Origin of the sequence: Streptomyces flaveolus (assembly GCF_044765825.1) — a bacterium.
GTDB classification, from domain to species: Bacteria; Actinomycetota; Actinomycetes; order Streptomycetales; family Streptomycetaceae; genus Streptomyces; species Streptomyces flaveolus.
The window spans coordinates 54330-111082 of sequence record NZ_JBIWKU010000018.1 but is presented as its reverse complement, the minus strand read 5'-3'; the positions used below and the strand labels follow the sequence as shown (position 1 = coordinate 111082).

Genomic DNA, 56753 nt, shown 5'->3' with positions numbered 1-56753 from the left:
AGCAACTCCCCGATCCGCGCCAGCCGGTTGTACAGCGTCTGCCGGTTCAGGTGGAGTTCGCGTGCCGTCTCCGCCTTGCGGCCCGCGTGCGCCAAGTACGTCTGGAGCGTGGGCAGCAGGGGCGGCTTGGAACGGTTGTCGTGGTCCTGGAGGGGGCCGATCGCCCGGCCCACGAACGCCGCCAGGTCCGGATGGTCGCGCAGCCGCCACAGCAGCAGGTCGATGTCGAGGCGCCGGGCGTCGTACCACGGCCGGTCGCCGAGGCCCTGGGCCGCGGTCGCCGTCTCCGCCGCGTGCCGCAGACCGGCCGACGCCGCCGCCCAGCCGCCGGCCACCCCGACGACCACGACCGGCGGGTGCGTTCCCGGGCGCTGCATCCCGGCCCGCTCCACGCCCGCCCGCAGCGCCGCCGCGACCCGGTCGGCGACCGCCGCCCGCTCCGACTCCGAGCGCAGGCCCAGCAGGAGCGGCACCCGGCCCTCCACCGGACGCACGCCCAGCAGCACCGGCACCCCGACCGACGCCAGCTCCTCGGCGACCGCGCGGGCCAGCACCGCCCAGCCGCCGCCGGCGGGAGCGAGGGTGTCGCCGAGCCGCATCACCACCGGCAGCAGCGGACTGGCGCCCGGCTTGAAGCCGAGGACGCGGGCCTGCGCCGGGGCGTCCTCGGCCGTGATCCGGCCCTCGGCGAGGTCGGTGAGGAAGTCACCGCGCCCGCGCGCCGCCAGCTCCTCCTCCTGCCGTGCCTGCATCAGCACCACGGCGAGGATGCCGGCCGCCCGCTCCGCTGCCATTCGGTGCACCGGAGCCAGCGGGGACCGTACGGGCAGCAGGACCAGCCGGGCGCGCACCGACCCGGCGCCGGGGCCGCCCCCGGGCACGTCCACCAGCACCGAGCCCGCCGGGGGCGGGGTCTCCTTGTGCTGGCCCCGCAGCCCCTCCCACACCTGGAGCGGGTCGGCGCCCTCGGGTCCGGAGCCGGCGGCGTACAGCAGGCGGCCGTCGGTCGTCTCCAGGAAGACCGGGTTGTCGCCGAACTCGGCGAGGATGCCGAGCACCTGGGGCACCCCGCCGCCGCCCAGGAGCGCGTCGGTGCAGCGGCGGTGCACCTCCTCGGCCCGCTGGAGCAGCGCGTAGTGGCCGTTGACGATCTCGGTGTGGATCTCCTCGGTGACCGTCACGAACGGCACCTCGCGGTGCAGCTGGACCAGCGGCAGCCCGGCCGCGCGGGCGGTGTCCACGAGGGTCGCGGGCAGCCGGGCGAAACGCGGGCCCAGCTCCACGACCAGGGCCGCGATGCCGCGCTCGGCGAGCGTGCGGACGAACGCCCGCTGCTCGGCGGGGCGGGTGCCGAGGCCGTAGCCGGTGGTCAGCAGGAGCTCGCCGCCCTTGAGGAGGGAGGCGATGTTGGGCACCTCGCCCGCGTGCACCCAGCGCACGGTGCGGTGCAGGCGGTCGGCGCCGGCGAGGATCTCCGGAAGGCCGCTGCGCAGCCCGGGAAGTTCCAGGGCCCGCTGCACGGTGATGCCGGCCCCCCGTGGTCCGTATCCGCCGTCCCTGAGGCCGTCGCCGCTGTTGACTCTGCCGCTGTCCATGAGCCGGACGCTACCCGCGGGGGCCGCTGCCGGGCACATCGCGCGGGGGCGCCTCGCGCCGGTGCGTCACGCGGGGCGGATGTTGTGGTTGAACCGGAACACGTTGTCGGGGTCGTACCGCCGCTTCAGCTCCGCGAGCCTGCGGGCGTTCTCGGTACCCAGCCCGGCCACCACCCGGTCCGCGCCCTCGTCGCCGATGAAGTTGAGGTACACCGCCCCGGTGCTCCACGGCCGCACGTCCGCGCGCACGTCCCGCACCCACCGGATGCCGCGTTCGTCGTCGTCCGGGTCCTCCCACACCCCGAAGGGGTGCACCACCCACGAGGCGTCCCGGTAGGGCACCGGGTAGTCGGACGGCCCGTCGGAGATCGCGCCGCCCTGCGGGAACAGGGTGTGCTGAGTGCCGCTCGGCACGGGCATGGTGGCCGCGCGGGCGCAGTACACGTCCACGGCTTCGTCGGGGAGCCCCGTCAGATGTTCGGCCGACCAGTAGTTCCGCAGTCCCGGCGGGTCGTCGATCATGCACTGCAGGTCGGCGTACGGCACCGCGCCGACGACCTCGGCCTCGTGGGGCAGCGCCAGCAGTGGCTCGGCGAACCTGCGCAGGCCCGCCTCCGGGCCCGCGTGGGTGAGGAGCATCCCGCACAGCAGGGTGCCCACCAGGTGCGGTGGCACGAACTCCGCGGGCGGGCCGGTGAAGTAGAGCACGCCGCCGCCCACCTCGTCGGGACCCGACTCGATGACGTCACGGAAGGCGCGGACGACGAGCTCGCCGGACTCCGGCGGGTACAGCACCAGGGCGAGGGAGAACTCCGGCAGCTCGTGCAGCTTCAGGGTGAGCGCCGTGGCGATGCCGAAGTTCCCGCCGCCGCCGTGCAGTCCCCAGAAGAGGTCCGCGTTCTCGTCGGGGCCGGCCTGGATCCTGCGGGCGTCGGCGGTGACCAGTTCCACACCGAGCAGATTGTCCACGGCCAGTCCGCACCAGCGGTCCAGCCAGCCGGTGCCGCCGCCCAGCACGAAGCCGCCGACGCCGGTCGTGGAGGCGCGACCGCCGGTGGTGGCGAGGCCGTAGGGCTGTGTGCCACGGTCCAGGTGGCTCATCGTCGCCCCGCCGCCGACCCGTACCGCCCGGGCCGCGGGGTGGACCGTCACCTCGTGCATCAGACGCAGGTCGATCACCAGACCACCGTCGTTGAGGGCCTGACCGGACACGCTGTGGCCGCCGCCGCGTACCGCGATGGGCAGGTCCAGCTCTCTGCCGAAGCGTACGGCGCGCACCACGTCGTCCTCGTGCGCGCACCGCGCGATCACGGCGGGCCGCCGGTCGATCATGGCGTTGTGGACGGTCCGGGCCTCGTCGTAACCCGGGTCACCGGGGGCGAACACCTCGCCGGTGAGTTCTTCGCGCAGCGCGGCCGTCGCCGCACCCGCCGTCGAAAGGGAAGTCATGGCCGCCCCCATCCGCAAAGGGGTTGGAGTATCTCTCCAGCCTAGGCGGGTGCGGCCACGTCCTCCTCCTCAGCGCCCTCAGCCCCCGTACGCCCCGCTCGCCGTCAGGCGCAGGGCCGTGTCGATCAGGGGCACGTGGCTGAACGCCTGAGGGAAGTTGCCGACCTGGCGCTGCAGGCGCGGGTCCCACTCCTCGGCGAGCAGCCCCAGGTCGTTGCGCAGGGACAGCAGCTTCTCGAAGAGCTTGCGCGCCTCGTCCACCCGGCCGATCATCGCCAGGTCGTCGGCCATCCAGAACGAGCAGGCCAGGAAGGCGCCCTCGTCACCGGGCAGGCCGTCGACGCCCTCGTCCTTGCCGTCCGTCGGGTAGCGCAGGATGAAGCCGTCCGACGTGGACAGCTCCCGCTGGATGGCCTCGATGGTGCCGATGACCCGCTTGTCGTCCGGCGGCAGGAAGCCCATCTGCGGGATCAGCAGCAGCGACGCGTCCAGCTCCTGGGAGCCGTAGGACTGCGTGAAGGTGTTGCGTTCCTTGTCGTAGCCCTTCTCGCACACGTCCCGGTGGATGTCGTCGCGCAGCTGCTTCCAGCGCTCCAGCGGACCGTCGGCGTCGCCGGACTCGATCAGCTTGATGGTGCGGTCGACGGCGACCCAGGCCATCACCTTGGAGTGCACGAAGTGGCGGCGCGGTCCGCGCACCTCCCAGATGCCCTCGTCCGGCTCCTGCCAGTGGTCCTCCAGGTAGCGGATCAGCTTCAGCTGGAGCACCGAGGCGTAGTCGTTGCGGGCCAGGCCCGTCATGTGGGCCAGGTGCAGGGCCTCGGTGACCTCGCCGTACACGTCCAGCTGGAGCTGGTGGGCCGCGCCGTTGCCGACCCGGACCGGGGTGGAGCCCTCGTAGCCGGGCAGCCAGTCCAGCTCCGCCTCGCCGAGCTCGCGCTCGCCGGCGATGCCGTACATGATCTGCAGGTTCTCCGGGTCGCCTGCGACCGCGCGCAGCAGCCACTCGCGCCAGGCGCGGGCCTCCTCGCGGTAGCCGGTGCGCAGCAGCGAGGACAGGGTGATCGCCGCGTCGCGCAGCCAGGTGTAGCGGTAGTCCCAGTTGCGGACGCCGCCGATCTCCTCCGGCAGGGAGGTGGTCGGCGCGGCGACGATGCCGCCGGTGGGGGCGTACGTCAGCGCCTTCAGCGTGATCAGGGAGCGGACCACGGCTTCGCGGTAGGGACCGTGGTACGTACAGTGCTCGACCCACTCGCGCCAGAAGTCCTCCGTCGCCACCAGCGACTGCTCGGGCTCCGGCAGCGCCGGCGGCTCCTTGTGCGAGGGCTCCCAGGAAATCGTGAACGCGATCCGGTCACCCGGAGCGACCGTGAAGTCCGCGTACGTGGTGAGCGCCTTGCCGTAGGTCTCGGCCTCTGTGTCGAACCACACGGAGTCGGGGCCCGCGACGGCCACCGTGCGGCCCTCGTGCTTGTGCACCCACGGCACGACCCGGCCGTAGCTGAACCGCATCCGCAGCTCCGAGCGCATCGGCACCCGGCCGGAGACGCCCTCCACGATCCGGATCAGCTGCGGGGCGCCGTCACGCGGCGGCATGAAATCGGTCACCCGGACCGTGCCGCGGGGGGTGTCCCACTCGGATTCCAGGATCAGCGAGTCGCCGCGGTAGCCGCGCCGCGCGGCGACGGGCGGCTCGGCGCCGGGGGCGTAGGCGGGCCCGAGCCGCCAGAAGCCGTGTTCCCCGGTGCCCAGCAGGCCGGCGAAGATGGCATGCGAGTCGAAGCGGGGCAGGCACAGCCAGTCCACTGTGCCGTCCCGGCAGACCAGGGCAGCGGTCTGCATGTCTCCGATGAGTGCGTAGTCTTCGATGCGCCCGGCCACGTGCAACTCCAGTCGAACGGCCACGTCACCCCGCGTGGGGGCGGTCGCTAGTGCGGTCAAGGGGGGTGTCATGCGTTGTTGAGCCATGAAGCAAAGCAGCCGTCCGGCCGTGAAGCCAAACGCTGTGCCGTAAACGACAATTGTTGCTCAACGAACTGACGAGCTCTCGTTGTTCCGGCGCTGACGGGCGAGGGGTGGTGCCGTGTCGCCGGGCGGGCTCGGCAGCGAACGTCCGAGCAGGATACGACGCACGTAGATGATCTGTGTGCGCCTCCGGGCAACACGGGTCCGCCGAACGAGTGACCACCGGGTGAGAATCCGGTGAGCCGCGCGCGTCCGTGTCCGCGTGTGCGCGGAGCGTGGCCGGAAGCCTTCGCTCTCCGGCGCTGATACGCTGGTAGCCCGTGGACCGGTGGGAGACAAACCCCGGAACCGCAGCGACGGCGCCGCCGACGACAACCCGGGAGAACCGGGCCGTACGACGGACGCACAGCACCCCAGACCGCGACCACGGGAGCCCCCTCTTGGCCATGCCGCCCAAATCCTCGACGACCAAGCACATCTTCGTCACCGGGGGTGTCGCCTCCTCGCTCGGCAAGGGGCTGACGGCCTCCAGCCTCGGCATGCTGCTCAAGGCTCGAGGTCTGCGCGTCGTGATGCAGAAGCTCGACCCGTACCTCAATGTCGACCCTGGCACGATGAACCCCTTCCAGCACGGTGAGGTCTTCGTCACCAACGACGGCGCCGAGACCGACCTGGACATCGGACACTACGAGCGCTTCCTCGACCGAGACCTGGACGGCTCCGCCAATGTCACTACAGGCCAGGTCTACTCGACCGTGATCGCCAAGGAGCGGCGCGGCGAGTACCTGGGCGACACGGTGCAGGTCATCCCGCACATCACCAACGAGATCAAGCACCGCATCCGCCGCATGGCGACGGACGAGGTGGACGTCGTGATCACCGAGGTCGGCGGCACGGTCGGCGACATCGAGTCGCTGCCGTTCCTGGAGACCGTCCGCCAGGTCCGCCACGAGGTCGGCCGCGACAACGTCTTCGTGGTGCACATCTCGCTCCTGCCGTACATCGGCCCCTCGGGCGAGCTGAAGACCAAGCCGACCCAGCACTCGGTCGCGGCGCTGCGCAACATCGGTATCCAGCCGGACGCGATCGTGCTGCGCTGCGACCGCGAGGTGCCGACCGCGATCAAGCGCAAGATCTCGCTGATGTGCGACGTCGACGAGGCGGCCGTGGTGGCCTGCCCCGACGCCCGCTCGATCTACGACATCCCCAAGGTGATCCACACCGAGGGCCTGGACGCCTACGTCGTCCGCAAGCTGGACCTTCCGTTCCGCGACGTGGACTGGACGACCTGGGACGACCTGCTCGACCGCGTCCACAACCCCGAGCACGAGATCGTCATGGCCCTGGTCGGCAAGTACATCGACCTGCCCGACGCCTACCTCTCGGTCACCGAGGCGCTGCGTGCGGGCGGCTTCGCCAACCGGGCCCGCGTGAAGATCAAGTGGGTCACGTCCGACGACTGCAAGACCCCGGCCGGCGCCAAGGCGCAGCTCGGTGACGTCGACGCCATCTGCATCCCGGGCGGCTTCGGCGACCGCGGCGTGCTCGGCAAGGTCGGCGCGATCAAGTACGCCCGCGAGAACAAGATCCCGCTGCTCGGCCTGTGCCTGGGTCTGCAGTGCATCGTGGTCGAGGCCGCGCGCAACCTGGCCGGCATCGCCGACGCCAACTCCACCGAGTTCGACCCCGCCACCGCCCACCCGGTCATCTCCACGATGGCCGAGCAGCTGGACATCGTGGCCGGCGAGGGCGACATGGGCGGCACGATGCGGCTCGGCATGTACCCGGCCAAGCTGGCCGAGGGCTCCATCGCGCGCGAGGTGTACGACGGCAAGGAGTACGTCGAGGAGCGGCACCGTCACCGCTACGAGGTGAACAACGCCTACCGCGCGGAGCTGGAGAAGAAGGCCGGCATCGTCTTCTCGGGCACCTCCCCGGACGGCAAGCTCGTCGAGTACGTCGAGTACCCGCGCGACGTCCACCCCTACCTGGTCGCCACGCAGGCGCACCCGGAGCTGCGCTCGCGCCCGACCCGCCCGCACCCGCTGTTCGCCGGGCTGGTCAAGGCCGCGGTCGAGCGGAAGACGGCGAAGTAACACACCAGTTGTACGGTGGCCGGGACGCGTTCATTCAACGGGGCGCGTCCCGGCCTCTTCGCGTACATCTGGAAGGACAGGGCATGACGGGCACGACCATCAAGGACACCCCCGAGGAGTGGGAGGTCCGGGCGACGGAGACCCCCTTCCGGGGCAAGAAGACCTCCGTCCGCACGGACGAGGTGGTCATGCCCGACGGCTCCGTCGCGAGCCGCGACTACCAGGTCCACCCCGGCTCCGTGGCCGTCCTCGCCCTGGACGACGAGGGACGGGTGCTGGTGATCCGCCAGTACCGGCACCCGGTGCGCGAGAAGCTCTGGGAGATCCCGGCCGGCCTGCTCGACGTGCCCGGCGAGAACCCCCTGCACGCCGCCCGGCGCGAGCTGTACGAGGAGGCGCACGTCAAGGCCGAGGACTGGAAGGTGCTGACCGACGTCTACACCACCCCCGGCGGCTGCGACGAGGCCGTGCGGATCTTCCTCGCCCGGAACCTGTCCGAGGCCGACGGCGAGCGCTTCGCGGTCGAGGACGAAGAGGCCGACATGGAGCTGGAGCGGGTGCCCGTCGCGGACCTGGTCCGGGGAGTGCTCGCGGGTGACCTGCACAACAACTGCCTCGTCGTGGGCGTGCTCTCGCTGGTCGCCGCGGAGCACGGCGACGGGCTGGACGCGCTGCGCCCGGCCGAGGCACCGTGGCCGGCGCGCCCGTTCGAGGCCTGAGGGCGGGCCTGTGGTCCCGCGCGGCGCCATGACCGCCCTGCGCGGCCCCTGCCCGTCCTCTGCGGTGTGACCATCGGTTGATCCGATCAGGGGATGCGCCCGCCGCGCTCCCCCCGGTCCGTAGCACAGCGTGAATTAGGCTCGGGAAACGCCCGAACCGGAGTTCCGGCGGGCGCCGGCGTGCGGTGGGATCGGGAGTGTGGCCCGTGACGGATCAGGCGGTGGACACGGACGGCGTACGGCTGTCGGGCGACCCTGCCGGGGAGACTCGGTTCCTGGGCCGCACCCGTGAGGTGAAACAGCTGCGCGCCGACATCGAGCGGGCGGGGCTCGACACCATCTCCGGCCGCAAAGCGCCCCGCGCACGGGTGCTGCTGATCGCGGGCCGGCCCGGCTCCGGCCGCACCGCCCTCGCCGAGGAACTCGCCGCCCAGGTCGCCGACCGTTACCCCGACGGGGTGCTGCGGGCCCGGCTGAGCGAGCCGGACGGCCGGCGCGTGCCCGTCGGGCGGCTCGCCCGCGACCTGCTCACCGAGCTGGACCGCCCCACCCCGCCCGGCGCCTGCGAGGACGACCTCACCGCCGCCCTGCGCGAGGCACTCGCCGACCGCCGGGTCCTGCTGCTGCTCGACGACGCCGCCGACGCCGAGCAGGTCGACGCCCTGCTCCCGGACACCCCGGACTGCCTGGCCGTCGCCGTCTCCGAGGGCCCGCTGACCGGCATCGCGGACGTCCGCCCGTGCACGCTGGGGGGCATGGACACCAAGTCGGCCGTGGAGCTGCTGTCCCGGTTCGCCGGGTCGGTCCGCATCACCGTCGACCCCCGGGCCGCCGAGCAACTGGCCGAAGCATGCCAGGCGCAGCCCGCCGCCCTCATCCTGGCCGGCGGCTGGCTCGCCGCCCGCCCCAAGGCGGCCGTCGCCGACCTCGCCAAGCAGGTGCACGCCGCGGACGACCAGGGGACGCCGCTCAGCCGCGTCTTCCGCCTGGCCTACGCGTCGCTGCCCGGCCCCGCCGCCCGGATGCTGCGCCTGCTCTCCCTCGCCCCGGCCGGCCTGGTCGACCCGCACACCGCGTCCGCGCTCGCCGGTTGCTCCGTGGGCGACGCGCGCAGCACCCTGGACGAATTCGTCGCCCTCGGCCTGCTGCACCCGGTCGGCTCGGCGTTGCCGCAGTACGAGGTCCCCGGCTGCCTGCACCCACTGCTGAAGGCCCTCGCCGCCCGGCACGACCGGCCCGCCGAGCTCCAGCTGGCCCGCGCCCGGATGCTGGAGCGGACGGTGCGGCTGCTGCAGTCGTGCCGGGCGATCACCGAGACCGACAACGACCGGGCCCGCGAGAAGCTCGACGGCATGCCGCGGGCCCTGCGCTTCCCCACCCCGAGGGCCGCCGCCGACTGGCTGCGCCTGCGCCGGCCCGCCCTGCTGGCCGCGGCCCGGCTCGCGGTCGCCGACGGGGAGCTGGACACCCTCGCCCGCAGGCTGATGTCCCAGCTGGTGCGGGCCATGGTGGCCCACTTCGGCACCCAGGCGGCGGCGCCCGACCTGTACGACGTCCACCGGCTCGTCCTCGACGTGGCCGAGCGCCGCGACCTGCCCCGGGAGAAGGCGGCCGCCCTGCTGAACCTGGGCGACCTGGACGCCCGGACCGGCCGTACCGCCGAGGCACTGGCGCGCTACCGGGCCGCGCTGGACGCCGGACGCGCGGCGGACGACCCGTACGCGACCGGCCGCGCGATGGAATCCGTAGGCGGCGCCCACCTGGAGCTCGGGGACAACGACCGGGCCGCCGACTGGTTCGGCCGGGCCCTCGCCCAGCGGCTCGCCCGCGACGAGCGCGCCGACGCCGCCCGGATCTACGGCCGCATCGCCACCGCCCACACCTACGCGGGCCGCTACGGCGAGGCGGTGCGCTCCTGGCGCGCGGCAATCGCCGGGTACCGCAGGACCGGCGATCTCCCGGCCCACGCGCGGGCGTTGAGCGAGCTCGCCCGCGTCCAGGAGTACGCCGGGCGGCCCGAGGAGTCGCTGCGCACCTGCCAGGAGGCCGTCGAGTGGGCGCGCCGGGCCGAGGACGTCCGGCTCCAGGCCGCCCTGCACCTCAGGCTCGCCGACACCCTCGACCACCTCGGCGACCCCACGGCGGCCGGCCTGCACCGGGGCACGGCCGAGCGGATGTTGAGGGAGGAAGCCGCTGATGCCTGCGAAATCCGCAGCGCATCCGATGAAGATTGATGCTTTGAAAGGCTAGACAGCGGGAACACCTTCATTAGACTGGCTCTGCCGCACGTTCTCCTGCGGTCTACCCCGGTGTGCCCGAGCCTGAGCGGGTATGCCTTGTAATAGCCCTATTCTCTGAGCCAAGGACCGTGATCCACGTGAAGGTCGGCATTCCCCGCGAGGTCAAGAACAACGAGTTCCGGGTGGCCATCACCCCCGCCGGCGTGCACGAGCTGGTGCGCCACGGTCACCAGGTCGTCATCGAGCGTGACGCCGGCGTCGGCTCCTCGATCCCCAACGAGGAGTACCTCGCCGCCGGTGCGCGGATACTCGACACCGCCGACGAGGTCTGGGCCACCGCCGACCTGCTGCTCAAGGTCAAGGAGCCCATCGCGGAGGAGTACCACCGCCTCCGCAAGGACCAGACGCTCTTCACCTACCTGCACCTGGCCGCCTCCAAGGAGTGCACGGACGCGCTCATCGAGTCCGGCACCACCGCGATCGCCTACGAGACGGTCGAGCTCCCGAACCGCGCGCTGCCGCTGCTCGCTCCCATGTCCGAGGTCGCGGGCCGCCTGGCCCCGCAGGTCGGCGCCTACCACCTGATGGCCGCCAACGGTGGCCGCGGCGTGCTGCCCGGCGGTGTCCCCGGCGTGCTGGCCGGCAAGGCCGTCGTCATCGGCGGCGGCGTCTCCGGCTGGAACGCCGCGCAGATCGCCATCGGCATGGGCTTCCACGTGACCCTGCTCGACAAGGACATCAACAAGCTCAAGGAAGCCGACAAGGTCTTCGGCACGAAGATCCAGACCGTCGTCTCCAACGCCTTCGAGCTGGAGAAGGCCTGCCTGGAGGCCGACCTCGTGATCGGCGCCGTGCTGATCCCGGGCGCCAAGGCCCCGAAGCTGGTCACCAACGAGCTGGTGTCCCGGATGAAGCCCGGAAGTGTCCTTGTCGACATCGCGATCGACCAGGGCGGCTGCTTCGAGGACTCGCACCCGACCACCCACGCCGAGCCGACCTTCCCGGTGCACGGCTCCGTGTTCTACTGCGTCGCCAACATGCCCGGCGCGGTCCCGAACACCTCCACCTACGCGCTGACCAACGCCACGCTGCCGTACATCGTGGAGCTGGCCAACCGCGGCTGGGCCGACGCGCTGCGCCGCGACCCCGCGCTGGCCAAGGGCCTCAACACCCATGACGGCAAGGTCGTTTACAAGGAGGTCGCCGAGGCGCACGGCCTGGAGCACGTCGAGCTGAGCTCGCTGCTCGCCTGACCCGTCGGCCGGTGGACCGGCCAAGTCAGCAACCGGGAAAGGCGATACGTCAACAGACGTCGTCAATCCCGCACACCCGGCCGGACCTTGCCCGACAAGGTCCGGCCGGGTGTGTGTATGGTCACTTTGCGATTCTCGGCCAACTCGCCTCGAACGTAACGCTTCAACCGATTCGCGCACCGGTGAAACCTGCTGTGCGACGGCCGTACGCCCTTGACAGAGGGATGTTTCATTGCCGACACATCGGGCCGGGTCCGGCGGATTGTGTTGCTGCGGACGGCCGACACGCCATAGAGTCGCCGAACGTCGGCATGGTGTCACGCTGACCTGTCGAGAAGTTTCCTGGTCACCAAGGAGGTAAGACGACTTGTGAATGAGTCGACATTTACTCCCGGGGGTGGTCAACCAGGAACGCCTGCACGGGCCCACGGCCCCGGGCGTCTCGAGGCTGTCGGCTCCGTCGCTGTACGCACCTTCGCAGCCGCCCACCAGAGTCCGCAGGCAACTCAGACAGCACACATGAGTATGGATGGCCAACACGTGAACGCCATGGCCGGCGACGGAAGTGGCGCGCCCCGCAACCACTTCGCCGACTACGACGAACTGCCCGAGGGGCACTTCTACGATCCGGACGCGGAGTACGAGCCCGATCCCGAGTACGCGGCGACGCTCGCGCCCGACGCGGCCCGCCAGCGCCGCGAGCGCATCGGCCCGACCGGACGCCCGCTGCCCTACTTCCCGATCCCGGGCCCGCTGACCGACCACGGCCCCGCGAAGATCATCGCGATGTGCAACCAGAAGGGCGGCGTCGGCAAGACCACGTCGACCATCAACCTGGGTGCCGCGCTCGCCGAGTACGGGCGCCGGGTGCTGCTCGTCGACTTCGACCCGCAGGGCGCGCTGTCGGTCGGTCTCGGCGTCAACCCGATGGAGCTCGACCTCACCGTCTACAACCTGCTCATGGAGCGGGGCATGGCGGCCGACGAGGTGCTGCTGAAGACGGCGGTCCCCAACATGGACCTGCTGCCCAGCAACATCGACCTGTCGGCGGCCGAGGTGCAGCTGGTGAGCGAGGTCGCGCGCGAGTCCACGCTCCAGCGGGCGCTGAAGCCGCTGATGGACGACTACGACTACATCGTCATCGACTGCCAGCCCTCGCTCGGCCTGCTCACGGTGAACGCGCTGACCGCCGCGCACAAGGTGATCGTGCCGCTGGAGTGCGAGTTCTTCGCGCTGCGCGGTGTGGCGCTGCTGACCGAGACCATCGAGAAGGTCCAGGAGCGGCTCAACCCCGACCTGGAGCTCGACGGCATCCTCGCCACCATGTACGACTCGCGCACGGTGCACAGCCGTGAGGTGCTCGCGCGTGTCGTCGAGGCGTTCGACGACCACGTCTACCACACGGTCATCGGGCGCACGGTCCGCTTCCCGGAGACCACGGTCGCCGGTGAGCCGATCACCACGTACGCCTCCAACTCCGTCGGTGCCGCCGCCTACCGCCAGCTCGCCAGGGAGGTGCTCGCCCGGTGTCACGCCGAGTGAGTCTGCCGGGGGCCGACGAACTCTTCCGTACGACAGGGGGGATGGCGCTCCAGGCGTCCACCCCGCGGCGACCGGGGGGCGGCGACGCCCGGGTACCGGCTCCGGCGGGGGAGAGCGACCAGGCGGCCGCCGAGGACGCGCCGCAGTCGGTGCCCGCCCAGGGCGGCGACGGCGAGGGCGCGGAGCACGCCGCGGCGGACGCGGAACCGGGCGCGACGGGAGAGTCGCGCAGCCGGGGCGCGGAGCGCTCGGCGCGGCGTCCGGACTCCGGCCCGGAGGCGCAGGAAGGTTCTGCCGCCGCCCAGTCCCGCAAGCGCGGCCGGGCCGCCTCGCGGCGTCCCAGCGGCCGTGAGCGGCACGACGAGAAGATCACCGTGTACGTCTCCGCCGAGGAGCTCATGGATCTGGAGCACGCCCGGCTGGTGCTCCGGGGCGAGCACGGGCTGGCCGTCGACCGCGGCCGGATCGTCCGCGAGGCGGTCGCCGTGGTCCTCGCCGACCTGGAGAGCCGCGGGGACGCCAGCATCCTCGTACGGCGGCTGCGCGGGCGGTAGCGGTAGCCTGCGGGGGCCATGACCTCGAACGACGCTCCCCGCCCCGGCGCCCCCGCCGGCCGTCGGCGCGCCCTGGGGAGGGGGCCGGGGATGCCACCGGTGGCCCCGCCGCCCGAGGGGACGACGCCGGGCACCGGGCCCGCGGAGGCGTTGCCCGACGCGGGGCCGGCCCCGGAGGTCCCCGGTACGGCAGCGGAGCCCGACGCGGGGCCCGCCGGCCGGGAGGCCACCACGCCGGACGACCCGGAAGCCCCGACGAGTGCCCGCCCCGAGGCGGCCGGGCCGCAGTACGGGCCCACGGACCTCGGCCGCACGCCGCAGGACGCCCCGGAAGCCGGGGCGCGGGCGTTCGCCGCCGCGCCGGAGGCTCCCGGGGCGGAGTACGTACGCATGGGTCAGGAGCGGCCCCCGTACGGCACTCCGGAGCCCTCCGGGGTCGTGCAGGGGGCACCCACGGCCGAGCCTGGGACGTCCGGTGCCGCGCCGGAGGGCCCGGGACCGGGGAACGGCCCCGAGGGGCACGCGAGCCCGTCACCGGGGGCCCTGGAGCCCGTCCACGCCGCTCAGGCCGCCGCGCCGCAGGGCGGGCCCGGGCCGTCGGTGACGGGAGGGGCGCCCCAGGACGCGGGCGACGGGGTCTTCAAGGTCCGGCTCGCCAACTTCGAGGGGCCCTTCGACCTGCTCCTCCAGCTCATCTCCCGGCACAAGATGGACGTCACCGAGGTCGCGCTGTCCAAGGTGACCGACGAGTTCATGGCACACATCCGCGCCATGGGGCCGGACTGGGACCTCGACGAGACCACCGAGTTCCTGGTCGTCGCGGCCACCCTGCTCGATCTGAAGGCGGCCCGGCTGCTCCCGGCCGCCGAGGTGGAGGACGAGGCCGACCTCGCGCTGCTGGAGGCCCGCGACCTGCTCTTCGCGCGGCTGCTGCAGTACCGCGCGTACAAGCAGATCGCGGAGATCTTCAACGGGCGTCTGGAGGCCGAGGCCCGCCGCTACCCCCGCACCGTCGGCCTGGAACCCCACCACGCCGAGCTGCTGCCCGAGGTCGTCATCAGCATCGGTCCGGAGGGCTTCGCCAGGCTCGCCGTGAAGGCGATGCAGCCCAAGCCCAAGCCGCAGGTGTACGTCGAGCACATCCACGCGCCCCTGGTGAGCGTGCAGGAGCAGGCCCAGATCGTCGTGGCCCGGCTGCGGGAGCTGGGCGAGGCCAGCTTCCGTGTCCTGGTGGACGACACCGAGGACACCCTGACCGTCGTGGCCCGCTTCCTCGCGCTGCTGGAGCTGTACCGCGAGAAGGCCGTCGCGCTCGACCAGGAGACCGCGCTCGGCGATCTGCTGGTGCGCTGGACCGGCGGGGACGGGGACGCCGAGCCGGTGGTGACCGACGAGTTCGACCGGGAGCCCGAGGAGAACGAGAAGACCGAGGAGGAGCAGCAGGCGTGAGTGACGAGACCACGGAGTTCCCGGACGGGCCGCGTGACGTCGCCGCCCTCGACCTCAGGCCCGCCCTCGAAGCCGTTCTCATGGTCGTCGACGAACCCGCGACCGAGGAGCACCTCGCGAAGGTCCTCCAGCGGCCCCGGCGGCAGATCGCGGACGCGCTGCGCGAGCTGGCCGACGAGTACACCGTCCAGGGCCGCGGTTTCGAGCTCAGGCTCGTCGCGGGCGGCTGGCGCTTCTACACCCGCCCCGAGTACGCCGCGGCCGTCGAGGGCTTCGTCCTGGACGGCCAGCACGCCCGCCTCACCCAGGCCGCGCTGGAGACCCTCGCGGTGGTCGCCTACCGCCAGCCGGTCAGCCGCAGCCGCGTCTCCGCGGTGCGCGGCGTGAACTGCGACGGCGTGATGCGCACCCTCCTGCAACGGGGTCTGGTGGAGGAGGCGGGCACGGAACCCGAAACAGGTGCGATCCTGTACGTGACGACGAACTACTTCCTGGAGCGGATGGGCCTGCGCGGCCTGGACGAGCTTCCGGAGCTCGCGCCCTTCCTCCCGGAGGCGGCGGCGATCGAGGCCGAGACGCTGGAAGGGGTCCCGTCGTTCGATCCGGACGCCCCGGATTCCGAGGACGCAGACGACAAGACGGAACTTTGATGCGAAGCAGCAGCGGCAGGAACAGCAGCGGAAACAACGGCGGGAGCCGTGGTGGCAACAGCGGCGGCCGCGGCGGGAGCAGCGGTGGCCGCGGTAACCACCGCGGCGCCGGTAACAACCGCGACGACAGGCAGGGCGGCCGTCCCAAGAAGCCGCGCCCCGAGGAGCGGCGCTACGACGTGGGCCCCGGCGCCACCCAGGAGGGCCCCAAGTCGGGCCGCGGCCCCTCGGCCCGCGGCGGTGCCAAGGGCGGGCCGAAGAAGCCCCTGCAGCGGGGGCGCTCGGTCCCGGCCACGTCCCGCGAGTACGAGACGCGGGCCGAGGAGCGCAACCGCGAGCGGTACGCGGGCAAGAAGGACGTCAAGCTGCCCAAGACCTTCCCGGGCGCCGAGCAGGAGGGCGAGCGGCTGCAGAAGGTCCTCGCGCGCGCGGGATACGGCTCCCGGCGGTCCTGCGAGGAGCTGATCGAGCAGGCGCGCGTCGAGGTGAACGGCGAGATCGTCCTCGAGCAGGGCAAGCGGGTCGACCCGGAGAAGGACGAGGTCAAGGTCGACGGTCTGACCGTCGCGACGCAGTCGTACCAGTTCTTCTCGCTCAACAAGCCCGCCGGTGTCGTGTCCACCATGGAGGACCCGGAGGGCCGGCAGTGCCTCGGTGACTACGTCACCAACCGCGAGACCCGCCTCTTCCACGTCGGCCGGCTCGACACCGAGACCGAGGGCGTCATCCTGCTCACCAACCACGGCGAGCTGGCGCACCGCCTGACCCACCCGAAGTACGGCGTGAAGAAGACCTATCTCGCGCACATCGTGGGCCCGATCCCGCGGGACCTGGGCAAGCGCCTGAAGGACGGCATCCAGCTGGAGGACGGGTACGCGCGCGCGGACCACTTCCGGGTCGTGGAGCAGACCGGCAAGAACTACCTGGTCGAGGTCACCCTCCACGAGGGCCGCAAGCACATCGTCCGCCGGATGCTGGCGGAGGCGGGCTTCCCCGTGGACAAGCTCGTGCGCACCGCCTTCGGCCCGATCACGCTGGGCGACCAGAAGTCGGGCTGGCTGCGCCGGCTGTCCAACACGGAGGTCGGGATGCTGATGCAGGAGGTCGACCTCTAGGGGTCCGGAGGGTTGTGACGGGCGGCCACCCCCTTTTATAGTCTGAGTGACTATTAAGGGGGTGGCCGCCCGTGCTCGGCTACGACAAGCACGCCTTCGAGCCCTTCGCCGTCACCGTCGATCTCGCCGTCCTCACGCTCCGCGCGGGCGCGCTGCACGTGCTGCTCGTCGAGCGGGGTCAGGAGCCGTACGCCGGCCGCTGGGCACTGCCCGGCGGCTTTCTGCTGCCCGAGGAGTCGGCGGAGCGGGCGGCCCGCCGGGAGCTGGCCGAGGAGACCGGTCTGGCGGACGTGACCGGGCTGCACCTGGAGCAGCTGCGGACCTACAGCGAGCCCGGGCGGGACCCCCGGATGCGGGTCGTCTCCGTCGCGTTCACGGCGCTGCTGCCCGACCCTCCCGAGCCGCACGCGGGCACCGACGCGGCCGAGGCCCGCTGGGTCCCGTACGACAAGGCCCAGGGCCTCGCCTTCGACCACGACCGGATCCTGGCCGACGCCCGGGAACGCGTCGGCGCCAAGCTCGAGTACAGCTGCCTGGCCACCGCCTTCTGCCCGGCCGAGTTCACGCTCGGCGAGCTGCAACAGGTCTACGAGACGGTGTGGGGCACGGCCCTGGACCGGCCCAACTTCCGCCGCAAGGTCCTCGCCACTCCCGGCTTCGTCGAACCGGTCCCCGGGGCCGCCCGGCTGACCGGAGGCCGCGGCAAACCGGCCGCCCTCTACCGCGCCGGCCCGGCCACCGCCCTGCACCCGCCCCTGCTCCGCACCCCTCGGGAAGGACGCCCCGCATGACCACGACCACCGTCACCAAGCGCGCCGCCACCGGGGCGCTCACCGGACTCGCCCTCGGGGACGCGCTGGGCTTCCCCACCGAGTTCAACGACGTCCCGTCGATCCTCGCCAAGTGCGGACCCTGGCGGCAGATGGAGCTGCCCCGGCCGGCGATCGTCACCGACGACACCCAGATGACGCTGGCCCTGGGACGGGGGCTGCGCACGGCCATGGACCGCGGGAGCCTGACGCCCGAGGCGATGGCCGAGCCCGTACGGCGGGAGTTCATCGCCTGGAACCGGTCGCCGGAGAACAACCGGGCCCCGGGCAACACCTGCCTCACGGCCTGCGACCTGCTGGAGCGAGGGGACCGCCCCTGGCAGGACGCCAGCCAGATCCACTCCAAGGGCTGCGGCGCCAACATGCGCGTCGCCCCCGTCGGACTCGTCCCCGGCCTCGGCGACGAACAGCGCGCCGGCGCCGCCCAGTTGCAGTCCGCGCTCACCCACGGGCACCCGACCGCGCTCGCCGCCTCCGACCTCACCGCGCACGCCGTACGGCTGCTCGCCGAGGGCGCCGAGCCGACCGGGCTGGTCGGCCTGCTGCGCTCCTACGCCTATGACAACCGCACCCGCTACCACGAGCGCTGGCTCGGTGACCTGTGGACCCGCGCCCAGGACCCCACCCCCGAGCACTTCATCGCCCGAGGCTGGGACGAGTGCCTGGCGATACTCGACCGGCTCCAGCACGCGGTGCGCACCGTCTCCCCGGAGACCGACCCGTGCCTCGCGGTCGGCGAGGGCTGGATCGCCGAGGAGGCCATGGCCGCCGGGCTGCTCTGCTTCCTGCTCTTCGTCGACGAGCCGCTGACGGCCCTGCGCCGCGGCGCCTGCACCTCCGGCGACTCCGACTCCATCGCCTGCCTCGCCGGCGCCTTCGCGGGCGCCCACCTGGGCGCCGGCGCATGGCCGGCCGCATGGGCCGACCGCATCGAGTACCGGGCCGGCCTGCTGGACCTCGGGCGGCTCTGGGACGCTTGAGCCATGATCGGCGCCCTGGACATCGACCTGGCCCCGGTGGTGGCCGAGCAGCCCTTCCCGGTGCTGTTCGCCACCGTCTCCGGCGCCCACCTCTACGGTTTCCCCTCCCGCGACTCGGACGTCGACCTGCGCGGCGTCCACCTGCTGCCCGCCGCCGACCTGGTCGGCCTGCGCGAGCCGGAGGAGACCAGGTCGCGGATGTGGGACCGGGACGGCGTCGAGATGGACCTGGTCACGCACGACCTGCGCAAGTTCGTCCGGCTGATGCTCCGGCGCAACGGCTATGTGCTGGAGCAGCTGCTGTCGCCGCTGGTCGTGCACACCACCGACGCCCACCGGGAACTGGCCGCGCTCGCGCCGGGCGTGCTCACCAGCCACCACGCCCACCACTACCGGGGGTTCGCGCAGACCCAGTGGCGGCTGTTCGAGAAGAGCGGTGAGCTCAAGCCGCTGCTGTACACCTTCCGGGTCCTGCTCACCGGCATCCACCTGATGCGCGCCGGCGAGGTGCAGCCCCATCTGCCCACGCTCATCGGCGAGACCGACGCCGCGCCGGCCTTCCTGCCGGAGCTGATCGCCGCCAAGGCCGAGCGCGAGCACGGCGACGCCGACGTCGACCACGCGCGCGTGCGGGCCGACGTGGAGCGGCTGCACGCGGTCCTGGACGAGGCGCAGGCGGCGTCAGCGCTGCCCGGCGCCCCGGCCGCGTACGACGCCCTGCACGACTTCGTCGTACGGACCCGCCTGGAGGGCTGAGGCGCGGCGCACGCGGACGAGGAAGTCCTCCACGCGGCGCCGGTCCGGTTCGTCGGGGAGAGGGCTGTGGCGGACGGCCCGTTCGCTCTCCTCGATCAGGCGGGCCATCCGGGAGTCCACCTCCGGCCAGGGCACCTCGCCGCGCTTCACGGCGAGCAGCGCCTCGCGCCGGTCGCCGACGCCGACGGTGAGGGTGCCCGTGCGCAGCAGGTCGCGCGCGGACGTCAGCAGCCGCAGCAGGTGCATCGCGTGCTTCCAGCGCGGGGCGCCGTGCGTGCGGACGTCGGCGTCCAGCTTGCGACGCTGGCCGTGGGCGTACCGGGTGAACGTCCTGTGGGCCCGGCGGGAGAGGAACGCGTCGCGCAGTGCGAGGAGTTCGCGGCCGGTCTCGTCGGCGTACTCCACGAGCGGGGAGTGCAGGCACTCCAGGATGTTCGGGTTCGCGCGCAGCGCCAGCTCGCAGAAGCGCTCCAGCTCCCAGCTGAACTGCTCCTCGGCCGGCCCCTCGACGTGGGCCGGCGGCTTCTCGAAGCGCCAGAACAGCGGGGTCGGGGCGAGGAAGACGCCGCGGCGGTCCGTGTCGCTGGCCTCCGTCGCCAGACCGAAGGCGCGCGAACCCATGACACAGGCGTAGATCGTGTGGTCGCGTACCAGGGTCTCGGGATGCATGCCCGGGAGCGTACGTCGGGCCCTCACACCAGGCGGACCGAATTTCCCTCCACGGTGATCCGCTTCTCGGGCAGCGGCTTCGTGGCCGGGCCCTGCTCCACCGCGCCGTCGGTGATGGCGAACCTGCTGCCGTGGCAGGCGCAGAGGATGGAGCCGTCGCGCACGTCCGCCACGATGCAGCCCTGGTGGGTGCAGACCGCGGAGAAGGCCTTGAAGTCGCCCTGCTCCGGCTGGGTCACCACGGTCTTCTCGGCGTCGAAGACCTTGCCGCCGCCGACCGGGATGTCACTCGTCGCCGCCAGCTCCCGCCCCGGCGAGACGGACGGGGAGCCGCTGCCGTCGCTCCCGTCGCCCCCGTCGCCGCAGCCCACGACGAGCGCTGCCGCACCCGTGCAGAGAAGTACCGTACGGCGGGTCGTACTGTGCGTCATGGCGTCGCTCCGGGAGTGAGGGGGGCGGGGATCGCGGCCGGGACCAGCGTCTCAGGAGGCGGGCGCCGCGCACCGGCGCGGCGCGGGCTGACTACGCTGGACGGACCAAGAGCCGAAACGCACGTCAGCAAGGAGCATCGCCGTGGCGGTACGAGCGGTCCGGGGCGCCGTCCAACTGGAACGGGACGAGGCCGGGCACATGGACGAGCGGGTCGCGGCCCTGCTGACCGCCGTCCTGGAACGCAACGGGCTGACCGGCGACGACCTGATCAGCATCTGGTTCACGGCCACGCCCGACCTGCACAGCGACTTCCCGGCCGCCGCCGCCCGCAAGCTCGGCATCACCGACGTCCCGCTGATCTGCGCCCAGGAACTGGACATCGAGGGCGCCATGCCGCGCGTCGTCCGGGTCCTCGCCCACATCGAGTCGGACCGGCCCCGCGCCGACATCGCCCACGTCTACCTCGGCGCCGCCGCGGCCCTGCGCAAGGACATCGCCCAGTGAGAACCGCACTCGTCATCGGCACCGGCCTCATCGGCACCTCCGCCGCCCTCGCCCTCACCCAGCGGGGCGTCACCGTGCACCTCGCCGACCACGACCCCGAGCAGGCCCGCACCGCCGCCGCCCTCGGCGCCGGTACCGACGAGGCACCCGAAGGGCCCGTCGACCTCGCCGTCGTCGCCGCCCCGCCGGCCCTGGTCGCCGACGTGCTCGCCGACGCCATGCGGCGCGGGCTCGCCCGCGGCTACCTCGACGTGGCCAGCGTCAAGGGCGGGCCCCGGCGCGAACTGGAGGCCCGCGGACTCGACCTCTCCGCGTACATCGGCACCCACCCGATGTCCGGCCGCGAGAAGTCCGGCCCGCTGGCCGCCACCGGCGACCTCTTCGAGGGACGCCCGTGGGTGCTGACCCCGACCCGGGACACCGACACCGAGGTGCTCAACCTCGCGCTCGAACTGGTCTCGCACTGCCGGGCCGTGCCGGTCGTGATGGACGCCGACGCCCACGACCGCGCCGTGGCGCTCGTCTCCCACATGCCCCACCTGGTCTCCAGCATGGTCGCCGCCCGCCTGGAGCACGCCGAGGAGGCCGCCGTACGGCTGTGCGGGCAGGGCATCCGCGACGTGACCCGGATCGCCGCGTCCGACCCCCGGATGTGGATCGACATCCTCTCCGCGAACCCGGGCCCGGTCGCCGACCTGCTCGGCGACGTCGCCGCCGACCTGGAGGAGACGGTGCGTGCGCTGCGCTCCCTCCAGTCCTCCGACGACGACAAGCGCCGCGAGGGCAGCGCCGGCATCGAGGCCGTCCTGCGGCGCGGCAACGCCGGCCAGGTCCGGGTCCCCGGCAAGCACGGCTCCGCGCCGCGCGTCTACGAGACCGTGGTCGTCCTCATCGACGACCAGCCGGGACAGCTCGCCCGCATCTTCGCGGACGCGGGACGGGCCGGCGTCAACATCGAGGACGTGCGGATCGAGCACGCCACCGGGCAGCAGGCCGGTCTGGTGCAGCTGATGGTGGAGCCGAAGGCCGCCGCCGTGCTGACGGCGGCCCTGAAGGAACGGGGCTGGGCGATCCGGCAGTGAGGCGTGGGGCCGCGCGGGTTCATGCGCCTGTCGGAGGGGCCCCGCGGACCCAGTAACCTTGTGCGGGACGCGCTCGCGTCCCGCACACCACTCACCGCACCGCACCAGGAAGGTGTCCCCCCGTGGAAAACGGCGCCGCCCCGACCGCCCCGGCCGTGATTGTCGCCATCGACGGCCCCTCCGGCACGGGCAAGTCGAGCACGTCGAAGGCCGTCGCCGCGCAGCTCGGGCTGAGCTACCTGGACACCGGCGCCCAGTACCGGGCGATCACGTGGTGGATGGTGACCAACGGCATCGACATAGCCGACCCCCACGCCGTGGCGGCCGCGGCCGGCAAGCCCGAGATCGTCTCCGGCACCGACCCGGCGGCCCCGTCCATCGCGGTCGACGGAGTGGACGTGGCCGGCCCGATCCGCACCCAGGAGGTCACCTCCAAGGTGAGCGCGGTCAGCGCCGTCCCCGAGGTGCGGGCCCGGATCACCGAGCTGCAGCGCACCATCGCCGCCGCCGCCGAGCGGGGCATCGTCGTCGAGGGCCGCGACATCGGTACGACCGTGCTGCCCGACGCCGACCTGAAGGTCTTCCTGACCGCCTCGCCGGAGGCCCGCGCCGCCCGCCGCAGCGGCGAGCTCAAGAACGCCGACGTGCAGGCCACCCGCGAGGCCCTGATCAAGCGGGACGCGGCCGACTCCAGCCGCAAGACCTCGCCGCTCGCCAAGGCGGACGACGCGGTCGAGGTGGACACCACCGACCTCACGCTGCCGCAGGTCATCGAGTGCGTCGTCACCCTCGTCGAGGAGAAGCGGGCGGGTAAGTGACTTCACCCTCCGTCCTCTCCGAGAAGGGCGCCGAGGTCGGGCGGCGCATCGGCGTCGGCCTGATGTACGGCCTGTGGAAGCCGCGCGTGCTCGGCGCCTGGCGGGTGCCCACGACCGGCCCGCTGATCTTCGCCGTCAACCACGCGCACAACATCGACGGCCCCATGGTCATGGGCGTGGCGCCCCGGCCGACGCACTTCCTGATCAAGAAGGAGGCGTTCGTCGGACCGCTCGGGCCGTTCCTGACCGGCATCGGCCAGCTGAAGGTGGACCGTCACTCCGCCGACCGCACGGCCATCGGCCAGGCGCTCGGCGTCCTGGAGAACGGCGGCGTGCTGGGCATCTTCCCGGAGGGCACCCGCGGCGAGGGCGACTTCGCCTCGCTGCGCGCCGGCCTCGCCTACTTCGCCCTGCGCGGCGGCGCCCCGATCGTCCCGGTCGCCGTCCTGGGAAGCTCCGAGAGACCCGGACGGTTGATAAAGGCGCTGCCACCCCTGCGCTCCCGCGTCGACGTCGTCTTCGGCGACCCCTTCGACGCGGGCGACGGCAGCGGACGGCGCACCCGCAAGGCGCTGGACGAGGCGACCGAACGCATCCAGAAGCAGCTCACCGCGCACCTGGAAAACGCCAGGCGGCTCACCGGCCGCCGGGCGACACTTCAGTAGTGGACCACCGGTACAGGGTCGGTCCACCGATCACCACGATGAACGAGGTACGGACTTCATGAACGACGACATCCACTCCGAGGGTTCGGGCGAGGAGCACGACCACGGGGCGCTTGGCGACGCCGAATACGCGCAGTTCATGGAGCTCGCCGCGGAAGAGGGCTTCGACCTGGAGGAGGTCGAGGGCGCCATCGAGGAGGCCGGGCACGGCCCGCTGCCCGTCCTCGCCGTCGTCGGCCGCCCCAATGTCGGCAAGTCGACCCTGGTGAACCGCATCATCGGCCGCCGCGAGGCGGTCGTCGAGGACAAGCCCGGCGTCACCCGCGACCGCGTCACCTACGAGGCCGAATGGGCCGGCCGCCGCTTCAAGGTCGTCGACACCGGCGGCTGGGAGCAGGACGTCCTCGGCATCGACGCCTCCGTCGCCGCCCAGGCCGAGTACGCCATCGAGGCCGCCGACGCGGTCGTCTTCGTCGTGGACGCCAAGGTCGGCGCCACCGACACCGACGAGGCCGTCGTACGGCTGCTGCGCAAGGCCGGCAAGCCGGTCGTGCTGTGCGCCAACAAGGTGGACGGCCCGAGCGGCGAGGCCGACGCGTCCTATCTGTGGTCGCTGGGACTGGGAGAGCCCCACCCGGTGTCCGCGCTGCACGGCCGCGGCACCGGCGACATGCTGGACAAGGTGCTGGAGGCCCTGCCCGAGGCCCCGGCGCAGACCTTCGGCACCGCCGTCGGCGGCCCGCGCCGGATCGCCCTGATCGGCCGGCCCAACGTCGGCAAGTCCTCCCTGCTGAACAAAGTGGCGGGCGAGGAGCGCGTCGTCGTCAACGAGATGGCCGGCACCACCCGCGACCCGGTCGACGAGCTGATCGAGCTGGGCGGCGTGACCTGGAAGTTCGTGGACACGGCGGGCATCCGCAAGCGCGTCCACCTCCAGCAGGGCGCCGACTACTACGCCTCGCTGCGCACCGCCGCCGCCGTCGAGAAGGCGGAGGTCGCCGTGGTCCTCATCGACGCCTCCGAGTCCATCTCGGTGCAGGACCAGCGGATCGTCACCATGGCGGTCGAGGCCGGCCGCGCGATCGTCGTCGCCTACAACAAGTGGGACACCCTCGACGAGGAGCGCCGCTACTACCTGGAGCGGGAGATCGAGACCGAGCTCGGCCAGGTGGCGTGGGCGCCGCGGGTGAACGTCTCGGCGCAGACCGGACGGCACATGGAGAAGCTGGTCCCGGCGATCGAGACGGCCCTGGCCGGCTGGGAGACCCGCGTCCCGACGGGCCGGCTGAACGCCTTCCTCGGCGAGCTGGTCGCCGCCCACCCGCACCCGGTGCGGGGCGGCAAGCAGCCGCGCATCCTGTTCGGCACGCAGGCCGGCACCAAGCCGCCGCGGTTCGTGCTCTTCGCCTCCGGCTTCATCGAGGCGGGCTACCGGCGCTTCATCGAGCGCCGGCTGCGGGAGGAGTTCGGCTTCGAGGGCACGCCGATCCACATCTCGGTGCGGGTGCGCGAGAAGCGCGGCGCGAAGAAGAAGTAGCGACGAGCGGCGAGAAGGGGCGGTCCCGACCGGGACCGCCCCTTCTCGCCGCTCACCCGCTCTCAGACGCCCCTGCGCGGGGCCGGCGGCAGCGCGGCCGGGACGTGGCGCATCGTCCCGGTGCCGTGCGGGCCGAGCTGGCCGACGCGCTGCCACGGCGACTGCTGGCCGAGCCGGGTGCTGTGGGAGCCCAGGCTGTAGGCGCTGTAACCCCGGCCGCGGGACATGTTCCCGAACCCGGTGAACTCCAGCTCCTCCTCGCCGCTGCGATCCCCCGGCAGCGAGCGGAAGGACCTGACGTACTCGGCGTAGAGCGCGTCGTAGATCGGCGTGGCCGAGGGGCCACCGTGGCGGTGGGAGGAGTCGTATGCGTGCACGTATGTCCAAACGACCCCGGGCCGGAAGGGATGCGGCCGGGAGGGCGGTCACCCGCTCGGTGATCAGGTCCCTGCCAGGGGCAATGCGGCGGCGACCAGCTGTCCGTTGGCCGCCGCCTTGTCCAGCGCGTCGCGCAGCAGGTCCTCCCGGGGCTGCCGGCCGATCGTCCCGACCGGCGCCGCGAACATCAGCACCTGCTGCTGCTTGTTGGCCGCCGTGCGCCAGCCCTCGGTGACCTGGAGCGGCTGGTGCGCCTGCCACCAGGCCACCGGCCGGCCGCCGTTCGTCCCCGGCTGGAGCACCGCGTGCAGCTGACCCATGGCGAGCAGCACCGACCAGCCGTGCAGCACGGTGGGGGCGGTGGACAGTCCGACGACCGGCATGAAGCCCTGTTCGATCAGCAGCGGCAGGAAGTCGTCGCCGCCACCGGTGGCGCCGGGCCGCACGATGGGGGCGGTCGGCTCGACCACGAGGGCCGGGTGCAGCTCGTCGGCGATGAGGACGAGTCCGCTGGTCACGCCCAGCACGGCCTGCTCGGGCGCGGCCGTCTCCGGCTGCGGGCGGGCGGAGTCGCCGCTGATGGACCTCACGGCCCCCTGGAGCTGCTCCTCGGTGACCTTGACGACCTGTGAGGGCAGGCAGCCCGCGTGGGCGAAGGCGAGAACGGCGGTCTCGTCCCCGACGAAGAGAACGGTGCTGGTGCGCTCCTGCTCGCAGTCGCCCGGAGTGCGGCAGGACGTGCAGTCGTAGCTGCCCGGGGCGGACTCCCCGGCGAGCAGGCGGTCGGCTTCTTCGTCGCCGATCTCGGCGCGTACGTCGTCGCTGACGTCGAGCATGCGCGGCACGGGTGGCTCCCTCGGGATGCGGTGCGTGACCGGGCCGGGTGGCTCCCGGCCCGCGGTCCGGGTGGGTCCCCGGCTCATGCTGAAGACAACGGGCGATCCGCGGCGGGAGTCACGCCCCGAGGCGAACGGAATCGAACCGCCCGGCACCGGGGCCGGTCGGCCGCGACGCCGGTCGGCCGCCGTCAAGTACCGCGCCGTGCAGGGGAGTTGCTGAGCAAGCGGGAGCCGAAGGTCGCTGGATCGGTAGGTCGACAAATCAGGAAATCAGCGAATGAACCGGGTGGCGGAAAAGAGTCGGCACTCGGCCCGTGCACCGCGCCAGGACCGGCGTGTCGCCGCCGGCCGTGACCGCATCGCAATCGGACAGGGACAACCAGAAGAGTGGGTAGTGGGTCTGACCGGACAAGGAGAGACACGGACAGACACGACAGACACAGGGGGGAACCGCACCGCATGACGTCGCAGACCCCGTCGGCCGCCCCGCTGCGTGCCGACTGCATCGCCGACTCCGCGGGCGGTCTGACCTTCGACGTCGCCGCGCACGACCACACGGGGGCGGCCCACCTGCTCCTGCGCCGCCGCGACGCCGACGCCGCCGAGGACACCGTCGGCCTGCCGCTCGCCCCGGCCGCCGAGGGCCGGCTGCGCGCCGCGCTGCCCAGCAGCGTCTCCCTGCCCGAGGGCCGCTGGGACGCCTATGCGCGCATGTCCGACGGCGTTCCCCGGCGCCTGGTCCCCGGCATCACCGACCTGCGCTCCCTGGCCGACCGCACCCCGAGCGGCCTGCTCGGCCACGTCGCCGTCCGCATCCCGTACGCCACCCGGCAGGGCAACCTCACCGTCCGCAGCTGGCTGCGCGCACCCCACGCCGAGGCGACCGAGCTGCACCTCGCGGACGACGGGCTGACCGTACGGGGACGGGTCTACGGCACTCCGCTCGCCGCCGGGGCCCACGCCGAGCTGCGCCCCCCGCCCGGCACGGGCGAGGACGGCGTGCGCCGGCTCGGCCTGACCGCCGACCGGGCGGAGTTCCGGCTCCGGATCGCCTACGGCGCCCTCGCGCCGGGCCGGTGGGACCTGTGGCTGCGGCCCGGCGGGGAGCCGGGTCCCGCCGTGCGCGTCGCCCGGCTGCTGGACGACATCGCCGACAAGGAGCCCGTCCTCGTCTTCCCACGCGCGCGCGTGGACACGCGGCACGGCCCCGTGGAGGCCGGCCCCTGCTACACCCGGGACAACGACCTGTCGGTGTCCGTCACCGCACCGGCCGACTGACGATCGCGGCCACCGGGCACGGGGAACATGTGAGCAAAGGGTGTGTTTCCTGTGTCGATATCCGATCGCCGCATGTTCGTTCCGGCTCGTTCGAAGGAAAGCGAATGCGGCCACCGGGGCGCTTCGGCGCATTTTTCCGTTCGGATATTCGAGGGGTCGGCGCGTCATACGGGAATTGCCCCACCGTGTTCACGGAAGCCGTTCGGAGGCGCCCATCCGGGTGAGAGAGTTCGACCGAAACGCACACCGTGGTCCTGTGACAGAAATGTGACCGTAGGGGCCTGTGTGGCTCCTGATACGGGCCTGGGCTTCCCCGCCCGAGGGGCAGGGCATAGCGTGGTGACATGCCACCGATTCCGACACCCCCCGCCGAACCCCAGGACAGTCCGGATGCCTACGTGGGCCTCGATTCCGGTGCGGCCGAACGGCTCGCGCGCGAGCGGGGCTGGTCGACGGTGCGGTCGCTGGCGCCCGGGACGGTCATCACCATGGAGTACCGCGTGGGCCGGCTCAACTTCGAGGTGAAGGACGGCCGCGTGGCCCGCGCCTGGAAGGGCTGACACACGCCGACGGCCCCGGCCCTCCTGTGCGGAGGGCCGGGGCCGTCGTGCTGCGGGGGAGAGGCTGTGCGTACCGGCCCCCGCGGGCCTGTGGGGGCGGTCAGCCGCCGGACAGGGGCCGTGCCGCCGGGGCCGTGCTGCGCGGATGCCGGTCGGAGTGCGGCGGGCGGCGGCTGCCCGCCGGGGTGACCGGCGTGCGGTCCGAGCGGGCCGTGTGCGGGCCCGGGGCCAGGTACACCGGGGCCCGGGTGGTGCGGGGCGCGGCGACGGGCTCGCGCGCCGGGGCCTCCTCGCGGCCCGGAACGGGGTGCGCGAGCACCACGGGAGCGGCGACCGGTTCCTTCGCCGGCCGCGTACGGCCGCGCCGGGCGGACCACCGGTCCCGCAGGCCGAGGATCCCGGCCTCGGTGCGCCCGATCAGCGGCTCGAACCAGGGCAGCGCCAGCAGGATCAGCAGTCCCGCCGTCCAGCCGAGGAGCACGTCGCTGAGCCAGTGCGTACCGAGGTAGACGGTGGACATCCCGACCCCGAGGGAGGTGACCGCCGACAGCGCCGACAGCCAGCGCCGCGCCCGCGGCGTCGATGCCAGATAGGCCAGGATTCCCCAGGTGACCACGGCGTTCGCGGTATGACCGCTCGGAAATATATCGCCGCCGAGCCACATCTCGTTCGCGCCGACCGTGGTCGCGTAGTGCGGCCCCAGCCGGCCCATGCCGATCTTGGCGGCACCGACGGTGACGTTCAGCAGCAGCAGCGAGGCGCCGAGCGCGAGCAGCGGCCGCAGGGTGTGCTGGCGCCAGGACCGCCAGCCGAGCCAGGCCGCGACCATCACCGCCGTGGGGCCGCGCTGGCCGAGGACCACGTAGTAGTCGACGAACGCGTGGATCTCCGGCCACTGCTGGTAGGGCCGGAAGAACATGACCTGCCAGTCGAGCCGGACCAGCCACGAGGTGATCAGCACGGCCCACACGATCGCGATATAGAACGCGAGGGTGCCGGAGAACAGCGCAATGCGGTGCCGGCTCATCACCGGCACATCTAGGTGGGCCGGTCGTTCCGGCTCCCGGTCGAGTCTCGCGAACACCCGGTCCAGACGGGTGAGGTTCCGTTCGGTACGCACCCAATCGACGTTACAGCGAGTGAGGAGTGATCCTTGCCGAAACAACGGCTTTGTGATGACGATGTGATGTGGGATTCCTCTCAGGAGTGGTCTTTTCCCGAGCAATCCGCAATCCGGCCCCGCTGTGGGCTTCAATTCCTTTCATCGGCCCGGTCGACGGTTTTATCGTGCTTATGAATTCGTTAACCGAATGCTGGTACGCAATTTCCCCGGCGCTCATCGGACGAACGGGGCGGTCAGGGCGGACCGGAGCCGTTCAGCCAGAACGCCCCGTACCCGGCCGAGACGACGGCGACACCCGCGACCACCAGCGCCGACCTGGAGGTTCGCAGCCTGGCCAGGGCCAGGGCGAGCGGCAGCAACAGGGGGAAGGCGGGCAGCAGCAGCCGGGGCTTCGAGCCGAAGTAGCTCGACGCGCACAGGGCGAGAGCCGCGACGATCCCCGCGTACACCAGCAGCGCGAGCGGCTGGCGCTGCCGTACACAGACGACGTACAGCCACAGCAGCAGGGCGACACCGGCGATCAGGCCGACGCCCGCCAGGGCCGACGGGAACGACGTGAGTTTCCCGCCGACGAACCGGGCGAAGGACACGCCGCCGTCGAAGCCGTTGCGCCAGCCCGCCTGGACGTCGAGATAGCCGAGCGGACCCTGGCCGGTGCGGTGGCCGACCCACAGCACGTAGCCGGCGGCGCCCAGGGGCGCGAGGAGCATGCCGAGCACGCACCGCACGCCCTCGGCGGGGGCGTGCGGCGCGGAAAGGGCGCCGCGCGCGGCGGTGCCGCTCCGGCTTCGCCCGAATGCCGCGATCGCGGCCACCCACACCGCCGCCGTCACCGCGAGCCCCACCGGCCGGGTCAGCCCGGCCAGCGAGGCCAGCGCCCCCGCCGTCACCCAGCGCCCGGTCAGCACCGCGTACAGCGACCAGGCGGCGACCGCGGTGAACAGTGACTCGCTGTACGCCATCGACTGCACGATCCCCACCGGCAGCGCGGCCCACAGCAGCGCCGCGCACACCCCGGCCCGGCGGCCGTACACATGGTCCGCCACCGCGAAGACGCCCCAGGCCGCGGCGAGCGAGGCGAGCAGACTCACCACGAAGCCCGCGTCGGCGTACGACAGCGGACTCACGGCCGCGCCCAGCCGCTCCAGCCAGGGCAGCAGGGGGAAGAAGGCCAGATCGGAGTGCACGTCGCCGTTGGGCAGGCGCACCTCGTAGCCGTACCCCCCCTCGGCGACCCTGGCGTACCAGAGGGAGTCCCAGCGGGCGGTCAGCAGGGTGTACGCGCTCTTGTCGCGCGCGGCGCTCCACAGGGCCAGGGCGAGCAGGCCCAGGGCGCGGACGGCCGCGTAGCCGAGGAGCGCCGGGGCGGCCCGGCGCAGGGCTCCGGGGCGGCCCGCCACCACGCGCGTTTCAAGATCGGTCACGGGCTCGATTATCCGCTGGGCATCCGGCGGGCCGGCCGGCCGGGGGCGGCGGCCCGGCCGGTGCCCGGCGGGCGCGGTGGCGCACACCACACAGGTCACCCCGGATGTGTGAGCTCGACCACGCGGGTGTGCGACGGACTCGCGTACGCTGGCGAGTCACTCGCGTTCCGTTGCACGGCCCGGAGGTCCCGCTCCTCTCCGGCCGAGCCGCCGGGGAGTCCCCACCCCGCGCAGCCCGCCGGACGCGAGGGAACATCTTGGAGGTACGTGCATGTCCGGGACGACCACGGCTGCCGCCACGCCGCGCCGCCGGGCTGCCGGGGCCGGCGCCAACCGCTGGGTGGTCCTCGTGGTCCTCTGCGTCAGCCTGCTGCTCGTCGCCGTCGACGCCACCGTCCTGCACGTGGCGGTCCCCGCCGTCACGGAGGACCTGAGGCCCGGCGCGATCGAACTGCTCTGGATCGTCGACGTCTACCCCCTCGTCTGCGCCTCGCTGCTGATCCTCTTCGGCACGCTGGGCGACCGGGTCGGCCGCAGACGGATCCTGCTCCTCGGGTACGCGCTCTTCGGTGTCGCCTCCGCGCTGGCCGCCCTCGCCGAGAGCGCCCAGGTCCTGATCGCGGCCCGTGCGCTGCTCGGCGTCGGCGGCGCGATGATCATGCCGGCGACGCTGTCGATCCTGCGCCAGGTCTTCCCCGACCGGCGGGAGAGGGCGCTGGCCATAGGCATCTGGAGCGCCGTGGCCGCGGTGGGCGCGGCGGTCGGGCCACTGCTCGGCGGCTTCCTGCTGGAGCACTTCTGGTGGGGCTCGGTGTTCCTCGTCAACATTCCGCTGATGCTGGTCAGCCTGCCGGTGGGGCGGCTGCTGCTGCCCGAGTCGAAGGGCGACGGCACCGGCCCCTGGGACGTCGTCGGCGCGCTGATGGCGGCGGCCGGGCTGTTCGGGGTCGTCCTGGGCGTGAAGCGGCTCGGCGGCGGCGAGCCGGTGGCGAGCCTGCTCACCGTGGTGCCGCTGGTGGTCGGCGCGGCCCTGCTGGCCGGCTTCGTACGGCGGCAGCGGCGCCGGACGCATCCGCTGGTGGACCTGCGGATGTTCCGGCGGCCGGCGTTCAGTACGTCGGTGGGCTGCATCGTGCTGGCCATGCTGGCGCTGGTGGGGCTGGAGCTGATCGCGGCCCAGTACTTGCAGCTGGTGCTCGGGCTGTCACCGCTGGAGACCGGGCTGCGGCTGCTGCCGCTGACCTTCGCGGCGATGGCGGCGGGCCTGGCGGGCGCGCGTCTGCTGCGGCGGTTCGGGCCGCGCCGGATGGTGTGCGCCGGGTTCTGTCTGACGGCGGTGGCGGTGGTCCTGCTGACGGCGATGGGCCGGGCGGACAACTGCGCGCTGATGCTGTCCGGGTTCGTGCTGCTCGGCTTCGGGCTGGAGACGACGCTGTTCGGGGCGTACGAGTCGATGCTGAGCGAGGCGCCGCAGGAGCAGTCCGGCGGGGCGGCGGCGATCGGCGAGACGTCGTACCAGCTGGGCGCCGGGATCGGGATCGCGCTGCTGGGCAGTGTGATGAACGCGGCGTACGCGCCGGGGCTGACGGGCGGAGTGCCCGGGGTGCCGGCGTCGGCGGCGGTGGCGGCGGGGCATTCGCTGGGGGAGGCCTACGAGGTCGCCGGCCGGCTCGGGGGGCCTGCGGGGGCGGCGTTGCGGCGGGCCGCGGCCGGGGCGTTCGTGCATGGGCTGCATGTGACGTTGCTGGTGAGTGCGGGGTTGCTGTTGCTGGGGGCGGTGATGGCGTTGCGGTTGCCGCGGGTGATGCAGTGCGAGGGGGAGGCCGTGGCGGTGCCTGCGCCTCGGGACGCCGTGGAGTCACGCGTCTCGGTGTGACCGTTCTCGTCTCCCACCCGCGCACCACCCGTTCACCGTCCGTCGAGGGGTGAACTCCGCCCGCGGGGGTGCGCCGGCGTCGGCGGCTTGCGACAGCCTCCGGTGGGCGGATGTGTCTGTGGCTGAAGGGGGTACTGGCCGCGGACAGTGCGTGGGTGGGTGAGCATGGTGGACGTGGGGGGCGGCGCATCGTAACGTCGGCTCGAGAACCGTGACTAGCGGCGCTAGTTTTCAAAGCCCCGGAGGGTGTCCCATGGCCTCGTCCCCCAAGTTGCCCGCGTTCGACCCCGCCGATCCCCTCGGCATCGACGACCTGCTGGAGCCGGAGGACCTGGCGATCCGGGACACCGTGCGGGGCTGGGCCGCCGACCGCGTGCTGCCGCACATCGCGGACTGGTACGAGAAGGGCGAGCTGCCCGGCATCCGGGACCTCGCCCGCGAGCTCGGCTCCATCGGAGCGCTCGGCATGTCGCTGGAGGGCTACGGCTGCGCCGGCGCGACGGCCGTGCAGTACGGGCTGGCCTGTCTGGAGCTGGAGGCGGCCGACTCCGGCATCCGCTCGCTGGTCTCCGTGCAGGGCTCCCTCGCCATGTACGCCATCCACCGCTTCGGCAGCGAGGAGCAGAAGCAGGCCTGGCTGCCGCGCATGGCCGCCGGCGAGGTCATCGGCTGCTTCGGGCTGACCGAGCCCGACCACGGCTCCGACCCCGCGAACATGCGCACCCACGCCAAGCGCGACGCCGGGGGCGACTGGGTGCTCAACGGCCGCAAGATGTGGATCACCAACGGGTCCGTGGCCGGCGTCGCCGTGGTGTGGGCGCAGACGGAGGACGGTGTCCGCGGGTTCGTGGTGCCGACCGACAGCGCCGGGTTCTCCGCCCCCGAGATCAAGCACAAGTGGTCCCTGCGGGCCAGCGTCACCAGCGAGCTCGTCCTCGACGACGTACGGCTGCCCGCCGACGCCGTGCTGCCGGAGGTCACCGGCCTGCGCGGACCGCTCAGCTGTCTCTCCCACGCCCGCTACGGCATCGTCTGGGGCGCGATGGGCGCGGCCCGCAGTTCCTTCGAGGCGGCCCTGGAGTACGCGAAGTCGCGGGAGCAGTTCGGGCGGCCCATCGGCGGCTTCCAGCTGACCCAGGCCAAGCTCGCGGACATGGCGGTCGAACTGCACAAGGGGATTCTGCTCGCCCATCACCTCGGGCGGCGCATGGACGCCGGCCGCCTGCGTCCCGAGCAGGTCAGCTTCGGCAAGCTCAACAACGTACGCGAGGCCATCGACATCTGCCGCACGGCGCGCACGATCCTCGGCGCCAACGGGATCTCCCTCGAATACCCCGTGATGCGGCACGCGACGAACCTGGAATCGGTGCTCACCTACGAGGGCACCGTGGAGATGCACCAGCTGGTGCTGGGCAAGGCGCTCACCGGACTCGACGCCTTCCGGTGAGGCGCGGGCGGGAGCGGGGCCGTGGTGCGCGGCCCCGCCTCAGCTCTGGTTGAAGAAACCGTCCGACCGGTGCGCGGCCGGATCGCCGCTGATCACCTGGGTGTCGGCCGGGCTCAGCAGGAACACCCGGGTGGACACCCGCTCGATCGAACCCCGCAGGCCGAAGATCAGCCCGGCCGCGAAGTCCACGACGCGCTTGGCGTCGCCGGCCTCCATCGCCGTCAGGTTCATGATGACCGGGACACCCTCCCGGAACAGCTCACCGATGGCCCGCGCGTCCCGGAAGCTGTCCGGGGTGACCGTGCCGATCCGGCGGCCCCTCTCCTCGGCGACGTCCGAGGCCACCTTCACCCGCGGGTCCGTGACCCAGGCGTCCGGGGACTCGGTGCCCTCGGAGTAGTCGTCGTCGTAGTAGCGCTCGTCATCGTTGTCGTCGACGAGGCCGAGCCACGCACTCGCCTTGCGTACCGATCCCATGGACGCCTCCTCTCACAGCGGTCTTTCGTGCCTTCCGCATCCCTATGGTCATCCATGATGCGGACGTCGCGCCAAGTGGATAGACGCCGCGCGGGGGGTTTGTGACGGTACTGGTGCACAGCGAATCCGTCGAGAGTCCTTGTGTCCCAAGGGCCGTTTCCCAAACAGATGCTGACTGTGAGTGAAATATGATTCTTCCCGGCGGACGGGTGAGCGAGGGTGCGTACGGGTGAAGGCGGCTGTCGGTACGATGCCGCAGCTCAGCGTCGTACGAACCCACGGGGGAGTGTCGTGTTCGGAATCGTCAGGCCATGCAGGCACCGGCTCGGAGAGAACCTCACCAGCCAGTGGATGGCGCATTTGTGCGGGCTGTGCCTCGCGCTGCGCAAGGACCACGGACAATTCGCGCGGATCGTGACGAATTATGACGGTCTGCTCATATCGGTGTTGACGGAGGCTCAGGCCGAGCGGGGCGGCGCGGGCGCCGGCCGGCGCACGGCGGGGCCGTGCCCGTTGCGCGGGATGCGCACCGCGTCCGTCGCGCACGGTGAGGGCGCCCGGCTCGCGGCGGCCGTCTCCCTGGTGCTGGCCTCGGCGAAGGTGCGCGACCATGTCGCGGACGGGGACGGACTGCTGGCCCGGCGGCCGGTGGCCCGCGCCGCCCGCCGGGTCGCCGCCGGCTGGGACGCGGCCGGTCATCGCAGCGGCGGTGCCGTCGGGTTCGACACCGCCGTCCTGGTCGACGCCGTGGACCGGCAGGTCGGCATCGAGGTGCTCGCCGGGCCCGGGACACCTCTCCTCACCGTCACCGAGCCGACCGAGACCGCGACCGCCGCCGCGTTCGCCCACACCGCCCACCTCGCCGGACGGCCGTACAACGCCGGGCCGCTCGCCGAGGCGGGGCGCCTGTTCGGGCGGCTCGCCCATCTCCTGGACGCCGTGGAGGACCAGGAGACCGACGCCGCGTCGGGCGCCTGGAACCCGCTCACCGCCACCGGCACCCCGCGCACGGAGGCCCGCCGGCTGGCCGACGACGCCGTGCACGGGATACGGCTGGCGCTGCGCGAGGCCGAGTTCACCGACGGCCGGCTGGTGCACCGGCTGCTGGTGCACGAGTTGGGCACCTCCGTCGACCGCGCCTTCGGCACCCCCTCCTGCGCGCACGGCAGCCACCCGTACGCCCCGCCCGGCGCACCGGGCGGCCCCGGCGCGCCGATGCCTCCGGAGCCGCCGCGCCGCGACCGGCGGGGTCTGCTCGCGGGGTGCGCAGTGTGGCTGGGACTGGCCTGCACGTGCCAGATGTGCTGCGGCACGTTCGAGGACCCCTGGAGCAGGCAGCGCAGGGAAGGGCTGTGCCAGAGCTGCGGTGACTGCTGCGACTGTTGTGACTGCTGCAGCAACTGCGGCAACTGCTGCGGTGACGACGGGTGCTGCTGCGACGGCTGTGACTGCGGGTGCGACTGCTGAGAGGCCGTCAGTCCTTCAGCTCGGGGGGCGAGATCTCGGACCCGGCGATCGCCGACTCCGTCGTCCCCCACTTCTTCAGGATCCTGTCGTACGTCCCGTCGGCGATGAGCCCGTTCACCGCGGCCTGGAGGGCGGGCGCCAGCTTCGACCCCTTCTTGAGGGCGAAGCCGACGTCCAGGCGGTGGAACTCGTTCAGGAACTTCAGGCCCTGCTGGTGCGCGACCGCGTAGCGCAGGCCGTTGATCGTGGACATCACGACGTCGCTGCGGCCCTGCTGGAGGGACGACCACAGGGCGCCGGTCTCGCTGTAGGTCTGCACCTCGTAGGCCTTCTTCCCGGCGTCCGTGCACCGGTGCCTGTTCTCCTCCAGCGTGGCCTCGAAGGTGGTGCCGGCGCCGGTCGCCACCTTGAGCCCGCACAGCTGCGCGAGGTCGGTGACCTCGGACAGATCGCTGTCCTCGCGGGCGGCGAAGCCCTGGCCGTCGTTGATGTAGGTGACGAAGTCGATCGTCTTGCGCCGCTCCTCGGTCACACCGAAGTTGGCGGCGCCGACGTCGTACTTGCCGCTGTCCAGGGCGGGCAGGATCGCCTCGAAGGACGCCTGCTCGGTCTTGAGCCCGATGCCGAGCGCCTTGGCGACGGCGTTCGCGAAGTCGACGTCCTGGCCGGTCAGCGTCTTGCCGTCGGACAGGTAGGTGGTGCCGGGCGGGGTGCCGCCGACGGTCACGGCGAGGGTGACCTTCCCGGTGCCGGGTGGCAGCAGCTTCACGGCGGCCGGGTTCTCCTTGATGCCGGAGACGACGTCCGTGGTCGGGACCGCGTCGGACCCGGCCGCCGCGCCCGCCACGTCGCCGGAGGGATCGCCGGAGCCGCACGCGGTGAGGGCCAGGGCCGCCGAGGCGATCAGGGCGAAAGGGGTGAAGAGTCTTTTTCGGGCACGCGTGGGCGTACGCATGTCAGTGGTCTCCTGAGAACGGAAGAAGGCGGAAAGGCGGCACGAGGGGAGGGCGCGCGTGTGAAGGCAAAGGCGGTGAAGAGAAGACGGAAACCCGAAGAACCCCGACGGAGTCAGGCGATCAGGGCAGGCAGGGGGGTCGGCTCAACAGGAACAGGACCACACTCGACCGAAGTCGATGTGGGAGCGCGTGACCAGCCACTGCTGTGGATGCATGGGCCAAGTGGAACAGGCATCCGGTTCCGCGTCAACGACTTGAGACGCGCGGCTCACAGTGTGGACAGCCTTGACAGCGCACCGAAACCGCCCCGTACTCTCGGCGCACGGCTCTGCTGAGGGGCTCGGCCGTGTGAAGGCACCACCCACCGTGTCCGACTGACTCGATGTCACGGAGCCTTCGCATGTCCTCCGACACCCTCGACCGACCCGCCGCCGTACCGGACGCCCCGGACAAGGCGGACGTCCCGCGGATCGTTCCGCAACGCCGCATCGGCCAGTGGACGGCCGCCGTCGCCGTCCTGGTCCTCCTCGGCCTGGCCGTCAATTCCGTCCTGCGCAACGACGCCTTCCAGTGGGACGTCGTCGCCGACTACTTCACCTCCGACGCCGTCCTGCGCGGCCTGTGGCTCACCCTCTGGCTGACCGCCGTCGTCATGGTCCTCGGCTTCGCGCTCGGCACGCTGCTCGCCGCGTTCCGGCTCTCCGCCAACCCCGTGCTGCGCGCGGTGAGCTGGGGCTACGTGTGGCTGTTCCGGTCGATACCGATCCTGGTGCAGCTCCTGCTGTGGTTCAACATCGGCGCCCTGTACCCGCAGGTCCTCGGCGTGAAGACCGTCGACCTGCTCGGCCCGGTCACCGTCGCCGTCATCGGCCTGACCCTGCACGAGGCCGCGTACGCCGCCGAGGTGGTGCGCGGCGGCATCCTCTCCGTGGACCGGGGCCAGATCGAGGCCGCCCAGGCGCTCGGCCTCAGCCGGTGGCGCCGGTGGCGGCGGATCGTGCTCCCGCAGGCGATGCGCTCCATCGTGCCGCCGGCCGGCAACATGCTGATCGGCACCCTCAAGGGCACCTCCATCGTCAGCGTCATCGCCGTCCAGGACCTGCTCTACTCGGTCCAGCTCGTCTACCACCGCACCTACCAGGTCATCCCCCTGCTGATGGTGGCCACCGTCTGGTACACCGTCGTCACCTCGGTGCTCGGCGTCGGCCAGTACTACGTCGAGAAGCACTACGCGCGCGGCACGGAGCACACCCGATGACCCGGCCCGCGCTGGTGATCGTCGGCGCCGGGCCGCGCGGCACCGGCCTGCTGGAACGTATCGCCGCCAACGCGCCCGAGCTGTACGGCGATTCCGGCCTCGACATCCACCTGGTGGACCCGCACCCGCCGGGCGCCGGGCGGATCTGGCGCGAGGAGCAGTCGCCGCTGCTGTGGATGAACTCGCACGCCGAGGACGTCACCATGTTCACCGACGAGACGGTGGAGATGGCCGGTCCCGTACGGCCGGGTCCCACCCTGCACGAGTGGGCGGGCCTCCACGGCCGCACCTTCGCCGGCCGCCGGGTGCAGGGCGCGTACCTGCGCTGGGCGTACGAGCGTGCCGTGGCCGGCCTGCCGCCGGGCTTCGTGGTGTACCACCACGCCCGGCGCGCGGTGCGGGTCGACGGCCCGCGCGAGGGACGCCAACGCGTGTGGCTCCAGGGCCGGACCCTCCCCCTCCTCGCCGACCTGGTCGTCCTCACCCTCGGCCACCTCGACGCCGAACCCGACGACGAGCAGCGGGACCTGGCGGGGTACGCCCGCACCCACGGCCTCGTCCACCTCCCGCCGGACTTCACCGCCGACAGCGACCTGTCCGCGCTGCGCCCCGGCGAACCCGTCCTCGTCCGCGGCTTCGGGCTGGCCTTCGTCGACCTGATGGTGCTGCTGACCGAGGGCAGGGGCGGACGGTACGACGGCGACACGTACGTGCCGTCCGGGCAGGAGCCGGTGCTGTACGTCGGCTCGCGGCGCGGAGTGCCGTACCACGCCAAGATCGGCTACGACTGGACCGGCGACCGGCCCCCGCTGCCGCGGTTCTTCGGGCCCGCCGAGGTCGACGCGCTGCTCGCGCGGCCGGAGGGCTTCGACTTCCGGCGGGACGTGTGGCCGCTGGTCGAGAAGGAACTCGGCTTCGCCCACTACCACCGGCTGTTCACCGCCCATCCCGAGCGGGTGACCCTCGCCTGGCCCGCCTTCGAGGCCCGGTACGCCGCCGCGGACCGGGCCGGACGCGAAGCCCTCGTCGCCGCCGCCGTGCCCGACCCCGCCGACCGGCTCGACCTCACCGCCCTCGACCGGCCCCTCGACGGGGTGCGCTACGGCACGCCCGACGAGCTCCAGGAGGGGCTGCGCCGGTACGTCGAGGACGACCTGCGGCGCCGTCACGACCCGGACCACAGCCCCGACCTGGCCGTCTTCCTCGCCCTGCTCTCCGTCTACGGGCAACTGGTCCGGCTCGGCGACGTCGGCGGCTGGTGGCACGGCTTCTTCAGCTACCTCGCCTCCGGCCCGCCCGCCCCCCGGCTGCGGCAGCTGCTCGCGCTGTCCCGGGCCGGCGTGGTGCGCTTCCTGGGCGCCGGCATGACCGTCACCGCCGAGGACGGCGTCTTCCGGGCGTCCGGCGCGAGCGTGCCCGGCTCCGTCGTGGAGGCCCGGGCCCTGGTCGAGGCGCGGCTGCCGCATCCCACCGTCGAGCGGGCCCGCGACCCGCTGCTGCGCGCGCTGCACACCGACGGGGCCGCCGCCACCCCCGACGGGCTGCTGGCCGTCGACCGGGCCGACGGGCGGGTCCTGGAACGCACCGGCCGGCCGCACCCGCGGCGGTTCGCGCTCGGCCCGCACACCGACGCCCGCGGTTCCGGCGCGTTCACCCGGCCCCGCACCGGCGGGGTGGCGTTCCGGCAGAACGACGCCACCGCACGGGCCGTGCTGGCCTTCCTGCGCACCCCCACCGGTCCCGCGACGGACCACCGCCCCCGGCTCGAGGAGTCCACGCGATGAGCGTCATGGTCGACATCAGGTCCGTCCACAAGAGCTTCGGCGCCCTGGAGGTCCTCAAGGGCATCGACCTCACCGTGCGCAGCGGCGAGGTCACCGTGGTCCTCGGCCCGTCCGGCTCCGGCAAGTCCACGCTGCTGCGCACCGTCAACCACCTGGAGAAGGTCGACCGGGGGGCGGTCACCGTGGACGGCGCCCTGATCGGCTACCGGCGCACCGGCGACCGGCTGCGCGAGCTGCCCGAGCGCGAGGTGCTCAGGCAGCGCACCCGGATCGGCTTCGTCTTCCAGAACTTCCACCTCTTCCCGCACCTGACGGTCCTGGAGAACATCACCGAGGCGCCGGTCTCCGCGCTGAAACGGCCCCGCCGCGAGGCCGCCGAGGCCGCGCGCCGGCTGCTGGACCGGGTGGGCCTCGCCGACAAGGCGGACGCCTACCCCCGGCACCTGTCGGGCGGCCAGCAGCAGCGGGTGGCCATCGCGCGGGCGCTGGCCCTGGAGCCCAAGCTGCTCCTGTTCGACGAACCGACCTCCGCGCTCGACCCCGAACTGGTCGGTGAGGTCCTCGACGTCATCAAGGACCTGGCGCGACAGGGCACCACCATGATCGTCGTCACGCACGAGATCGGCTTCGCCCGCGAGGTCGCCGACACCGTGGTGTTCATGGACGACGGCCGCATCGTCGAGCAGGGCCCGCCCGGCGACGTACTGGACCGCCCGCGTCACGCGCGCACCCGGGCGTTCCTCTCCAAGGTCCTCTGACCGCCGCTCTCCGCTCCGCCAGACCCACTGACCCCCGCTCGCCGGAAAGGGTTCTTCCGCATGACCTCATCCCACGACCGGCGCCGGCTGCACCTGGCCGCCGCCCTCGACCAGCGATCGGTGTACGACGCCGGTTCCTACGTGGACGCGGCGCGGCTCGCCGAACGCGGTGCGCTCGACTTCATCACCCTGGACGACGGCTTCGGCCGCCCCGGCCCCGACGCGCTCGCCGTCCTGTCCCGGGTCGCACCCGCCACGCGGCGCGTCGGCCTGGTCCCCACCGTCACCACCACGCACACCGAGCCCTTCCACGTCCAGGCCGCCGTGGCCACCCTCGACTGGGTCAGCCGCGGCCGGGCCGGCTGGCGGATCGGGGTGTCGGCCACCGAGGGCGAGGCCCGCCTCTTCGGCCGCCGCCACGCCGCACCCGCCGAGGCCCTGTGGCAGGAGGCCGGCGAGGCCGCCGACGTGGCGGCACGGCTGTGGGACAGCTGGGAGGACGACGCCGAGATCCGGGACGTGGCCACCGGCCGCTTCGTGGACCGGGACAAGCTGCATCACGTCGACTTCACCGGCACCCACTTCTCGGTCAAGGGCCCCTCCATCGTGCCGCGGCCCCCGCAGGGCCACCCCGTCCGCGTCGTCGACGCCACCGAGGCGCCCGCCCGTGCGGTCGCCGCCCGGTACGCCGACGTGGCCCTCGTCCGCACCGCGCGTCCCGCCGAGGCCGCCGCCGCGCGGGCCGGACTGCGGGCCGCTGCCGCCGCCCACGGCCGCGACCCGGACGCCCTGCGCGTCCTCGCCGCCCTGGACGTCGACCTCGGGGACGGCGAGTACGCGGCCGAGCCCGGCCACGGCGGGGGCGGACCCCGGCCCACCCCACGCGGCCCGCTGTACCGCGGCGGCCCCGTCGACCTGGCGGACCTCATCGCCGCCTGGCACCGGGACGGCACCGTCGACGGCTTCCACCTCACCCCGGCCGAGCCGCGCCGCGACCTGGAACGGCTCGTCAACGGCACCGTCCCCCTGCTCCAGCACCGGGGCCTGTTCCGCACCTTCTACCCGGGCAGCACGCTCCGGGACCACCTGGGCCTGAGCCGGCCCGCCAACCGGTACGCCGTCGCGGCCACCGCAGGAGGAGCGTCATGACCGCACGGAGGACGATGCACCTCGCCGCCCACTTCCCCGGCGTCAACAACACCACCGTCTGGGCCGATCCCCGCTCGGCCTCGCAGATCGAGTTCGCCTCCTTCGAGCACCTCGCCCGCACCGCCGAACGCGGCCTGTTCGACTTCTTCTTCCTCGCCGAGGGGCTGCGGCTGCGCGAGCACAAGGGCCGCATCCACGACCTGGACGTGGTCGGCCGGCCCGAGTCCCTGACCGTGCTGAACGCGCTCGCCGCCGTCACCGAGCGCCTGGGCCTGGCCGCCACCGTCAACGCCACCTTCAACGAGCCCTACGAACTCGCCCGCCGGCTCGCCACCCTGGACCACCTCAGCGGCGGCCGGGCGGCCTGGAACGTGGTCACCTCCTCCGACGCCTTCACCGGCGAGAACTTCCGGCGCGGCGGCTTCCTGGACCGGTCCGAGAGGTACACGCGCGCCGCCGAGTTCGTGGCGACCGCCCGGGAACTGTGGGACTCCTGGACCCCGGACGGCACCCCCCGCCCCTTCGCCCACCACGGGCGGCACTTCGACATCGCGGGCGAGTTCACCCTGCCCCGCGCGCCGCAGGGCCACCCGGTGGTGATCCAGGCGGGCGACTCCGACGAGGGCCGGGAGTTCGCCGCGTCCTCGGCCGACGTGATCTTCACGAGGCACGGCACCCTGGAGGCGGGCCGCGCCTTCTGCACCGACGTCAAACGGCGCCTGGCGAGGTACGGCCGGAGTCCGGGCGACCTCAAGATCATGCCCGGCGTCACCGTCGTCCTCGGGGACACCGCCGCCGAGGCACGGGAGCGGGCCGAGGAGATCCGCCGGCAGCAGGTCTCCCCGCAGACCGCGATCCTGACGCTGGAGCAGATCTGGGGCGTCGACCTGTCCGCGTACGACCCCGACGGGCCGCTGCCCGACATCGACCCGGTGCCGGACCCCCAGCTCAGCCAGGGGCGGACCCGGCAGGGCGACAGCACGGCGATCGCCGAGAAGTGGCGGGCCCTGGCGCAGGAGAAGGGGCTGTCCATCCGGCAGACCGTGATCGAGGCGGGTGCCCGGCAGTCCTTCGTCGGCACCCCCGAGGCGGTCGCCGCCGAACTGGAGGAGTTCGTGGCGCGGGACGCCGCCGACGGCTTCATCCTCGTACCGCATCTGACCCCCGGCGGACTCGACGAGTTCGTGGACCGGGTGGTGCCGTTGCTTCAGGAACGCGGCGCGTTCCGTACCGAGTACGAGGGCACCACCCTGCGCTCGCACCTCGGTCTGGCCGAGCCGGTGTGGAAGGGTTGATCCCATGACGACGGACGCATCCGACGAGTGGAAGCGCTGGCACGAGCAGCGCGTGGCGACGGTGTCGGCGCCCTACGGGCCGCTCGCGCTGACCGGCACGCACTGGCTGGAGGACCACCCGGACGGGCGGCTTCCGGGCATCCCGGGCACCTGGACGGCGGACGGCGACGCCGTGGTGCTGACGGCCGCCGGGGCGGACGGGCTGACCGTGGACGGCCGGCCCCTGGACGGCGACGTACGGCTCACGGCCGACCCGGGACCGGCGAGCGCGGCCCGGGTGGCCCACGGCGAACGGCGCCTGGTCGTCCTCCTCCGCGAGGGCGCCTGGGGCGTGCGCGACTTCGACCCGGCCGCCGAAGCGCGGCGCGCGTTCCGCGGCATCGTGGCCACCCCCTACGATCCGCGCTGGTCGGTGCCGGGACGCTTCACGCCGTACGACACCGGGCGGCGCAGTGTGCGGGTGCCGAACGCGGACGGGCGGGAGCGCGGACTCGGCCTCGGCGGGGAGCTGGCCTTCGAGCTGGGCGGCCGGCGGCACACGCTCCAGGTGACCGTGGAGGAGGACGGCTCGCTGTGGGCCGTGTTCGCGGACGCCACCAGCGGGAGCACCAGTTACCGCTTCCGGTTCCTGCGCCCGGCCGCGCCGGACGCCGAGGGGCGCACGACGGTCGACCTCAACCGCGCGCTGCTGCCGCCGTGCGCGTTCGCCGACCACTTCATCTGCCCCTTCCCGCCGCCCGGGAACACGCTGGAGGCCGGGATCGAGGCGGGGGAACGCGCACTGCGCTGACCTCGCACGGGGGTTGGGGGAGACGGCCGGGCGGTGGTTGAAGGCCGAAAGGCCCTCTTGCGCCGACCGGCCGTTCGGCCGAATACTCCAACCTCAGCGCTTGTCAGGGGCACGGCGTGTCTGGAACCCGGACGCCCGTCCTCTGACTGCGCCTCACGGGCCCCAACCCCACGAGAGGGCCCCCGACTTCCCCCGTGGAGGAACGAAAAGTGAGGATCAAGCGCACCAACCCCCGCAGCGGCATCTCGAGACGGACCCGGCTGATCGCCGTATCCACCGGCCTCGTGGCCGCGGCAGCGATCGCGGTCCCCAGCGCGAACGCGTCCGACAGCGCCCCCGCCACCTTCAGCGGCGCGGAGCTCCAGAGCGCCGGCAGCGCCGTGCTCCAGGCCGACGTCCCCGGCACCGCCTGGGCCGTCGACGGCAAGTCCGGCCGGGTGGTCGTCACCGTCGACAGCACGGTCACCCAGGCCGAGATCGCGAAGATCAAGGAACAGGCCGGCGACAAGGCCGGCGCCCTCACGATCAAGCGCACCCCCGGCACGTTCAACAAGCTCATCGAGGGCGGTGACGCCATCTACGCGAGCAGCTGGCGCTGCTCCCTCGGCTTCAACGTCCGTGCGAGCAACGGGACCGAGTACTTCCTGACCGCGGGCCACTGCACCGACGGTGCCGGCACCTGGTGGTCGAACTCCGGGCACAGCACGGTCCTCGGCTCCACGGCCGGCTCCAGCTTCCCGGGCAACGACTACGGCATCGTCCGGTACACCAACACGTCCGTCAGCAAGCCCGGCACGGCGGGCGGCGTGGACATCACCCGCGCGGCCACCCCGAGCGTGGGCACCACCGTCATCCGCGACGGCTCGACCACCGGCACCCACAGCGGCCGGGTCACCGCCCTGAACGCCACCGTCAACTACGGCGGCGGCGACATCGTCTCCGGGCTGATCCAGACCACGGTCTGCGCCGAGCCCGGCGACTCCGGCGGCCCGCTCTACGGCAGCAACGGCGTCGCGTACGGCCTGACCTCCGGCGGCAGCGGCAACTGCTCCTCCGGCGGCACGACGTTCTTCCAGCCGGTCACGGAGGCCCTGAGCGCCTACGGCGTCAGCGTCTACTGAGACCGTCCCGCAGCGCAGCCGGCAGCACGACGAGCCCCCGCACGCAGCCTGCGTGCGGGGGCTCCCCCTTGCCCGGCGGGAACGGACATGAGGGGTGAAGGACGTGTGACCGCGCTGGAGTTGTCGTGCGCACGTCCTCAAGTCGGCCTTGTGTGCCTCCTGGGGAATGGGAACAGTTGGCGCTCGTCAACCAGCCTTCCGGTCCGCGAGATCCCCACGACCTCCCGGACCGACCCCCCACAGGAGGACATGAGTTGAAGCACCGACGCATACCCAAGCGGCGGGCAGCCGTGGTGGGTGCGGGCATCACCGCACTGGTCGCCGCGGGAGTCACCTTCCAGAGTGCGAACGCCAGCGAGTCCCCGAGGGCCTCCGCGCCCGAGACCCTGTCGGTCACGGCGGCCGGAAAGCTCGCCTCCACGCTGCTCGGCGACCTCGGCGCCGACGCGGCCGGCACGTACTACGACGCACAGGCGAAGAGTCTCGTCGTCAACGTGCTCGACGAGGCCGCCGCGCAGACCGTCGAGGAGGCCGGCGCCAGGGCGAGAGTCGTCGAGAACTCGCTCGCCGAGCTGAAGAGCGCGCGCACCACCCTCGCCGAGGACGCGACCATCCCGGGCACCTCCTGGGCGACCGACCCGACCACCAACAAGGTCGTCGTCACCGCCGACCGCACGGTCTCCGAGGCCGAGTGGGCCAAGCTGACCGAGGTGGTCGACGGGCTCGGCGCCAAGGCCGAACTCAAGCGGACCGAGGGTGAGTACAAGCCCTTCCTCGCGGGCGGTGACGCCATCACCGGAGGCGGCGGGCGCTGCTCGCTCGGCTTCAACGTGACCAAGGGCGGCGAGCCGTACTTCCTCACCGCCGGGCACTGCACCGAGGCCATCTCCAGCTGGTCGGACTCCTCCGGCACCGTGATCGGCCAGAACGAGGTCTCCAGCTTCCCGGACAACGACTACGGCCTGGTCAAGTACAGCGCCGACGTGGCCCACCCGAGCGAGGTGAACCTCTACAGCGGCTCCGCGCAGGCGATCTCGGGCGCGGCCGAGGCCACCGTCGGCATGAAGGTGACCCGCAGCGGCTCCACCACCCAGGTGCACGACGGCACGGTCACCGGCCTGGACGCCACCGTGAACTACGGCAACGGCGACATCGTCAACGGCCTGATCCAGACCGACGTCTGCGCCGAGCCCGGCGACAGCGGCGGCTCGCTCTTCTCGGCCGACAAGGCCATCGGCCTCACCTCCGGCGGCAGCGGCGACTGCACCTCGGGCGGCACGACGTTCTTCCAGCCGGTGACGGAGGCCCTGTCGGCCACCGGTACGCAGATCGGCTGAGCACTGCCCGCACACCTGTGAAGTCCCGTCCCGCGCGCGAGGGGCGGGACTTCCGCGTGCGTACGGCGGTCAGCCGGCCTGTGTGGGCAGTTCCGTCTCCTGCCGCCGACGGCGCAGCGCCGCCGCGAGCAGCGTGATCACCGTCCCCGCGACCGCCCACGCCCACAGCACCAGCAGGGAGAGGGTCTGGTCGTTGCCCTTGAAGTACGCGACCGAGCGGGCCGCCCAGGTGCCCGCGCCCGGCGGCAGCGCCGGGCCGATCGCCTTCCAGAACGGCGGCAGCATCGGCAGCGGGAAGGCGCCGCCCGCGCTCGGGTTGCCCGCGATCACCACCAGCAGGATCGCCAGCCCGATGCCGACGATCCCGAAGAGGCCCTGGAGCGCGAGCGTGGCGGCGCCCACCGCGAAGGTGATCAGGGTGCCCAGCCCCCACAGGTCCACCACGCTGCCGGGCAGCGCACCCAGGATCGGCCCGACGATCACCGCGCCGCCCAGGCCGCCGACGATCGCGACCAGCGCCATCACGATCAGCCGGATCGCCGCGCGACGCGGGTTGGCGGGCCGGGCGCCGGTGCTGATCGCCAGGATCGAGGCGCACAGGTAGCCGCCGACGCACCAGCCCACGACGAGGTAGAAGGACGACAGCCCGTCGAAGTCCTGGGCCGAGGCCGGGGCCACGTCGACGGTGCGCACCGAGCGCCGCTCGGCCGCCTCCAGCTTGCCGACGATGCCCTCCAGGGCGGTGGCGAGGACGGTGCCCCCGCCGGAGGCGACCAGCAGGGTGTCCGTACCGCCCTCCGGGTCCACGATCAGGGCGCCGTCGATCTCCCGGTCCAGGATCTGCTTCCGGGCGCTCGCCGTGTCGGCCACCGTGCGCGGGTCCAGCGGCGACCCGGGCAGCCGGTCCAGCCGGGCCACCGTCTGCTCGGCCGCGCCCCGGGGGGCGACGACCCCGAAGGGCACGTCCTTCGGCTTCGGGTCGTGCAGCGCTCCCACGTAGGAGGCGATGAACAGCAACTGGAGCGCGATCACACCGAGCACGAGCAGGGTGGCCCGCGGGGTGACGGCGTCCTTCACCTCACCGAGGAAGGAGCCGCTCCGCGTGCTGGTGCCTGGGGTGTGGGACATGTCCCCACGGTCCGGGGCGGCGGGTGTTTGCGCAGGTGGGGAGGGGCTGAACGGATGTCGCACACACATTCGAAAATTGGTCTATGGTGGGGGTGAGGTGGTTGGGAACAGACGTTCGATAGGGCGTCGGGTTCATGAGATCGGGAGGTGCGTGTGCCGGGTTTCACGCATCTGCACACCGTCTCCGGGTTCTCCCTGCGATACGGCGCCTCCCACCCGGAGCGGCTGGCCGAGCGCGCCGGCGAGCGGGGCATGGACGCCCTCGCGCTCACCGACCGGGACACCCTCGCGGGCACGGTCCGCTTCGCCAAGGCCTGCGCGAAGGCGGGCGTCCGCCCCCTGTTCGGCGCGGAGCTGGCGGTGGCGGCCCCCGAGCCCGAAGCCGACCGTACGGACACCTCCGTACGCCGGGACCGGCGCCGCACCCCCGTGCGCGGGGGCGCCTTCGTCGACGAGTCGGCCCCCCGGGTGACCTTCCTCGCCCGGGACGGCGCCCGCGGCTGGGCCGACCTGTGCCGTCTGGTCTCCGCCGCCCACACCGCCGAGGCCTCCCCGCTGCTGTCCTGGCCCGACAACCACGCCGACGGCCTGACCGTCCTGCTCGGCCCCGACTCCGGCGTCGGCCGCGCCCTCGCCGCCGGCCGCCCCGACCGCGCGGCGAAGCTCCTCGCCCCCTGGCGGGAGGTCTACGGCGACGCCCTGCGCCTGGAGGCCGTCTGGCACGGGCGCACGGGAACCGGCCCCGGCTCCCTGCGCCTGGCCGCCCGCACCGTCGGCTTCGCCGCCGAACAGGGCATCCGGCCGGTGCTCGCCAACGCCGTCCGGTACGCCGACCCCGGCCAGGGTCCCGTCGCCGACGTCCTGGACGCCGCCCGCCGCCTGGTCCCGATCGACGCCACCAAGGAACTGGACTCCGGCGAGGCCTGGCTCAAGGACGCCGGTGCCATGCGGGAGACCGCCGAGCGGATCGTCGAGGCCGCGGGCTTCAGGCGCGACACCGCCCACCGCCTGCTGGAGCAGACCCGGGCCACGGCCGCCGAGTGCCTGGTCGACCCCGAGGACGACCTCGGCATGGGCGCCGTCCACTTCCCCGAACCGCACCTCGTCGGCGCCGGCCGCCGCACCGCCCAGCGCGCGCTCGCCTCCCGGGCGGCGGCGGGCATGGTGCTGCGCGGATACGCCGGCCGCCGGGAGTACTGGGAGCGGATGCACCACGAGCTGGACATCATCGCCCACCACGGCTTCGCCTCCTACTTCCTCACCGTCGCCCAGGTCGTGGACGACGTACGGCACATGGGCATCCGGGTCGCCGCGCGCGGCTCCGGCGCGGGCTCCCTCGTCAACCACCTCCTCGGCATCGCCCACGCCGACCCGGTCGAACACGGGCTGCTGATGGAGCGGTTCCTGTCCAAGGAGCGGGTCGTGCTGCCCGACATCGACATCGACGTGGAGTCCGCGCGCCGCCTGGAGGTCTACCGCGCGGTCATCGGCCGGTTCGGCACCGAGCGGGTCGCCACGGTCGCCATGCCGGAGACGTACCGGGTGCGCCACGCCATCCGCGACGTCGGCGCCGCCCTGTCCATGGACCCCGCCGAGATCGACCGCGTCGCCAAGTCCTTCCCGCACATCCGCGCCCGCGACGCCCGCGCGGCGCTGGAGGAGCTGCCCGAGCTGAGGGAGCTGGCGGGGGAGAAGGAGCGGTACGGCAGGCTCTGGGACCTGGTCGAGGGCCTCGACGCCCTCCCGCGCGGCATCGCCATGCACCCCTGCGGAGTGCTGCTGTCGGACGCCTCCCTGCTCTCCCGTACGCCGGTCATGCCGACCAGCGGCGAGGGCTTCCCGATGGCCCAGTTCGACAAGGACGACGTGGAGGACCTCGGGCTGCTCAAGCTGGACGTGCTCGGCGTCAGGATGCAGTCGGCGATGGCGCACGCGGTCGCCGAGGTGAAGCGGGCCACGGGCACCGAGGTCGACCTGGACGCCGTACCGGAGGGCGACCCGGCGACGTACCGGCTGATCCGCTCCGCCGAGACGCTGGGCTGCTTCCAGATCGAGTCGCCGGGGCAGCGGGACCTGGTCGGCAGGCTCCAGCCGTCGACCTTCCACGACCTCGTGGTCGACATCTCGCTCTTCCGGCCGGGCCCGGTCGCCGCCGACATGGTGCGGCCGTTCATCGAGGCCCGGCACGGGCGGGCGCCGGTGCGCTATCCGCACGAGGACCTGGCGGAGCCGCTGGAGGGCACCTACGGGGTCGTCGTCTTCCACGAGCAGATCATCGACATCGTCGCCATCATGACCGGCTGCGGGCGCGGCGAGGCGGACCGGGTGCGGCGCGGGCTGTCCGACCCGGAGTCGCAGGGGCGGATCAAGGTGTGGTTCGCGCAGCACGCGACGGCGAACGGCTATGACGCGGAAACGATTCAGCGGACCTGGGAGATCGTCGAGGCCTTCGGCAGTTACGGCTTCTGCAAGGCGCACGCGGTCGCCTTCGCCGTGCCGACGTACCAGTCGGCGTGGCTGAAGGCCCACCACCCGGCCGCCTTCTACGCCGGTCTGCTCACCCACGACCCCGGCATGTACCCCAAGCGGCTGCTGCTGGCGGACGCGCGGCGGCGCGGGGTGCCGATCCTGCCGCTGGACGTGAACAAGTCGGGGGTCGCACACAGGATCGAACTGGTGTCTGAATCACGGTCCCGGAAGCCCGCCGCGTGGGGACTGCGCCTCGCCCTCTCGGACGTGCACGGCATCAGCGAGGCCGAGGCGGAACGGATCGCCGGGGGACAGCCCTACGCCTCCCTGCTCGACTTCTGGGAACGGGCCCGCCCCAGCAGGCCGCTGGCCGGACGGCTCGCCCAGGTCGGCGCGCTGGACGCGTTCGGCGCCAACCGCCGCGACCTGCAACTGCACCTGACCGAACTGCACCGCGGCGCCCGGGGCGGACGCGGCGACCAGCTCCCGCTGTCCGGCGGACGGAAGACCGCGTCGGCCGGGCTGCCCGACCTCACGTCGGAGGAGAAGCTCAGCGCCGAACTGGGCGTGCTCTCCATGGACGCCTCGCGCAACCTGATGGACGACCACCGCACCTTCCTGCGCGAGCTGGGCGTGGTGTCGGCCAAGCGGCTGCGCGATGCCCGGCACGGGGAGACGGTGCTGGTCGCGGGCGCCAAGGCGGCCACCCAGACCCCGCCGATCCGCTCCGGGCGCCGGGTCATCTTCTCCACCCTGGACGACGGGTCCGGCCTGGTCGACCTCGCCTTCTTCGACGACTCCCACGACACCTGCGCGCACACCGTCTTCCACTCCTGGCTGCTGCTGGTGCGCGGGGTGGTGCAGCGGCGCGGTCCGCGCAGCCTCAGCGTGGTCGGCTCCGCCGCCTGGAACCTCGCCGACCTGCTGGAAGTGCGCCGGGAGGAAGGGCTGGAGGGCGTCGCGGCCCGGCTGGCCGGAGCGGGCGGAAGCCGGGACGACGACCCCGGGGGCGGCCCGGCGCGCCGCCGCCTCGCCGGTTCGGACGGGCAGCCCGCGCCGGCCGGCTCCGCGGCCCAGGACCCGATGGAGCAGCGGAAGATCCGCATGTCCACGGGGTACGAGATGCATCCCTGGGCCGATCTGCGCCCCGCGGGCGAAGGGCCCGCGGTGGGAAGGAAGTTGTGGCACCAGAGTCCGGGGAGTGCGGGATGACGATTCTCTGCGTACGTTTCCAGCTGCCGCCGATGTACGAGGCGGCCCTGCCCCAGCTGCTGGGGCTGTTGGAGGAGTTCACGCCGGTCGTCGAGGCGCTGCCGCCGGACGGCGCGCTGGCCGACCTGCGCGGCGCCGAGCGGTACTTCGGGCGCGACGCCGTGGAACTGGCCTCGGTGATCCGCGTCCGCGCCCTCGCCCTGTACGGCGTCGACTGCGTGATCGGCGCCGGTCCGGGCCCGATGCTGGCCCGCATGGCGCTGCGGGACGCCCGGCCGGGGCTGACCCGCGCGGTGCCCGGGGACGAGGTGCGGGAGTTCCTCGCCGGCAAGCCCGTCGCCGCGCTGCCCGGCGTCGGCACCGCGACCGCCCGCACCCTGTGCGAGTACGGCCTCGACACCCTCGGCCGGGTCGCCGCCGCACCCCTGTCCACGCTCCAGCGGCTGGTCGGCGCGAGGGCCGGCCGCGAGCTGCACGAGAAGGCGCAGGGCGTCGACCGCGGCCGGGTCGTCCCCAACGGCATCTCGCGCTCCCTCGCCGCCGAACGCCCCTTCACCCGCGACGAGCTGGACCCCGGCCGGCACCGCCGCGCCCTGCTCTCGGCCGCCGAGGAACTGGGCTCCAGGCTGCGCGCCGTGGACAAGGTGTGCCGCACCCTGACCCTCACCGTGCGCTACGCCGACCGCTCGGCCACGACCCGCAGCCGCACCCTGAAGGAGCCGACCGCCCACTCGGCGGCGCTGACGCGGGCCGCGTACGGCATGTACGAGGCGCTCGGCCTCCAGCGCGCCCGGGTCCGCTCGGTCACCCTGCGCGCCGAGGGCCTCGCCCCCGCCGAGCAGGCCTCCCACCAGCTCACCTTCGACCCCGTGGACGAGAAGGTCCGCCGGATCGAGGAGGTCGCCGACCGCGCGCGGGCGAAGTTCGGGCCGAGGGCGGTGATGCCGGGGTCGCTGGCGGCGTGACGCCCCCGCGGGTCAGTTGGCCCACGGGGGAGTGATCCGGGTGCCGTCCGCGAGCTCGGCCTCCAGACCGACGGAGGTGGTGACCCAGGACGTCGCGGTCCGGTCGGTGGGGTTCTCCACGGCGAGGGTCGCACCCGGGTTGATGATCACGGTGTCGCCCGCGGTGACGTGCTCGGCGCGGCCGTCGAGGGTGATCAGCAGCTCGCCGGTGAGCAGATGGAAGATCTCCTCCCGGTCGACGGTGTGCGCGGGCGCCTTCGTCCCCGCGGGGATCTCGCCCCGCCAGGCGCACAGCTCCCTGCTGCCGGTGCGGGGGGTGGCGTACGAGACGAAGCGGGCGCCGTGGATCTCGTGGGTGACGCCTTCGGACGAGCGGACGACGGGCATGACGGTCTCCCTGAGGCAATGGTCAAGCAGCTTGACTAACACGTGCGGCTCCATGGTCAAGCCGCTTGACCAATTCGTCAAGGGTGTTTCAATGCCCCCGTGCAGAACTCCGACGCCATGGCCCTGTCCGCCGCCCTGCTCGCCGCCGCCGGCGGGCTCACGCAGCGCATCCACGAGGGCGTCGTCGCCCGCGGCTTCGAAGGGCTGCGGCCCGCCCACGGCTTCGCCTTCACCCGGCTCGCCCCGGACGGCGCGACGGTCACCGACCTCGCCGCGCACCTCGGGGTGACCAAGCAGGCCGCCAGTCAGCTCGTCGACGAGCTGGTCCGCAAGGGGTACGCCGAACGCCGGCCGCACCCCGCCGACGCGCGGGCCCGGCTGGTCGTGCTGACCGAGCGGGGGTGGGCGTGCACGCGGGCCGCCGAGGAGGCGGCGGCCGAGGCCGTGCGCGGGTGGAGCGACGTGATCGGTGAGGGCGAGGTCCGCGTGCTGTACGGCCTTCTGGCCCGCGTCGCGCCCAACGGCCCTGTGCGACCCAGCTGGTGACCCCCTATCACCAGAGTGACGGCCGGCGCCGGTTGTCACTGGAAGTTTTTACTGACGCGTAACTTCACACTTGCACTACTCGCCCGTAACTTGACGGGTGAACAGCATCCCGTGATCCGGATCACAGGGCGTCATGCCGTCGCACCTCCCTTGAGCCGCAAGGAGATCACCCGATGCTGCCCTGGAAGCGAGTGCTCAGACCCCTGGCCGCGCTGCTGCTGACCGCCGCGGCCGCCCTGGTCCCCGCCACCACCGTCCACGCCGCCGACGCGCGTCCCAGCACCGGCTGGAACGACTACACCTGCAAGCCGTCCGCCGCCCACCCCCGCCCCGTCGTCCTGGTCCACGGCACCTTCGGGAACTCCGTCGACAACTGGCTGGGCCTCGCGCCCTACCTGACGCACCGCGGCTACTGCGTCTTCTCCCTCGACTACGGGCAACTGCCCGGCGTCCCGCTCTTCCACGGCCTCGGACCGGTCGAGAAGTCGGCCGAGCAGCTCTCCGCCCACGTCGACAAGGTGCTCGCCGCGACCGGCGCCGCGAAGGCCGACATCGTCGGCCACTCGCAGGGCGGCATGATGCCCCGCTACTACCTGAAGTTCCTCGGCGGGGCAGGCAAGGTGAACGCCCTCGTCGGCATCGCGCCCAGCAACCACGGCACCACCCTGTCCGGCCTCACGCACCTGCTGCCGTACTTCCCGGGGGCCGAGGACCTGCTGAACGAGCACACCCCCGCCCTCGCCGACCAGGTCGTCGGCTCCGACGTCCTCACCAAGCTCAACGAGGGCGGCGACACCGTGCCCGGCGTCCGCTACACCGTTCTCGCCACCCGGTACGACGAGGTGGTCACGCCGTACCGCGGCCAGTACCTGAGCGGGCCCGGCGTGCGCAACGTCCTGTTGCAGGACCTGTGCCCGCTCGATCTCTCCGAGCACCTGGCGATCGGGCTGCTCGACCGGATCGCCTTCCACGAGGTGGCCAACGCCCTCGACCCGGCGCACGCCACCCCCACCACCTGCGCCTCGGTCTTCGGCTGACCCCGGCGCCGGCATCCGGCACACCACGCGGGGCTTGTCCGGCCTGAGCCGCCGGACAAGCCCCGCGTTCCCCCTGTGGTCCCCGGTCAGCGACCGTGCCGGCCGCCGCCGAGCGCCCGCCGGCGCACCGACGCGAACAGCACCGCAGCGCCGAGCGCGAGGGCGGCGGCACCGCCGACGGCGAGGTACGAGGTGCTGCTGTCGCCGCCGGTCTCGGCGAGGTTCTCGGTACCGGCGCCGGCGGCCCTGACCTCGTTGGGCTCACCGGCCGCGGCGGCCTCGGGGGTCTCGGGGGTCTCTTCCGGAGCCGCCAGAGCGGCGGCCGGGTCGGTCGGGTCCGTCGTCGTCGCGGCGTCCTGGTCGCCGTGGCCGTGGTGCTCGACGGTCGACTTGTCCTGCGCCGCCGCGAGCTGCTCCTCGGACGGTGCGGAGGCCGACGGCGCCGGGGCGGCGCCGCTGTCCGCGTCACCGTCGCTCGCACCGCCGCCGCTTCCGCTGGCACCGCCGAAGGACACGTCCGAGCAGGAGTAGAACGCCTCCGGGCTGTCCGAGCGCTGCCAGACCGCGTACAGCAGGTGCTTGCCGGTGCGCTCGGGGAGCGTGCCGGAGAACGTGTAGTAGCCGCCCGAGGCCACCGGGTCGGTGACCGTCGCCACCGGGGCGGACAGATCCAGGTCGCCCCAGCCGAGCGGCTTCGCGGGGTCGTAGCCGGGCTTGGTGAGGTAGACCTTGAAGGTGCCCTTGTGCGGGGCCGTCACACGGTACTTGAAGGTGTAGGAGCCGCTGCTCACCCCGGTCGCGGGCCAGTCGGCGCGGGCCAGGTCGAGGCCCTTGAACTCCTCGCTGTTCGCGCTGCACAGCCTGCCGTCCGGGATCAGCTCCTGGTGCCGTCCGCCGGCGTCGCCGATGCGGATGCCGTTCCAGTCGTAGAGCGCCTGGGTGCCGCCGGCCGCGACCGCGGCCTTGCACGCGGCCGACTTCGGGCTCTCGGGGCCCTCGGCGTAACACTGCGACACCCGGCTGACCGGATCGCCCATCGAGCCGTGCGCCGACGCGGGCACGGCGGCCAGCGCGGTCAGGGCGAGCGGGGCGAGGCCGGCGGCGACGGCGGCGGCGACCCTGCGGGGTGCGGGCATGGGGAACTCCTCAACGGTCACTGGGACTTGGGCCGGAACCCGTGGGGTGATCAGCAAGCTAGCCCCTGGAAACCGTGAAATCCCCTGCTGGGAGCGGGTGGCGGCGATCTTTATGGCCGCGTTAAGGGAGTGCTCAGACTGCCCTCAGGTAACTACCGTTCGCGGTATGAGCAATGAGGAGATCAGGCCGGCGACCGCGGCCGACGTGCCCGCGGTCGAGGCCGTCACCGACGCGGCGTACCGCCCGTACATCGAGCGCATCGGGGTGGTGCCGAAGCCCATGGAGGCGGACCACGCGGCGGACGTGGCCGCGGGGAAGGTGTTCGTCGCACAAGCCCCGGGCGGCCCCGTCGTGGGCCTCGTGGTGCTGGACGTGTTCGAGGACCATCTGTTCCTCGACAGCATCGCCGTCCACCCCGACGCGCACGGCACGGGCGTCGGGCGGCGGCTGCTGCGGTTCGTGGACGCACGCGCGCGTGCGCTGGGCCTGCCCGAGGTCAGGCTCTACACGAACGCGTTGATGTGGGAGAACCAGCGGATCTACCCGAAGTACGGGTACGAGGCCGTGGAGCGCCGGGTGGACGGGCCCTACGACCGCGTCCACTACCGCAAGCGACTGCTCTGACGCGTCTCATGGCCGGGAGCCCCGGTCAGTGGTCCGGCCACCACGTGCGCGCGATGTCCTTCCGGACCTCCGGACGTCCCGCGGGGCGTTCGTCGGCCTCCTCGCGGACTCGGCGGGCGTCGGTCTTCTTCAGGGGCTTGTGCACGGTCAGACGGCGCATGGCTGCCTCCTCACGGATCCACCGGGTTCCGCGTTCTCACGGAGGTAGACCCTTTCCCCGAGAGTTCCTCATCGATGCATCGCTGTCAGTGGTGGATGTCACTCTTGAGCACATGACGGGCGACAGTGACAGGACGACCGCAGCGAGTATCGACTGGGACTCGAGGGCCGCCACCTTCGACGAGGAGTCCGACCACGGGCTGCGCGACCCCGGCGTGCGCCGGGCCTGGGCCGCCCGGCTGCGGTCCTGGCTGCCCGGGCGGCCCGGTGACGTCCTCGACCTGGGCTGCGGCACCGGCAGCCTGTCGCTGCTCGCGGCCGAGCAGGGACACCGCGTGACCGGCGTCGACCTCTCCCCGGCCATGGTGGAGCTGGCCCGGGCCAAACTCGCCGGTCGTGACGCGGTGTTCCTGTTCGGTGACGCCGGGGCACCGCCGGTGGGCGAGCGGCGCTTCGACGCCGTCCTGGTCCGGCACGTGCTGTGGACCCTGCCCGACCCCGGCCGCGTCCTGGCGCACTGGCGGGAGCTGCTGCGGCCGGGAGGGCGGCTGGTCCTGATCGAGGGCGTGTGGGGGAGCGTCACCCCGGTCGGTATACCCGCCGGCCGGCTCACCGGGCTCCTCGCCCCGCTCGGCGGGCAGGTCCGTGTGGAACGGCTGTCGGACGACCCGTCGTTGTGGGGCAAGGAGGTCGACGACGAGCGGTACGCGGTGGTCGCCCTGCCCGCGTGACCACCGGGTACCTACGCCAGCAGGTCCGTGAAACGGTGCCCGCGGGCCAGCCGCTCCAGTTCGTCCAGCGCGGCCACGGCGGCACCGGCGGCCCCCGGGTCCCGCTCCGCCAGGCCGCTCTCGGCGAACTCGTCCTCGTCC

52 protein-coding genes (2 of these 52 cut by a window edge) are annotated in these 56753 nt (G+C 72.9%); 36 read left to right on the top strand and 16 right to left on the bottom strand.

Annotated features, from left to right (window positions below):
• The 3 genes from ACIRG6_RS36380 to ACIRG6_RS36370 all read right to left on the bottom strand — a co-directional run.
• Nucleotides 1-1595 carry the 5' portion of a PucR family transcriptional regulator gene (locus tag ACIRG6_RS36380; protein WP_365021413.1) on the bottom strand. The gene continues 76 nt to the left of window position 1, outside the view, so only the first 1595 of its 1671 coding nucleotides appear in the window; its start codon is at nt 1593-1595; its stop codon lies off the left edge, out of view.
• A gap of 66 nt (nt 1596-1661) precedes the next feature.
• Nucleotides 1662-3044 carry an FAD-binding oxidoreductase gene (locus ACIRG6_RS36375; protein ID WP_364685269.1) on the bottom strand — a complete coding sequence of 461 codons (1383 nt, stop codon included), beginning with the start codon at nt 3042-3044 and terminating at the stop codon, nt 1662-1664.
• Nucleotides 3045-3122: 78 nt separating this feature from the next.
• Nucleotides 3123-4925, bottom strand: coding sequence for a glycoside hydrolase family 15 protein (locus tag ACIRG6_RS36370; RefSeq protein WP_189230380.1), 1803 nt, complete (start codon nt 4923-4925; stop codon nt 3123-3125).
• 530 nt (nt 4926-5455) lie between these two features.
• Between ACIRG6_RS36370 and ACIRG6_RS36365 the strand changes: the two genes are divergently transcribed.
• The 12 genes from ACIRG6_RS36365 to ACIRG6_RS36310 all read left to right on the top strand — a co-directional run bounded on the left by ACIRG6_RS36365 (nt 5456) and on the right by ACIRG6_RS36310 (nt 19193).
• On the top strand, nt 5456-7105 hold the full coding sequence (locus ACIRG6_RS36365) for a CTP synthase (RefSeq protein WP_318217959.1): 1650 nt from the start codon (nt 5456-5458) through the stop codon (nt 7103-7105).
• 83 nt (nt 7106-7188) lie between these two features.
• On the top strand, nt 7189-7824 hold the full coding sequence (locus ACIRG6_RS36360) for an NUDIX hydrolase (protein ID WP_364685273.1): 636 nt from the start codon (nt 7189-7191) through the stop codon (nt 7822-7824).
• 206 nt (nt 7825-8030) lie between these two features.
• Nucleotides 8031-10058 (top strand): tetratricopeptide repeat protein, encoded by a 2028-nt coding sequence (locus ACIRG6_RS36355; protein ID WP_364685276.1) that lies wholly within the window; start codon nt 8031-8033, stop codon nt 10056-10058.
• A gap of 134 nt (nt 10059-10192) precedes the next feature.
• Entirely contained in the window at nt 10193-11317 is a 1125-nt protein-coding gene (gene ald, locus ACIRG6_RS36350; RefSeq protein WP_364685279.1) for an alanine dehydrogenase, read from the top strand.
• 519 nt (nt 11318-11836) lie between these two features.
• Nucleotides 11837-12859: a ParA family protein gene (locus ACIRG6_RS36345; protein WP_003977053.1), complete on the top strand. Its 1023-nt coding sequence runs from the start codon at nt 11837-11839 to the stop codon at nt 12857-12859.
• 41 nt (nt 12860-12900) lie between these two features.
• Nucleotides 12901-13413, top strand: a complete 513-nt coding sequence (locus ACIRG6_RS36340; protein WP_364819712.1) for a hypothetical protein — start codon at nt 12901-12903, stop codon at nt 13411-13413.
• 390 nt (nt 13414-13803) lie between these two features.
• Nucleotides 13804-14862, top strand: coding sequence for a segregation and condensation protein A (locus ACIRG6_RS36335; RefSeq protein ID WP_450152419.1), 1059 nt, complete (start codon nt 13804-13806; stop codon nt 14860-14862).
• Nucleotides 14859-15512 carry an SMC-Scp complex subunit ScpB gene (gene scpB / locus ACIRG6_RS36330; protein ID WP_239771137.1) on the top strand — a complete coding sequence of 218 codons (654 nt, stop codon included), beginning with the start codon at nt 14859-14861 and terminating at the stop codon, nt 15510-15512. The genes ACIRG6_RS36335 and scpB overlap by 4 nt, the downstream gene beginning before the upstream one ends.
• On the top strand, nt 15512-16627 hold the full coding sequence (locus ACIRG6_RS36325; protein ID WP_350725082.1) for a pseudouridine synthase: 1116 nt from the start codon (nt 15512-15514) through the stop codon (nt 16625-16627). The genes scpB and ACIRG6_RS36325 overlap by 1 nt, the downstream gene beginning before the upstream one ends.
• A 71-nt stretch (nt 16628-16698) precedes the next feature.
• Nucleotides 16699-17418 carry an NUDIX hydrolase gene (locus tag ACIRG6_RS36320; protein ID WP_189230388.1) on the top strand — a complete coding sequence of 240 codons (720 nt, stop codon included), beginning with the start codon at nt 16699-16701 and terminating at the stop codon, nt 17416-17418.
• A complete protein-coding gene (locus ACIRG6_RS36315; protein WP_403326161.1) occupies nt 17415-18437 on the top strand; it encodes an ADP-ribosylglycohydrolase family protein in 1023 nt (340 codons plus the stop codon). Before ACIRG6_RS36320 ends, ACIRG6_RS36315 begins: the two co-directional genes overlap by 4 nt.
• Nucleotides 18438-18440: 3 nt before the next feature.
• The gene (locus ACIRG6_RS36310; RefSeq protein ID WP_403326158.1) at nt 18441-19193 is read left to right on the top strand and encodes a nucleotidyltransferase domain-containing protein; all 753 of its coding nucleotides are present in this window, start codon (nt 18441-18443) and stop codon (nt 19191-19193) included.
• Here the strand turns inward: ACIRG6_RS36310 and ACIRG6_RS36305 are convergent.
• Complete coding sequence (locus tag ACIRG6_RS36305; protein ID WP_364685297.1) at nt 19119-19862, bottom strand: nucleotidyltransferase domain-containing protein; 744 nt, start codon at nt 19860-19862, stop codon at nt 19119-19121. The two genes, ACIRG6_RS36310 and ACIRG6_RS36305, sit on opposite strands and share 75 nt — an antisense overlap.
• 23 nt (nt 19863-19885) lie before the next feature.
• Entirely contained in the window at nt 19886-20293 is a 408-nt protein-coding gene (locus tag ACIRG6_RS36300; RefSeq protein WP_364685300.1) for a Rieske (2Fe-2S) protein, read from the bottom strand.
• Nucleotides 20294-20435: 142 nt separating this feature from the next.
• On the opposite strand from ACIRG6_RS36300, the gene aroH reads away from it, so the two are divergent.
• The 5 genes from aroH to der all read left to right on the top strand — a co-directional run bounded on the left by aroH (nt 20436) and on the right by der (nt 24900).
• A complete protein-coding gene (aroH, locus tag ACIRG6_RS36295) occupies nt 20436-20798 on the top strand; it encodes a chorismate mutase (protein WP_161167333.1) in 363 nt (120 codons plus the stop codon).
• Nucleotides 20795-21880: a prephenate dehydrogenase gene (locus ACIRG6_RS36290; RefSeq protein WP_350725092.1), complete on the top strand. Its 1086-nt coding sequence runs from the start codon at nt 20795-20797 to the stop codon at nt 21878-21880. The genes aroH and ACIRG6_RS36290 overlap by 4 nt, the downstream gene beginning before the upstream one ends.
• 122 nt (nt 21881-22002) lie before the next feature.
• Entirely contained in the window at nt 22003-22698 is a 696-nt protein-coding gene (gene cmk, locus ACIRG6_RS36285) for a (d)CMP kinase (RefSeq protein WP_350725094.1), read from the top strand.
• Nucleotides 22699-22760: 62 nt separating this feature from the next.
• A complete protein-coding gene (locus tag ACIRG6_RS36280; protein WP_239771136.1) occupies nt 22761-23363 on the top strand; it encodes a lysophospholipid acyltransferase family protein in 603 nt (200 codons plus the stop codon).
• A gap of 58 nt (nt 23364-23421) precedes the next feature.
• On the top strand, nt 23422-24900 hold the full coding sequence (der, locus tag ACIRG6_RS36275) for a ribosome biogenesis GTPase Der (protein ID WP_189230397.1): 1479 nt from the start codon (nt 23422-23424) through the stop codon (nt 24898-24900).
• A gap of 62 nt (nt 24901-24962) precedes the next feature.
• Here the strand turns inward: der and ACIRG6_RS36270 are convergent, their stop codons facing one another.
• Both ACIRG6_RS36270 and ACIRG6_RS36265 read right to left on the bottom strand, forming a co-directional pair.
• Nucleotides 24963-25277 (bottom strand): hypothetical protein, encoded by a 315-nt coding sequence (locus ACIRG6_RS36270; RefSeq protein WP_318217947.1) that lies wholly within the window; start codon nt 25275-25277, stop codon nt 24963-24965.
• Nucleotides 25278-25340: 63 nt separating this feature from the next.
• Nucleotides 25341-26123, bottom strand: a complete 783-nt coding sequence (locus tag ACIRG6_RS36265) for a hypothetical protein (RefSeq protein WP_350726395.1) — start codon at nt 26121-26123, stop codon at nt 25341-25343.
• Between the two features lie 453 nt (nt 26124-26576).
• Between ACIRG6_RS36265 and ACIRG6_RS36260 the strand changes: the two genes are divergently transcribed.
• Both ACIRG6_RS36260 and ACIRG6_RS36255 read left to right on the top strand, forming a co-directional pair.
• Nucleotides 26577-27395, top strand: a complete 819-nt coding sequence (locus tag ACIRG6_RS36260; RefSeq protein ID WP_364676945.1) for a hypothetical protein — start codon at nt 26577-26579, stop codon at nt 27393-27395.
• Nucleotides 27396-27739: 344 nt separating this feature from the next.
• A complete protein-coding gene (locus tag ACIRG6_RS36255; protein WP_239769740.1) occupies nt 27740-27955 on the top strand; it encodes an I78 family peptidase inhibitor in 216 nt (71 codons plus the stop codon).
• Between the two features lie 100 nt (nt 27956-28055).
• On the opposite strand, the gene ACIRG6_RS36250 is transcribed toward ACIRG6_RS36255, so the two are convergent.
• Nucleotides 28056-29075, bottom strand: a complete 1020-nt coding sequence (locus ACIRG6_RS36250) for a phosphatase PAP2 family protein (RefSeq protein WP_318217944.1) — start codon at nt 29073-29075, stop codon at nt 28056-28058.
• A gap of 236 nt (nt 29076-29311) precedes the next feature.
• On the bottom strand, nt 29312-30502 hold the full coding sequence (locus ACIRG6_RS36245; RefSeq protein ID WP_364819719.1) for a glycosyltransferase family 39 protein: 1191 nt from the start codon (nt 30500-30502) through the stop codon (nt 29312-29314).
• A 271-nt stretch (nt 30503-30773) separates the two neighbouring features.
• On the opposite strand from ACIRG6_RS36245, the gene ACIRG6_RS36240 reads away from it, so the two are divergent.
• Both ACIRG6_RS36240 and ACIRG6_RS36235 read left to right on the top strand, forming a co-directional pair.
• On the top strand, nt 30774-32378 hold the full coding sequence (locus ACIRG6_RS36240) for an MFS transporter (RefSeq protein WP_403326149.1): 1605 nt from the start codon (nt 30774-30776) through the stop codon (nt 32376-32378).
• A gap of 253 nt (nt 32379-32631) precedes the next feature.
• The gene (locus ACIRG6_RS36235) at nt 32632-33825 is read left to right on the top strand and encodes an acyl-CoA dehydrogenase family protein (protein ID WP_350726385.1); all 1194 of its coding nucleotides are present in this window, start codon (nt 32632-32634) and stop codon (nt 33823-33825) included.
• Between the two features lie 39 nt (nt 33826-33864).
• Here ACIRG6_RS36235 and ACIRG6_RS36230 read toward each other — a convergent pair whose 3' ends face one another.
• Nucleotides 33865-34302, bottom strand: a complete 438-nt coding sequence (locus tag ACIRG6_RS36230) for a cell division protein SepF (RefSeq protein WP_189230407.1) — start codon at nt 34300-34302, stop codon at nt 33865-33867.
• A gap of 291 nt (nt 34303-34593) precedes the next feature.
• On the opposite strand from ACIRG6_RS36230, the gene ACIRG6_RS36225 reads away from it, so the two are divergent.
• A complete protein-coding gene (locus tag ACIRG6_RS36225) occupies nt 34594-35769 on the top strand; it encodes a DUF5685 family protein (RefSeq protein ID WP_239769750.1) in 1176 nt (391 codons plus the stop codon).
• Nucleotides 35770-35776: 7 nt separating this feature from the next.
• Here the strand turns inward: ACIRG6_RS36225 and ACIRG6_RS36220 are convergent, their stop codons facing one another.
• Nucleotides 35777-36724, bottom strand: coding sequence for an ABC transporter substrate-binding protein (locus tag ACIRG6_RS36220; protein WP_364676937.1), 948 nt, complete (start codon nt 36722-36724; stop codon nt 35777-35779).
• Between the two features lie 401 nt (nt 36725-37125).
• Between ACIRG6_RS36220 and ACIRG6_RS36215 the strand changes: the two genes are divergently transcribed.
• The 8 genes from ACIRG6_RS36215 (at nt 37126) to ACIRG6_RS36180 (ending at nt 46217) form a co-directional block, all read left to right on the top strand.
• A complete protein-coding gene (locus tag ACIRG6_RS36215; protein WP_239769752.1) occupies nt 37126-37983 on the top strand; it encodes an amino acid ABC transporter permease in 858 nt (285 codons plus the stop codon).
• Nucleotides 37980-39767: an FAD/NAD(P)-binding protein gene (locus ACIRG6_RS36210; RefSeq protein ID WP_403326143.1), complete on the top strand. Its 1788-nt coding sequence runs from the start codon at nt 37980-37982 to the stop codon at nt 39765-39767. Before ACIRG6_RS36215 ends, ACIRG6_RS36210 begins: the two co-directional genes overlap by 4 nt.
• Complete coding sequence (locus tag ACIRG6_RS36205; protein WP_302898900.1) at nt 39764-40525, top strand: amino acid ABC transporter ATP-binding protein; 762 nt, start codon at nt 39764-39766, stop codon at nt 40523-40525. Before ACIRG6_RS36210 ends, ACIRG6_RS36205 begins: the two co-directional genes overlap by 4 nt.
• Nucleotides 40526-40585: 60 nt before the next feature.
• Nucleotides 40586-41674: an LLM class flavin-dependent oxidoreductase gene (locus ACIRG6_RS36200; RefSeq protein ID WP_364676933.1), complete on the top strand. Its 1089-nt coding sequence runs from the start codon at nt 40586-40588 to the stop codon at nt 41672-41674.
• A complete protein-coding gene (locus ACIRG6_RS36195) occupies nt 41671-42969 on the top strand; it encodes an NtaA/DmoA family FMN-dependent monooxygenase (protein ID WP_364819726.1) in 1299 nt (432 codons plus the stop codon). Before ACIRG6_RS36200 ends, ACIRG6_RS36195 begins: the two co-directional genes overlap by 4 nt.
• Before the next feature lie 4 nt (nt 42970-42973).
• Nucleotides 42974-43759 (top strand): DUF1684 domain-containing protein, encoded by a 786-nt coding sequence (locus ACIRG6_RS36190; protein WP_364676930.1) that lies wholly within the window; start codon nt 42974-42976, stop codon nt 43757-43759.
• Between the two features lie 209 nt (nt 43760-43968).
• Nucleotides 43969-44880 carry a S1 family peptidase gene (locus tag ACIRG6_RS36185; protein ID WP_239769761.1) on the top strand — a complete coding sequence of 304 codons (912 nt, stop codon included), beginning with the start codon at nt 43969-43971 and terminating at the stop codon, nt 44878-44880.
• Nucleotides 44881-45134: 254 nt separating this feature from the next.
• A complete protein-coding gene (locus ACIRG6_RS36180) occupies nt 45135-46217 on the top strand; it encodes a S1 family peptidase (protein WP_364676928.1) in 1083 nt (360 codons plus the stop codon).
• A gap of 69 nt (nt 46218-46286) precedes the next feature.
• Here the strand turns inward: ACIRG6_RS36180 and ACIRG6_RS36175 are convergent, their stop codons facing one another.
• On the bottom strand, nt 46287-47345 hold the full coding sequence (locus tag ACIRG6_RS36175; RefSeq protein WP_364676927.1) for a DUF3533 domain-containing protein: 1059 nt from the start codon (nt 47343-47345) through the stop codon (nt 46287-46289).
• Between the two features lie 153 nt (nt 47346-47498).
• Here ACIRG6_RS36175 and ACIRG6_RS36170 point away from each other — a divergent pair, with 153 nt between their 5' ends.
• Together ACIRG6_RS36170 and ACIRG6_RS36165 are read left to right on the top strand one after the other, a co-directional pair.
• A complete protein-coding gene (locus tag ACIRG6_RS36170; RefSeq protein ID WP_403326135.1) occupies nt 47499-51026 on the top strand; it encodes a DNA polymerase III subunit alpha in 3528 nt (1175 codons plus the stop codon).
• Nucleotides 51023-51991 (top strand): DNA polymerase Y family protein, encoded by a 969-nt coding sequence (locus tag ACIRG6_RS36165; RefSeq protein WP_239769769.1) that lies wholly within the window; start codon nt 51023-51025, stop codon nt 51989-51991. The genes ACIRG6_RS36170 and ACIRG6_RS36165 overlap by 4 nt, the downstream gene beginning before the upstream one ends.
• 12 nt (nt 51992-52003) lie before the next feature.
• Here the strand turns inward: ACIRG6_RS36165 and ACIRG6_RS36160 are convergent, their stop codons facing one another.
• On the bottom strand, nt 52004-52378 hold the full coding sequence (locus ACIRG6_RS36160; RefSeq protein WP_364819732.1) for a cupin domain-containing protein: 375 nt from the start codon (nt 52376-52378) through the stop codon (nt 52004-52006).
• Between the two features lie 99 nt (nt 52379-52477).
• Between ACIRG6_RS36160 and ACIRG6_RS36155 the strand changes: the two genes are divergently transcribed.
• Both ACIRG6_RS36155 and ACIRG6_RS36150 read left to right on the top strand, forming a co-directional pair.
• A complete protein-coding gene (locus ACIRG6_RS36155) occupies nt 52478-52924 on the top strand; it encodes a MarR family winged helix-turn-helix transcriptional regulator (RefSeq protein ID WP_364676921.1) in 447 nt (148 codons plus the stop codon).
• A gap of 173 nt (nt 52925-53097) precedes the next feature.
• Nucleotides 53098-53961, top strand: a complete 864-nt coding sequence (locus ACIRG6_RS36150) for an esterase/lipase family protein (RefSeq protein ID WP_318217925.1) — start codon at nt 53098-53100, stop codon at nt 53959-53961.
• Between the two features lie 86 nt (nt 53962-54047).
• Here the strand turns inward: ACIRG6_RS36150 and ACIRG6_RS36145 are convergent, their stop codons facing one another.
• The gene (locus ACIRG6_RS36145) at nt 54048-55097 is read right to left on the bottom strand and encodes a lytic polysaccharide monooxygenase auxiliary activity family 9 protein (RefSeq protein WP_403326130.1); all 1050 of its coding nucleotides are present in this window, start codon (nt 55095-55097) and stop codon (nt 54048-54050) included.
• Between the two features lie 166 nt (nt 55098-55263).
• Here ACIRG6_RS36145 and ACIRG6_RS36140 point away from each other — a divergent pair, with 166 nt between their 5' ends.
• On the top strand, nt 55264-55722 hold the full coding sequence (locus tag ACIRG6_RS36140; RefSeq protein ID WP_403326127.1) for a GNAT family N-acetyltransferase: 459 nt from the start codon (nt 55264-55266) through the stop codon (nt 55720-55722).
• 25 nt (nt 55723-55747) lie between these two features.
• Here the strand turns inward: ACIRG6_RS36140 and ACIRG6_RS36135 are convergent, their stop codons facing one another.
• Nucleotides 55748-55882, bottom strand: a complete 135-nt coding sequence (locus ACIRG6_RS36135) for a hypothetical protein (protein ID WP_364676915.1) — start codon at nt 55880-55882, stop codon at nt 55748-55750.
• Nucleotides 55883-55994: 112 nt separating this feature from the next.
• Between ACIRG6_RS36135 and ACIRG6_RS36130 the strand changes: the two genes are divergently transcribed.
• Nucleotides 55995-56612, top strand: a complete 618-nt coding sequence (locus tag ACIRG6_RS36130) for a class I SAM-dependent methyltransferase (protein ID WP_403326124.1) — start codon at nt 55995-55997, stop codon at nt 56610-56612.
• A gap of 11 nt (nt 56613-56623) precedes the next feature.
• Here ACIRG6_RS36130 and ACIRG6_RS36125 read toward each other — a convergent pair whose 3' ends face one another.
• Nucleotides 56624-56753: the final stretch of a DUF402 domain-containing protein gene (locus ACIRG6_RS36125; RefSeq protein ID WP_364819742.1), read on the bottom strand. 371 nt of this gene lie beyond the right edge of the window; only the last 130 of its 501 coding nucleotides appear in the window; its start codon lies off the right edge, out of view — the gene reads right to left on this strand; it ends in the stop codon at nt 56624-56626.

Bases quoted from the DNA above. Each gene is read 5' to 3' on its own strand.
- ACIRG6_RS36375 (WP_364685269.1), bottom strand. From the start codon at position 3,044: ATGACTTCCCTTTCGACGGCGGGTGCGGCGACGGCCGCGCTGCGCGAA.
- ACIRG6_RS36365 (WP_318217959.1), top strand. From the start codon at position 5,456: ATGCCGCCCAAATCCTCGACGACCAAGCACATCTTCGTCACCGGGGGT.
- ACIRG6_RS36360 (WP_364685273.1), top strand. From the start codon at position 7,189: ATGACGGGCACGACCATCAAGGACACCCCCGAGGAGTGGGAGGTCCGG.
- ACIRG6_RS36345 (WP_003977053.1), top strand. From the start codon at position 11,837: ATGAGTATGGATGGCCAACACGTGAACGCCATGGCCGGCGACGGAAGT.
- ACIRG6_RS36340 (WP_364819712.1), top strand. From the start codon at position 12,901: ATGGCGCTCCAGGCGTCCACCCCGCGGCGACCGGGGGGCGGCGACGCC.
- ACIRG6_RS36335 (WP_450152419.1), top strand. From the start codon at position 13,804: ATGGGTCAGGAGCGGCCCCCGTACGGCACTCCGGAGCCCTCCGGGGTC.
- ACIRG6_RS36325 (WP_350725082.1), top strand. From the start codon at position 15,512: ATGCGAAGCAGCAGCGGCAGGAACAGCAGCGGAAACAACGGCGGGAGC.
- ACIRG6_RS36315 (WP_403326161.1), top strand. From the start codon at position 17,415: ATGACCACGACCACCGTCACCAAGCGCGCCGCCACCGGGGCGCTCACC.
- ACIRG6_RS36310 (WP_403326158.1), top strand. From the start codon at position 18,441: ATGATCGGCGCCCTGGACATCGACCTGGCCCCGGTGGTGGCCGAGCAG.
- ACIRG6_RS36305 (WP_364685297.1), bottom strand. From the start codon at position 19,862: ATGCATCCCGAGACCCTGGTACGCGACCACACGATCTACGCCTGTGTC.
- ACIRG6_RS36300 (WP_364685300.1), bottom strand. From the start codon at position 20,293: ATGACGCACAGTACGACCCGCCGTACGGTACTTCTCTGCACGGGTGCG.
- ACIRG6_RS36280 (WP_239771136.1), top strand. From the start codon at position 22,761: ATGTACGGCCTGTGGAAGCCGCGCGTGCTCGGCGCCTGGCGGGTGCCC.
- der (WP_189230397.1), top strand. From the start codon at position 23,422: ATGAACGACGACATCCACTCCGAGGGTTCGGGCGAGGAGCACGACCAC.
- ACIRG6_RS36260 (WP_364676945.1), top strand. From the start codon at position 26,577: ATGACGTCGCAGACCCCGTCGGCCGCCCCGCTGCGTGCCGACTGCATC.
- ACIRG6_RS36255 (WP_239769740.1), top strand. From the start codon at position 27,740: ATGCCACCGATTCCGACACCCCCCGCCGAACCCCAGGACAGTCCGGAT.
- ACIRG6_RS36240 (WP_403326149.1), top strand. From the start codon at position 30,774: ATGTCCGGGACGACCACGGCTGCCGCCACGCCGCGCCGCCGGGCTGCC.
- ACIRG6_RS36235 (WP_350726385.1), top strand. From the start codon at position 32,632: ATGGCCTCGTCCCCCAAGTTGCCCGCGTTCGACCCCGCCGATCCCCTC.
- ACIRG6_RS36230 (WP_189230407.1), bottom strand. From the start codon at position 34,302: ATGGGATCGGTACGCAAGGCGAGTGCGTGGCTCGGCCTCGTCGACGAC.
- ACIRG6_RS36220 (WP_364676937.1), bottom strand. From the start codon at position 36,724: ATGCGTACGCCCACGCGTGCCCGAAAAAGACTCTTCACCCCTTTCGCC.
- ACIRG6_RS36215 (WP_239769752.1), top strand. From the start codon at position 37,126: ATGTCCTCCGACACCCTCGACCGACCCGCCGCCGTACCGGACGCCCCG.
- ACIRG6_RS36210 (WP_403326143.1), top strand. From the start codon at position 37,980: ATGACCCGGCCCGCGCTGGTGATCGTCGGCGCCGGGCCGCGCGGCACC.
- ACIRG6_RS36205 (WP_302898900.1), top strand. From the start codon at position 39,764: ATGAGCGTCATGGTCGACATCAGGTCCGTCCACAAGAGCTTCGGCGCC.
- ACIRG6_RS36200 (WP_364676933.1), top strand. From the start codon at position 40,586: ATGACCTCATCCCACGACCGGCGCCGGCTGCACCTGGCCGCCGCCCTC.
- ACIRG6_RS36195 (WP_364819726.1), top strand. From the start codon at position 41,671: ATGACCGCACGGAGGACGATGCACCTCGCCGCCCACTTCCCCGGCGTC.
- ACIRG6_RS36190 (WP_364676930.1), top strand. From the start codon at position 42,974: ATGACGACGGACGCATCCGACGAGTGGAAGCGCTGGCACGAGCAGCGC.
- ACIRG6_RS36175 (WP_364676927.1), bottom strand. From the start codon at position 47,345: ATGTCCCACACCCCAGGCACCAGCACGCGGAGCGGCTCCTTCCTCGGT.
- ACIRG6_RS36165 (WP_239769769.1), top strand. From the start codon at position 51,023: ATGACGATTCTCTGCGTACGTTTCCAGCTGCCGCCGATGTACGAGGCG.
- ACIRG6_RS36160 (WP_364819732.1), bottom strand. From the start codon at position 52,378: ATGCCCGTCGTCCGCTCGTCCGAAGGCGTCACCCACGAGATCCACGGC.
- ACIRG6_RS36150 (WP_318217925.1), top strand. From the start codon at position 53,098: ATGCTGCCCTGGAAGCGAGTGCTCAGACCCCTGGCCGCGCTGCTGCTG.
- ACIRG6_RS36145 (WP_403326130.1), bottom strand. From the start codon at position 55,097: ATGCCCGCACCCCGCAGGGTCGCCGCCGCCGTCGCCGCCGGCCTCGCC.
- ACIRG6_RS36140 (WP_403326127.1), top strand. From the start codon at position 55,264: ATGAGCAATGAGGAGATCAGGCCGGCGACCGCGGCCGACGTGCCCGCG.
- ACIRG6_RS36135 (WP_364676915.1), bottom strand. From the start codon at position 55,882: ATGCGCCGTCTGACCGTGCACAAGCCCCTGAAGAAGACCGACGCCCGC.
- ACIRG6_RS36130 (WP_403326124.1), top strand. From the start codon at position 55,995: ATGACGGGCGACAGTGACAGGACGACCGCAGCGAGTATCGACTGGGAC.